This window comes from Stappia albiluteola, assembly GCF_014050225.1.
Taxonomy (GTDB): domain Bacteria; phylum Pseudomonadota; class Alphaproteobacteria; order Rhizobiales; family Stappiaceae; genus Hongsoonwoonella; species Hongsoonwoonella albiluteola.
This window is the reverse complement of record NZ_JACFXV010000029.1, coordinates 1-55,870: the sequence shown is the minus strand read 5'-3', so window position 1 is coordinate 55,870 and position 55,870 is coordinate 1. Positions and strand designations below refer to the sequence as shown.

56 protein-coding genes and 1 tRNA gene (1 of these 57 cut by a window edge) are annotated in these 55,870 nt (G+C 62.8%); 18 read left to right on the top strand and 39 right to left on the bottom strand.

The genetic code is table 11. The annotated features are described in order from the left end of the window. A protein-coding gene (locus tag H2509_RS01130) for a hypothetical protein (RefSeq protein WP_182161453.1) crosses the window boundary here: on the top strand, nt 1-1,933 show its 3' portion. 146 nt of this gene lie to the left of the window's left edge; 1,933 of the gene's 2,079 nt are visible here — the last part of the coding sequence; its start codon lies off the left edge, out of view; the stop codon is at nt 1,931-1,933. A 49-nt stretch (nt 1,934-1,982) separates the two neighbouring features. Here H2509_RS01130 and H2509_RS01125 read toward each other — a convergent pair whose 3' ends face one another. Next, nucleotides 1,983-2,474 (bottom strand): GNAT family N-acetyltransferase, encoded by a 492-nt coding sequence (locus tag H2509_RS01125; RefSeq protein ID WP_182161451.1) that lies wholly within the window; start codon nt 2,472-2,474, stop codon nt 1,983-1,985. Nucleotides 2,475-2,827: 353 nt separating this feature from the next. Further along, nucleotides 2,828-3,328 carry an NUDIX domain-containing protein gene (locus tag H2509_RS01120; RefSeq protein ID WP_182161449.1) on the bottom strand — a complete coding sequence of 167 codons (501 nt, stop codon included), beginning with the start codon at nt 3,326-3,328 and terminating at the stop codon, nt 2,828-2,830. Nucleotides 3,329-3,824: 496 nt separating this feature from the next. Between H2509_RS01120 and H2509_RS01115 the strand changes: the two genes are divergently transcribed. Then, nucleotides 3,825-4,739 carry a metallophosphoesterase family protein gene (locus H2509_RS01115; protein ID WP_182161447.1) on the top strand — a complete coding sequence of 305 codons (915 nt, stop codon included), beginning with the start codon at nt 3,825-3,827 and terminating at the stop codon, nt 4,737-4,739. On the opposite strand, the gene H2509_RS01110 is transcribed toward H2509_RS01115, so the two are convergent. Continuing rightward, on the bottom strand, nt 4,732-5,352 hold the full coding sequence (locus H2509_RS01110) for a hypothetical protein (protein WP_182161445.1): 621 nt from the start codon (nt 5,350-5,352) through the stop codon (nt 4,732-4,734). The two genes, H2509_RS01115 and H2509_RS01110, sit on opposite strands and share 8 nt — an antisense overlap. A gap of 157 nt (nt 5,353-5,509) precedes the next feature. On the opposite strand from H2509_RS01110, the gene H2509_RS01105 reads away from it, so the two are divergent. Next, the gene (locus tag H2509_RS01105; protein WP_182161443.1) at nt 5,510-5,992 is read left to right on the top strand and encodes a YbaK/EbsC family protein; all 483 of its coding nucleotides are present in this window, start codon (nt 5,510-5,512) and stop codon (nt 5,990-5,992) included. Here H2509_RS01105 and H2509_RS01100 read toward each other — a convergent pair. Further along, nucleotides 5,983-6,627, bottom strand: a complete 645-nt coding sequence (locus H2509_RS01100; protein ID WP_182161441.1) for a GNAT family N-acetyltransferase — start codon at nt 6,625-6,627, stop codon at nt 5,983-5,985. The genes H2509_RS01105 and H2509_RS01100 overlap by 10 nt on opposite strands. Before the next feature lie 215 nt (nt 6,628-6,842). Between H2509_RS01100 and H2509_RS01095 the strand changes: the two genes are divergently transcribed. After that, entirely contained in the window at nt 6,843-7,133 is a 291-nt protein-coding gene (locus H2509_RS01095; protein ID WP_182161439.1) for a hypothetical protein, read from the top strand. Nucleotides 7,134-7,151: 18 nt separating this feature from the next. Here the strand turns inward: H2509_RS01095 and flhA are convergent, their stop codons facing one another. The 9 genes from flhA to H2509_RS01050 form a co-directional block, all read right to left on the bottom strand. Beyond that, on the bottom strand, nt 7,152-9,320 hold the full coding sequence (flhA, locus tag H2509_RS01090; RefSeq protein WP_182161437.1) for a flagellar biosynthesis protein FlhA: 2,169 nt from the start codon (nt 9,318-9,320) through the stop codon (nt 7,152-7,154). Between the two features lie 44 nt (nt 9,321-9,364). Further along, a complete protein-coding gene (gene flbD, locus H2509_RS01085; protein ID WP_182161435.1) occupies nt 9,365-10,726 on the bottom strand; it encodes a sigma-54-dependent transcriptional regulator FlbD in 1,362 nt (453 codons plus the stop codon). Nucleotides 10,727-10,749: 23 nt separating this feature from the next. Next, nucleotides 10,750-11,097, bottom strand: coding sequence for a flagellar motor switch protein FliN (gene fliN, locus H2509_RS01080; protein WP_182161433.1), 348 nt, complete (start codon nt 11,095-11,097; stop codon nt 10,750-10,752). Nucleotides 11,098-11,105: 8 nt separating this feature from the next. Continuing rightward, nucleotides 11,106-11,774 carry a FliH/SctL family protein gene (locus H2509_RS01075; RefSeq protein WP_209001724.1) on the bottom strand — a complete coding sequence of 223 codons (669 nt, stop codon included), beginning with the start codon at nt 11,772-11,774 and terminating at the stop codon, nt 11,106-11,108. 44 nt (nt 11,775-11,818) lie between these two features. Further along, the gene (fliG, locus tag H2509_RS01070) at nt 11,819-12,871 is read right to left on the bottom strand and encodes a flagellar motor switch protein FliG (RefSeq protein WP_182161431.1); all 1,053 of its coding nucleotides are present in this window, start codon (nt 12,869-12,871) and stop codon (nt 11,819-11,821) included. A 1-nt stretch (nt 12,872) separates the two neighbouring features. Continuing rightward, on the bottom strand, nt 12,873-14,504 hold the full coding sequence (fliF, locus tag H2509_RS01065; protein WP_182161429.1) for a flagellar basal-body MS-ring/collar protein FliF: 1,632 nt from the start codon (nt 14,502-14,504) through the stop codon (nt 12,873-12,875). 530 nt (nt 14,505-15,034) lie between these two features. Next, nucleotides 15,035-15,310 (bottom strand): CtrA inhibitor SciP, encoded by a 276-nt coding sequence (sciP, locus tag H2509_RS01060; RefSeq protein ID WP_182161427.1) that lies wholly within the window; start codon nt 15,308-15,310, stop codon nt 15,035-15,037. 141 nt (nt 15,311-15,451) lie between these two features. Continuing rightward, a complete protein-coding gene (locus H2509_RS01055; protein WP_182161425.1) occupies nt 15,452-16,114 on the bottom strand; it encodes a flagellar hook assembly protein FlgD in 663 nt (220 codons plus the stop codon). A 45-nt stretch (nt 16,115-16,159) separates the two neighbouring features. Then, nucleotides 16,160-18,118, bottom strand: a complete 1,959-nt coding sequence (locus H2509_RS01050) for a flagellar hook-length control protein FliK (RefSeq protein WP_182161423.1) — start codon at nt 18,116-18,118, stop codon at nt 16,160-16,162. Between the two features lie 456 nt (nt 18,119-18,574). On the opposite strand from H2509_RS01050, the gene mnmA reads away from it, so the two are divergent. The 3 genes from mnmA (at nt 18,575) to H2509_RS01035 (ending at nt 20,722) form a co-directional block, all read left to right on the top strand. Next, nucleotides 18,575-19,768 (top strand): tRNA 2-thiouridine(34) synthase MnmA, encoded by a 1,194-nt coding sequence (gene mnmA, locus H2509_RS01045; RefSeq protein ID WP_182161421.1) that lies wholly within the window; start codon nt 18,575-18,577, stop codon nt 19,766-19,768. Next, nucleotides 19,765-20,472, top strand: a complete 708-nt coding sequence (locus H2509_RS01040; protein WP_182161419.1) for a class I SAM-dependent methyltransferase — start codon at nt 19,765-19,767, stop codon at nt 20,470-20,472. Before mnmA ends, H2509_RS01040 begins: the two co-directional genes overlap by 4 nt. 173 nt (nt 20,473-20,645) lie before the next feature. Continuing rightward, nucleotides 20,646-20,722: transfer RNA gene (locus H2509_RS01035), tRNA-Met, on the top strand. Between the two features lie 130 nt (nt 20,723-20,852). Here the strand turns inward: H2509_RS01035 and H2509_RS01030 are convergent. From H2509_RS01030 to nirK, 6 genes are all read right to left on the bottom strand, one after another. Beyond that, nucleotides 20,853-21,305, bottom strand: coding sequence for a hypothetical protein (locus tag H2509_RS01030; RefSeq protein ID WP_182161417.1), 453 nt, complete (start codon nt 21,303-21,305; stop codon nt 20,853-20,855). Next, on the bottom strand, nt 21,302-22,462 hold the full coding sequence (locus H2509_RS01025) for an NnrS family protein (protein WP_182161415.1): 1,161 nt from the start codon (nt 22,460-22,462) through the stop codon (nt 21,302-21,304). Before H2509_RS01025 ends, H2509_RS01030 begins: the two co-directional genes overlap by 4 nt. Nucleotides 22,463-22,535: 73 nt before the next feature. Continuing rightward, nucleotides 22,536-22,967, bottom strand: a complete 432-nt coding sequence (locus H2509_RS01020) for a pseudoazurin (protein ID WP_182161413.1) — start codon at nt 22,965-22,967, stop codon at nt 22,536-22,538. A gap of 109 nt (nt 22,968-23,076) precedes the next feature. Then, the gene (locus H2509_RS01015; protein ID WP_182161411.1) at nt 23,077-23,418 is read right to left on the bottom strand and encodes a hypothetical protein; all 342 of its coding nucleotides are present in this window, start codon (nt 23,416-23,418) and stop codon (nt 23,077-23,079) included. 5 nt (nt 23,419-23,423) lie between these two features. Beyond that, the gene (locus tag H2509_RS01010; protein WP_182161409.1) at nt 23,424-24,236 is read right to left on the bottom strand and encodes an SUMF1/EgtB/PvdO family nonheme iron enzyme; all 813 of its coding nucleotides are present in this window, start codon (nt 24,234-24,236) and stop codon (nt 23,424-23,426) included. 63 nt (nt 24,237-24,299) lie between these two features. Then, nucleotides 24,300-25,427, bottom strand: coding sequence for a copper-containing nitrite reductase (nirK, locus tag H2509_RS01005; RefSeq protein ID WP_182161399.1), 1,128 nt, complete (start codon nt 25,425-25,427; stop codon nt 24,300-24,302). Nucleotides 25,428-25,622: 195 nt separating this feature from the next. Here nirK and H2509_RS01000 point away from each other — a divergent pair, with 195 nt between their 5' ends. Both H2509_RS01000 and H2509_RS00995 read left to right on the top strand, forming a co-directional pair. After that, nucleotides 25,623-26,324, top strand: coding sequence for a Crp/Fnr family transcriptional regulator (locus H2509_RS01000; protein ID WP_182161397.1), 702 nt, complete (start codon nt 25,623-25,625; stop codon nt 26,322-26,324). A gap of 74 nt (nt 26,325-26,398) precedes the next feature. Beyond that, the gene (locus H2509_RS00995) at nt 26,399-26,713 is read left to right on the top strand and encodes a DUF2249 domain-containing protein (protein ID WP_182161395.1); all 315 of its coding nucleotides are present in this window, start codon (nt 26,399-26,401) and stop codon (nt 26,711-26,713) included. Nucleotides 26,714-26,881: 168 nt separating this feature from the next. Here the strand turns inward: H2509_RS00995 and mog are convergent, their stop codons facing one another. The 4 genes from mog to ubiT all read right to left on the bottom strand — a co-directional run bounded on the left by mog (nt 26,882) and on the right by ubiT (nt 29,941). Continuing rightward, nucleotides 26,882-27,412 carry a molybdopterin adenylyltransferase gene (gene mog / locus H2509_RS00990; protein WP_182161393.1) on the bottom strand — a complete coding sequence of 177 codons (531 nt, stop codon included), beginning with the start codon at nt 27,410-27,412 and terminating at the stop codon, nt 26,882-26,884. An 80-nt stretch (nt 27,413-27,492) separates the two neighbouring features. Further along, nucleotides 27,493-28,395 carry a ubiquinone anaerobic biosynthesis protein UbiV gene (gene ubiV, locus H2509_RS00985; RefSeq protein ID WP_182161391.1) on the bottom strand — a complete coding sequence of 301 codons (903 nt, stop codon included), beginning with the start codon at nt 28,393-28,395 and terminating at the stop codon, nt 27,493-27,495. 5 nt (nt 28,396-28,400) lie between these two features. Then, entirely contained in the window at nt 28,401-29,390 is a 990-nt protein-coding gene (ubiU, locus tag H2509_RS00980; RefSeq protein ID WP_182161389.1) for a ubiquinone anaerobic biosynthesis protein UbiU, read from the bottom strand. Further along, a complete protein-coding gene (gene ubiT / locus H2509_RS00975; protein WP_182161387.1) occupies nt 29,387-29,941 on the bottom strand; it encodes a ubiquinone anaerobic biosynthesis accessory factor UbiT in 555 nt (184 codons plus the stop codon). Before ubiT ends, ubiU begins: the two co-directional genes overlap by 4 nt. A gap of 110 nt (nt 29,942-30,051) precedes the next feature. Between ubiT and H2509_RS00970 the strand changes: the two genes are divergently transcribed. Beyond that, the gene (locus tag H2509_RS00970) at nt 30,052-31,560 is read left to right on the top strand and encodes a UbiD family decarboxylase (RefSeq protein ID WP_182161385.1); all 1,509 of its coding nucleotides are present in this window, start codon (nt 30,052-30,054) and stop codon (nt 31,558-31,560) included. Next, nucleotides 31,557-32,138: a UbiX family flavin prenyltransferase gene (locus tag H2509_RS00965; protein WP_182161383.1), complete on the top strand. Its 582-nt coding sequence runs from the start codon at nt 31,557-31,559 to the stop codon at nt 32,136-32,138. Before H2509_RS00970 ends, H2509_RS00965 begins: the two co-directional genes overlap by 4 nt. Here H2509_RS00965 and H2509_RS00960 read toward each other — a convergent pair. Continuing rightward, a complete protein-coding gene (locus tag H2509_RS00960; RefSeq protein ID WP_182161381.1) occupies nt 32,127-32,372 on the bottom strand; it encodes a DUF1858 domain-containing protein in 246 nt (81 codons plus the stop codon). The two genes, H2509_RS00965 and H2509_RS00960, sit on opposite strands and share 12 nt — an antisense overlap. Before the next feature lie 134 nt (nt 32,373-32,506). Here H2509_RS00960 and hemN point away from each other — a divergent pair, with 134 nt between their 5' ends. Both hemN and H2509_RS00950 read left to right on the top strand, forming a co-directional pair. Then, the gene (hemN, locus tag H2509_RS00955) at nt 32,507-33,871 is read left to right on the top strand and encodes an oxygen-independent coproporphyrinogen III oxidase (protein WP_182161379.1); all 1,365 of its coding nucleotides are present in this window, start codon (nt 32,507-32,509) and stop codon (nt 33,869-33,871) included. 37 nt (nt 33,872-33,908) lie between these two features. After that, nucleotides 33,909-35,081 carry an NnrS family protein gene (locus H2509_RS00950; RefSeq protein WP_182161377.1) on the top strand — a complete coding sequence of 391 codons (1,173 nt, stop codon included), beginning with the start codon at nt 33,909-33,911 and terminating at the stop codon, nt 35,079-35,081. Nucleotides 35,082-35,167: 86 nt separating this feature from the next. On the opposite strand, the gene H2509_RS00945 is transcribed toward H2509_RS00950, so the two are convergent. The 4 genes from H2509_RS00945 to H2509_RS00930 form a co-directional block, all read right to left on the bottom strand. Then, nucleotides 35,168-37,078 (bottom strand): nitric oxide reductase activation protein NorD, encoded by a 1,911-nt coding sequence (locus H2509_RS00945; protein ID WP_182161375.1) that lies wholly within the window; start codon nt 37,076-37,078, stop codon nt 35,168-35,170. 11 nt (nt 37,079-37,089) lie between these two features. Further along, entirely contained in the window at nt 37,090-37,896 is an 807-nt protein-coding gene (locus tag H2509_RS00940; RefSeq protein WP_182161373.1) for a CbbQ/NirQ/NorQ/GpvN family protein, read from the bottom strand. A gap of 76 nt (nt 37,897-37,972) precedes the next feature. Beyond that, entirely contained in the window at nt 37,973-39,322 is a 1,350-nt protein-coding gene (locus tag H2509_RS00935) for a cbb3-type cytochrome c oxidase subunit I (RefSeq protein WP_182161371.1), read from the bottom strand. 13 nt (nt 39,323-39,335) lie between these two features. Next, nucleotides 39,336-39,788 carry a c-type cytochrome gene (locus H2509_RS00930; protein ID WP_182161369.1) on the bottom strand — a complete coding sequence of 151 codons (453 nt, stop codon included), beginning with the start codon at nt 39,786-39,788 and terminating at the stop codon, nt 39,336-39,338. 211 nt (nt 39,789-39,999) lie between these two features. On the opposite strand from H2509_RS00930, the gene H2509_RS00925 reads away from it, so the two are divergent. Together H2509_RS00925 and H2509_RS00920 are read left to right on the top strand one after the other, a co-directional pair. After that, nucleotides 40,000-40,566 carry a cytochrome c oxidase subunit 3 gene (locus H2509_RS00925; RefSeq protein ID WP_328804938.1) on the top strand — a complete coding sequence of 189 codons (567 nt, stop codon included), beginning with the start codon at nt 40,000-40,002 and terminating at the stop codon, nt 40,564-40,566. A 5-nt stretch (nt 40,567-40,571) separates the two neighbouring features. Next, the gene (locus tag H2509_RS00920; RefSeq protein WP_182161365.1) at nt 40,572-40,829 is read left to right on the top strand and encodes a cytochrome C oxidase subunit IV family protein; all 258 of its coding nucleotides are present in this window, start codon (nt 40,572-40,574) and stop codon (nt 40,827-40,829) included. Between the two features lie 39 nt (nt 40,830-40,868). On the opposite strand, the gene H2509_RS00915 is transcribed toward H2509_RS00920, so the two are convergent. The 9 genes from H2509_RS00915 to H2509_RS00875 form a co-directional block, all read right to left on the bottom strand. Further along, complete coding sequence (locus H2509_RS00915; protein WP_182161363.1) at nt 40,869-41,429, bottom strand: alpha-ketoglutarate-dependent dioxygenase AlkB; 561 nt, start codon at nt 41,427-41,429, stop codon at nt 40,869-40,871. Nucleotides 41,430-41,483: 54 nt separating this feature from the next. Next, nucleotides 41,484-42,200, bottom strand: a complete 717-nt coding sequence (locus tag H2509_RS00910) for a class I SAM-dependent methyltransferase (RefSeq protein WP_182161361.1) — start codon at nt 42,198-42,200, stop codon at nt 41,484-41,486. Between the two features lie 271 nt (nt 42,201-42,471). Beyond that, the gene (locus H2509_RS00905; RefSeq protein WP_182161359.1) at nt 42,472-43,191 is read right to left on the bottom strand and encodes a GntR family transcriptional regulator; all 720 of its coding nucleotides are present in this window, start codon (nt 43,189-43,191) and stop codon (nt 42,472-42,474) included. 35 nt (nt 43,192-43,226) lie between these two features. Further along, entirely contained in the window at nt 43,227-44,510 is a 1,284-nt protein-coding gene (locus H2509_RS00900; protein WP_182161357.1) for a TRAP transporter large permease, read from the bottom strand. Beyond that, nucleotides 44,510-44,962: a TRAP transporter small permease gene (locus H2509_RS00895; RefSeq protein WP_182161355.1), complete on the bottom strand. Its 453-nt coding sequence runs from the start codon at nt 44,960-44,962 to the stop codon at nt 44,510-44,512. The genes H2509_RS00900 and H2509_RS00895 overlap by 1 nt, the downstream gene beginning before the upstream one ends. A 49-nt stretch (nt 44,963-45,011) precedes the next feature. Next, the gene (locus H2509_RS00890; RefSeq protein WP_209001723.1) at nt 45,012-45,929 is read right to left on the bottom strand and encodes a C4-dicarboxylate TRAP transporter substrate-binding protein; all 918 of its coding nucleotides are present in this window, start codon (nt 45,927-45,929) and stop codon (nt 45,012-45,014) included. A 344-nt stretch (nt 45,930-46,273) separates the two neighbouring features. After that, nucleotides 46,274-46,654 (bottom strand): SpoIIAA family protein, encoded by a 381-nt coding sequence (locus H2509_RS00885; protein WP_182161351.1) that lies wholly within the window; start codon nt 46,652-46,654, stop codon nt 46,274-46,276. 71 nt (nt 46,655-46,725) lie between these two features. Next, nucleotides 46,726-47,751 (bottom strand): class 1 fructose-bisphosphatase, encoded by a 1,026-nt coding sequence (locus H2509_RS00880; RefSeq protein WP_182161349.1) that lies wholly within the window; start codon nt 47,749-47,751, stop codon nt 46,726-46,728. A gap of 77 nt (nt 47,752-47,828) precedes the next feature. Continuing rightward, nucleotides 47,829-48,377 (bottom strand): thioredoxin family protein, encoded by a 549-nt coding sequence (locus tag H2509_RS00875; RefSeq protein WP_182161347.1) that lies wholly within the window; start codon nt 48,375-48,377, stop codon nt 47,829-47,831. Between the two features lie 253 nt (nt 48,378-48,630). On the opposite strand from H2509_RS00875, the gene H2509_RS00870 reads away from it, so the two are divergent. The 3 genes from H2509_RS00870 (at nt 48,631) to H2509_RS00860 (ending at nt 54,037) form a co-directional block, all read left to right on the top strand. After that, entirely contained in the window at nt 48,631-50,028 is a 1,398-nt protein-coding gene (locus H2509_RS00870) for a sigma-54-dependent transcriptional regulator (protein WP_182161345.1), read from the top strand. Further along, on the top strand, nt 50,025-52,076 hold the full coding sequence (locus H2509_RS00865) for a sensor histidine kinase (protein ID WP_182161343.1): 2,052 nt from the start codon (nt 50,025-50,027) through the stop codon (nt 52,074-52,076). Before H2509_RS00870 ends, H2509_RS00865 begins: the two co-directional genes overlap by 4 nt. A 242-nt stretch (nt 52,077-52,318) precedes the next feature. After that, nucleotides 52,319-54,037, top strand: coding sequence for an OFA family MFS transporter (locus H2509_RS00860; protein WP_182161341.1), 1,719 nt, complete (start codon nt 52,319-52,321; stop codon nt 54,035-54,037). 142 nt (nt 54,038-54,179) lie between these two features. Here the strand turns inward: H2509_RS00860 and H2509_RS00855 are convergent, their stop codons facing one another. Next, nucleotides 54,180-54,746 (bottom strand): NUDIX domain-containing protein, encoded by a 567-nt coding sequence (locus H2509_RS00855; RefSeq protein ID WP_182161339.1) that lies wholly within the window; start codon nt 54,744-54,746, stop codon nt 54,180-54,182. 33 nt (nt 54,747-54,779) lie between these two features. Then, entirely contained in the window at nt 54,780-55,046 is a 267-nt protein-coding gene (locus tag H2509_RS00850) for a hypothetical protein (protein WP_182161337.1), read from the bottom strand. Between the last annotated feature and the right edge of the window lie 824 nt (nt 55,047-55,870).

Genomic DNA, 55,870 nt, shown 5'->3' with positions numbered 1-55,870 from the left:
GTTCGCTCTCGCCGGGCCCGCGATCGAGCGCGAGGATCGGGAACCGCTGTCGAGTATCGTCGCCGTCGTTGTCGATGACAGCCAGAGCCAGACCCTCGCGGATCGCGCGGCAACCGCTGAAGCGGCCAGGGCCGCTTTGGAAACTCGCCTGAAAGCGCTTTCGGGCTTCGAAATTCGCACTATTCATGCCGGGCGCGGCGACGGCGCTCACGCCGACGGAACCGCGTTGTTCGGCGCTCTCGCGCGCGGTCTTTCGGACATCCCGCCCGAACGGGTCGGCGGTGCGGTCCTGATCACAGACGGGCAGGTGCACGACATTCCCGAGAAAGCCGCCGAACTCGGATTCGATGCGCCGCTCCACGCACTGGTTACCGGCACGGCCGATGAAATGGACCGCCGCCTTGCCATAGGCAAAGCTCCGCGCTTTGGCCTCGTCGGCTCGCAACAGCTTGTCACACTTCAGCTTCAGGATCGCGGCCTCGCCACCGGCGGCGACCGGGCGCGCATCGTCATCCGGCGCAATGGCGAGGTAATCGGCGAAGAACGCGTCGCGCCTGGAGCGACGGTGGACATACCGGTGGAGATCGCCAATGGCGGCGACAATATCTTCGAATTCGCCGCGGATGCGCTGCCGGGAGAGTTGACCGACATCAACAACCGCGTCGTGGTGACGATCGATGGCATACGGGAAAACCTGCGGGTTCTCCTGGTTTCGGGCAGCCCGCACGCGGGTGAGCGAACCTGGCGCAACCTGCTGAAATCCGACGCTTCGGTCGACCTCGTGCATTTCACGATCCTGCGGCCACCCGACAAGCAGGACGGAACGCCGATCAACCAGCTGTCGCTGATCGCCTTCCCGACGCGCGAGCTCTTCTCGGTCAAGATCGACGAGTTCGACCTGATCATATTCGATCGCTACGTCCGGCGCGGCGTGCTGCCCCTGCTCTATTTCGACAATATCGCGCGCTACGTGAAGGAGGGCGGCGCGCTGCTAATTGCCGGCGGCCCGGACTATTCGGAAGGAGGCAGCATCTATCGAACGCCGCTCTCAACGGTCCTTCCCGCCGAGCCGACGGGCAGCCTTTTCGAAGAACCCTACCGCGCGGAAATATCGGACACCGGGAATCGCCATCCGGTGACGCGCGGCTTGCCGGGCTCAAGCTCCGAGCCGCCGGCCTGGAGCCGCTGGTTCCGCCTGGTCGACAGCAATGTGCTGGAAGGCGAAACGCTGATGACAGGTCCTGAGGAGCGGCCATTGCTCGTGCTCAACCGCAAGGAGCAAGGCAGGGTCGCGGTATTCCTTTCCGATCACGTCTGGCTATGGGCGCGTGGCTACGAGGGCGGCGGTCCGCATGTACCGCTGCTGCGCCGGCTTGCGCATTGGCTGATGAAGGAACCGGATCTGGAAGAGGAGGCGCTGCGGCTCACCGCGCGCGGCTCCGAGGTTATCGTCGAAAGGCAGACGATCGGTGATTCCGTTGGCGATATCGTGCTGACCCTGCCATCCGGCGAAACGCGATTGCTGACGCCGACCGAAACGGAGCCGGGCTTGTGGCGAGCGTCCGCTCCCGCACCCGATCTCGGTCTCTATGCCGCCGATGACGGGACGCGGAAAGCTCTGGTAAATGTGGGTCCGCCAAATCCGCGCGAATTCACCGACGTGCTTTCGACTACCGGGACGCTCGCGGACCTCACGGCGGCGACCGGCGGCAGCGCCACGCGCCTCAAGGATATCGGCGGTGACCTCGAAGTGCCGCGCGTCGTTTCGCTGAGACGCGCCGCGGACTATTCAGGCAGCGGCTGGATCGGCTTCAAGTCGACCGACGCGAGCGTCCTCAAGGGCATCGACCGTTACCCGCTTTTTGCCGGCTTCCTCGGTCTTGCGATCCTGCTTGGGGCCGTTTCAATGGTCTGGTACCGCGAAGGACGGTAGACGGTGGCCTGGATCGCTTTCAGGACAAGAGATCGCCCCAGCATATGCTCTAGGCTCCGCGCACGAGGCCCTGGGGGATGTCGCCGCCGACCAGCCGCGCAACGAGCAGCCGATTGAGATCAACCGGGCCGGGCAGACTGATGCGGCCGAACGGGACACGCTCGAAACCGAGCGGCCCGTAATAAGGTTCGTCTCCGACAAGCAGGACGTGGGTTTCGCCCAGCTTGCCCGCAGCTTCCAGCGCCGTGCGGACAAGGGCGCGGCCCAGCCCGCGATTCTTGTAGGTCGGCGATACGGCAAGAGGTCCAAGCAGAAGCGCGCTGCTCTTCCCGATACGAATTGGCGTCAGGCGGCAGGAGCCGGCGATCTCATCGCCGATCAAACCGACGAAGCTGAGGCCGGCATGATGCGGGACCCCCTCGCGAATCCGGAAGGCGGTACGCGCGAAACGGCCCGGTCCGAATGCTTCGGCCTGCAGGGCCTCGATGGCTTCATTGTCGGAAGGCGCTTCAAGCCGGATCAGCCAGGAAATCGGCATCATTTCAGTCTATCCATTCGGTCGGCATCTGCTTGGTCTAGCAAGGTGCACGGGGAAGATTTCATCCCTTCCGGACCGTCGGACAGCTGTAAGCCAGAAATGGATCTGCCGCGGTCGGATCAGGACGCAAGGAAGCGGGCGCTCGAGACATCGTCTCGTCGCGGGCTTCGTCGTCGCTGATCGCAATACCTGATCACGGCGTTCAAGATCCGGTTCATCGACTGAAGAGGGCGGTGCGCGACACGCAATCGCCGAATATCCTGCCGATAGCACGGAGGACTTGCGCCGTAAAGCGACGTGTGACGCATCGAACCGGAACTTGCTGCCGAAATCGCAGGCAACGCCGAACACACGGCCTACCACAGACGGGCCGGCGCCTCCTCGCCCGCCAGTTCGCGCAGCCTTCGACGCGTGGAGGGCGTAACGTCGTCTGGAAGAGCGGCCGCCTCGAAAAATCGCGCTTCGGCGATCTCGCGATTGGCGGTAAGCGCTGCCGACGTCGGTTCCCAGGCAATAACGCGATAGAGGGCGACATGGTCGCGCCGGCTGCCACGGGGATTGTGGTACAGCGCGAACAACTCAAGCGGCGCCGTGGCGCGAAGCCCCGCTTCCTCCAACAACTCCCGCTCCGCTGCTTCCGGAATGGCCTCGCCCGCATCGACACCGCCTCCGGGGAGATACCAACCTTGCAGATAGGTGTGGCGAACGAGAAGGATGCGTCCGGCTTCGTCCCTTACGGCAAGACGCACTCCGATCGTCATGGCTCTCCTGAAGAGGCCCGCAACCGGGATGAGGCGGCGAAGCAGCCGTGTCTTCCACAAAACCTTTGGGTCGCCTGCCTGATTCGACAAGGTCATGAATATTTTCCTCTTAGCGGCGAACCGGCAGCCATAGAACCATCGGCCGTTGGGTTTGCCAGGCGGGATATATCTAAACCATTGATCCGCCTCTATCTTTAATTACCATGCGTAAGGTGCATGGGTGCAATGCAGAAGCGAAGGTTGTGCGTCGCAACATCGGAGCATAGATCATTGCTCGTGAAATGAGCATGTCCTGCTCATGATGAATGCAACTCCAATCTCTGGCTTATTGGTTCACGAAACCTGATCCAGGAAGCTTTAGGAGGCTTCCATGTTCGCTTTTCTATTTTCTTCCCGTCGCAAGCGCCGTTTCCAGTGGAAGCCGGCGGTGGACCTTTCCAATCCGCGCGTTGCGGCTGCGCTGAGCACCTTCACCAATAACTGATTGACGCCCGCCTTCGCATGCGGGACAGGCGCCATGCTCGCCGGCAAACGGTGATACGTGCGACTTTCCCCTTGACCTTGCGAGGCTGACGCCAAAGATGGGCCGGCAATGTTTACCCTGGCCCATCTTTCCGACCCCCATCTCGGACCGTTGCCCGACCCACGCTTTCGCGAACTTCTTTCAAAGCGCGTGATCGGGTACGTCAACTGGCGGCGTAACCGCGCCAGGTCGATGGGCGGCGACTATCTGGCAACGCTGATCGCAGATATCCACGATCAAAGACCCGACCACATCGCCGTCACGGGCGACTTGGTGAACATCGCGCTGGATCGGGAAATAGCCGCTGCGCAAACATGGCTCTCCACGCTCGGAGGAGCCGATACCGTATCCGTTGTTCCCGGCAATCACGATGCCTATGTTCCCGGCGCCATTCGCCGTGCGACCGACGCCTGGACCGCCTATATGCGGGGAGACGCAGAAGAGGGAACCGCCTTTCCGTATGTGCGGCGGCGCGGCCCCGTCGCCTTTATCGGCGTATCGACGGCGCGTGCCAGCGGCCCATGGTTCGCGACCGGACGGGTCGGCTCCAGACAGACCAAACGCCTCATAGATGCTCTGGCCGGCCTCCGCGACGAGGGGCTGTTCCGGATCCTGCTCATCCACCACCCGCCGGGACGCAAGGCCACGAGTTGGGTCAAGCGGCTGACTGACGCGTCGAGGCTGAGAGCGGCCGTCAAGCTTTCCGGCTGCGAACTCGTCCTGCACGGGCATACGCATCTTGCGACGCAGGCTTCGATAGAAGGGCCGTCAGGCGATGTACCCGTAATCTGCGTGCCGTCGGCATCCAATGCGCCGGGAGGCAAGCGACCGTCGTCCCGTTACAATCTTTTCCGGATTTCAGAGACAGGGAACGGCTGGCGGTGCCAGATGGAGGAACGCGGCTTCAGGGACAGGTCCGGCGGCGTGATCCGTCTTGCGGAAAGAGATATACCGATCCCGAACGGTCGCGCCGGTATTAATTGATGGGGTTTGCGAACCAGGCAAATCCGACGAGGCCGACAATGCCTACGAGCAGACCGATGGCAAACGCGGCAAACGGTCCCCACATACCACGAACGTTCGGCACCGGAAGCTGGCCGTCTGCGGCCTGCGGCGCCGCCTTGGCGTGTGTTGCGGGCGCTTCTTCCGGCTTGGATTTCAGTCGCTTGCTGAGCCAGTCGCCTTCCACGACCCTCTCGCGCTCGAGCACACGCTCGGCGATATACTCCGTGATACAATCGGCCATGTCGTCGATCTCAGGCGTCTCGAGGATCACCGTCCGGCCGAGCCGCGTATCCTTGACGAACCGATAGATGCGCTTGTCGCGCCCCATCACCACATGGCTCGTGATATCGATCCACAGGCGCGGCGTGGTGCCGGGAACGATCTGGAAGGAAAACTGATCATCGTCTTCCGGCACTTCCTGGAAGACGTCCTGCAGTTCCTCGGCCAGGAGCTCAAGCCGCGCCCTTTCGGATTCCTGCAGTTCGACGACCACATCCGTCCTTTCCACCTCGGCCATGCGTACCTTGCGGATGGCTTCCCGCAGGCTGCGAACCTTTGCGTGAGGGACAACATTGTCGCGCGATTTGGTCATTCCGGTCCTCGGGCTGTCTCGGGCCGATTCAGGTAAACAGTTTCTTAAATTTAATGCTTACCACAGGGATCGCGTTGCGAAACCTTGCCTCACCATTCACAAGAGTCCATCCACGAACAAAGATGGTTTCATGGTTAACACGAATTGAGGCATTGCAATGGCTTCTCTCACAAGTATCGAGCGAGTCGTCCTGGCAGCGCAACGTTCGGGCATCACGATCACACCTGTCACGATGCCGTCGTCCACAAGAACTGCCGGGGAAGCGGCGGCCGCCTGCGGATGCGAGCTCGGTCAAATCGTCAAATCCCTGATTTTCCGCGGCAGGGAAACGGCAAGACCCTACCTATTGCTGGTGTCGGGCGCCAACAGGGTCGACGAAGCCCGCACTGCCCTTGCGATCGGCGAAGCCCTGGAGCGTCCGGATGGTCGCTGGGTACGTGAAACGACCGGATTTGCGATAGGGGGAATACCGCCATTCGGCCACGACTGCGACATGCGTGTCTTTCTGGATGCAGACCTGCAGGCCTACGATACAGTCTGGGCCGCCGCCGGTACTCCGAATGCCGTCTTCCAGATCGGTGTCGACGACCTCATCAACGCGGCGGCACCCAAAATCATCCCTCTGAAGCTTCAAGAATGAGCTTCCGGTTCATCCGGTCTTTCACCCGTGGGAATGAAAGGAAGGTGCGGCGCGGCACTTTCGGGCATCAGGCCTGCCTCGCGCGGATCGTCGGCGATTTCGATCGCGCGCTTGTAGGGAGCAAAGCCGACACTCCGGTAAAAGCCCAGCGCCTGAGGACTGTCCGCCGTACAGGTGTGCACCCAGAAGCGTTCCGTGGCCGGGCGCGACCAGACAAGTTCCAGTGCTCGTGCCATCAGCCAGCGACCTGCCCCGCCTCCGATCGCATCGGGAACCAGCCCGAAATAGGCCAGCTCGACATTTCGCGGATCCTGAAAATCGAGCTCCAGCATGCCGACGGCCTTGCCATTCTTCCTGGGCAAATAAAGCTCCCGGGTCGGTTCCGCAAGGAGGCGGGATAGTTCCTCGTCATCCAGAACGAGGCGACCGAACCAGAGCCAGTCCTCGCCGATCTCCCGGAACAGCCGGCGATAATCTGAAAGATCGGCCTGCGTCACGCGCTCCAGACTCAGGTCAGGGCGCTCGGCGGCTGCGAGAAGCGGCCTTGCCCGCATTTCGAGATAGGTCACGATGGTCGCAACCTTGCCGGAAGGGAGGTCGGTATAGCCGTTCAGGTCAAAAAGCTTGTTCTGCATTGCGTCGGCGCATCTCCCGATCAACTGGCCAGCCTTTCAAAAAGCCTGGACCGTGTTCCGGTCTCGCGACTCCTTGAGGCTTGCTTCATGCCAAGCGACCGGCTCCTCCGCAACCCGGGATTTGGGAATTTTCGTCACGTCAACGGACCAACGACATTAACTAACCATCAACGGCCGCCTCGCTATACTTCACCCAACGTCAAATCAGGTGGCACATGGCTGCAATCGGTTCGAGTTCCGGCTTTGGCTATCGGAAGCTCTACGCAACTTCCTCACGCCAGAAGACCACGGTCTATCAGGATCTCCAGCAACGGCGGCTGAAGCGCCAGCAGGCGGAAAAGCGCCTGCAACGCCTTCAGGTGCTCTCCAGCGGTATCACCAATGTCAATGCCGCTCTCAATGATGGGCAGAACTCGATCCTCTACAATCGTATAATCGCCCGTATTAAGGCGGAGGCCGAGGCTCGTTTCAAGAAGGCTCGGACATCCCTCGACATATCCATTTGATTGGGCAAAATGCCTACTTCAAACGCTGCCCACTGTTTTCAACCGCACCTTCGAGTGAATTTCCGCCTGGCTCATGACGGTGGTGTGCGCTCGGAATCGCTCCACGATCGATCGAACGAACGGCCGTGTCTGGGCGGACGTCAGAAGCACCGGCACCTCGCCCGCCTGCGCTGCCGCCTCGAAGGCATCCTTCACGCCCTTGACGAATTCCTGCAGTCGCGAAGGCGCCATCGCCAGGTGACGGTCCTCACCGTCGCCGACAATGGACTCAAGGAACGCCTGCTCCCATTGCGGCGACAGGGAAACGAGGGGTAGATAGCCGCCGGGCGCCAGGTTCGCCGCACAGATCTGGCGAGCGAGGCGGGTACGCACATGTTCGGCTATGGTTGCGGGGTTGCGCGAGAAGCCGCTGGCCTCCGCAATGCCTTCCAGGATCGTGCCGAGATCGCGGATCGAGATGCGCTCGTTGAGGATCGCCTGCAGCACGCGCTGGATACCGGAAATGGTGATCTGCGAGGGTACGATATCCTCCACGAGCTTGCCCTGCTCGGCCGGCAGTTCCTTCAGCAGTTTCTGCACATCGGCGTAACTCAACAGTTCCGCGATATTGGTGCGGATCGTCTCCGTCAGGTGAGTGGCGAGCACGGTCGCCGGATCGACCACCGTATAGCCGCGCAGCGCCGCGTCTTCCCGATACTGGCCTTCCACCCAGGTCGCCGGCAGGCCGAATGTTGGCTCCGTGGTGTGGGTTCCCGGCAGCTTTACCTGTCCGCCCTGCGGGTCCATGACCATGTAGTGGCGCGGGAAGATCTGGCCGCGGCCGGCCTCGACCTCCTTCACCTTGATCATGTAGTCGTTCGCCCCGAGCTGGATGTTGTCGAGAATGCGGACCGGCGGCATGACGACGCCCATGTCGCCTGCGATCTGGCGGCGCAGCGCCTTGATCTGCTCGGTCAACTGATCGCTTTCGGGGCCATTGCCGTTGATCATCGGCAGCAGGGCATAGCCAAGCTCGATGCGCAACTCGTCCATCCTGAGTGCGTCGGAGATCGGCGGCTCGGCGGGCGCGGCCGGCTGCTCGGCAATCTGCTTGGCAACCTCCTTCTCGACTTCCTGTTCTTTTAGTTGCCTGCCCGAACGAAGGGCGAGCCAACCGGCAAGGCCGGCGATGCCGAGGAACGGCACGACGGGGATGCCCGGCAGCATTGCCAGCACCACCATCACGAAGGACGACATGCCAAGCGCCTTGGGATAGCCCGTGAACTGGCTCGCAAGGGCCTTGTCGGCGGCGCCGCGCACACCCGCCTTGGAAACGAGGATGCCGGCGGCAGTCGAAACGATCAGCGCCGGGATCTGCGAGACAAGACCGTCGCCGATTGTCAGAAGCGTATAGGTCTGCGCGGCGTCTCCGAAGGAAAGTTCCTTCTGCGCGACGCCGATGATGATGCCGGCAATGATGTTGATAAAGGTGATGAGCAGACCGGCAATGGCGTCGCCGCGCACGAACTTGGAGGCACCGTCCATGGCGCCGAAGAATGCGCTTTCGTCTTCAAGGTTCTTGCGGCGTTGACGGGCGTCCTGTTCATCGATGAGGCCCGCGGAAAGGTCCGCGTCGATCGCCATCTGCTTGCCGGGCATGGCGTCCAGGGTGAAACGCGCGGCGACTTCCGCGATACGGCCCGAGCCCTTGGTGATGACCACGAAGTTCACGATCACCAGGATCGCGAAAACGATGATGCCGATGACGAAATTGCCGCCCATGACGAAGCTTCCGAAGGCTTCGATGACATGGCCGGCTGCCGAGGTTCCTTCGTGGCCGTTGGCCAGGATCAGCCGCGTCGAGGCAAGGTTAAGGGCCAGCCGCAACATCGTGGCGATGAGAAGCACCGTGGGAAACGAGGAGAATTCCAGCGGTTGCTGGATGAAAAGACCCGTCATCAGGATGAGGACGGAGAAAACGATCGAGATGGCCAGGAACATGTCCAGCATCACCGCCGGCATGGGCAGGATCAGCAGGACCAGGATCACCATCACACCGAAGGCGAGGCCGAGATCGCCGTTGCGGATGGTGCCCCAGAGCTCCGAAATGCTGGGCAGGGCGAATGCCGGAGAGCCGGTGCGCACGGCACCGGCTTCCACCTTCTTCACGTTCGATGGAGTGTCACTTGCAACCGGTACATCAGTCATCGAAATCGCCCGCTACCCTGAAATCCGTATGATGCCGAAGCTGTTCAGAAACCGACTGCGCGGGCCTCGCCCGGCGCCGGCACGGGCACGCCTTCGTCGACATACTGGTTGAGCTTGTTGCGCAGGGTCCGGATCGAGATGCCTAGGATCTTCGCCGCGTGGGTGCGATTGCCCAGACAATGGTCCAGCGTATCGAGGATCAGCTCGCGCTCGACATCGGCAACCGTGCGCCCGACCAGCGCCCGGCTGACCGCTTCCGCGGTCGCCGCCGCCCGCGCGGCCGGCTCCTGGCGGCCCGACATCGGGCTGCCATCCGGCATCAGGATCGCCTCGACGGCGATTTCGTCGCCTGTCGCCAGCAGAACGGCGCGATGCATCGTGTTTTCCAGTTCGCGCACGTTGCCGGGCCAGGGATTGGCGAGCAGGGCGTGGCGCGCATCCTGGCCGATCGGGCGAGCCGGCAGGCCGTTCACCTGCGCGTAGCGTTCCGCGAAATGGTTGGCGAGCTCCAGGATATCCGCCGGCCGCTGGCGCAGCGGCGGGAGCTTCAGGTTCACCACATTGAGGCGGTAGAGCAGATCTTCGCGGAAGGTATGGTTTCGCACCGCTTCGGCTAGATCCCGGTTGGACGTCGCGATGATGCGGATATTGACCGGAACCGGACGCGTGCCGCCGACGCGGTCGATCACCCGCTCCTGGATGGCGCGCAGCAGCTTTGCCTGCAGGCGGATATCCATTTCCGAGATTTCGTCGAGCAGCAGCGTGCCGCCGTCGGCTTCCTCGAACTTGCCGATCCGCCGCGCGATCGCGCCGGTGAACGCCCCCTTCTCATGCCCGAAGAGTTCGGACTCCAGAAGCTGCTCGGGGATCGCCGCGCAATTGATCGAGATGAAGGGCTTCGAAGCTCGCGACGAGCGAGCATGGACATGGCGCGCAATAACCTCCTTGCCCGATCCGGATTCGCCGGTGATCAGGATCGAGGCGTCGGAAGGAGCGACCTGCTCCGCCAGACGAACCACGGCGGCCATCGCGTCATCCCGGTAGATGATCGCGCTGCGTTCCTGGGCAACGGCAGCCAGGACCGCGGCAATCAGTTCCGGGTCCGGCGGCAGCGGGATATATTCCTTCGCGCCGGCCCTGATCGCGTTCACGGCGGCCGTCGCGTCAGTCTTGGTGCCGCAGGCGACGATCGGCAGATGGATGCGTTCGACCTGCAGCCGCTCCACCAGGTCTGCAATGGCCAGACTGACATCGATCATCAGGAGATCGGCGCCCCGCCCGGCCCGCAACACCTTCAGCGCCTCTTCTATGGTCGTCGCGTGGGTGACGGTCGCGCCGCGATCCATGGCGATTTTCGAGGCTGCGATGAGCTGTCCGCCAAGCGTTCCGACGATAAGCAGTCGCATGAGCAATCTCCAATGCGGCCCGATCAGCGATCGGACTTGATGATTTCCGTCATGGTCACGCCAAGCTTGTCCTCCACGAGGACGACTTCGCCGCGCGCCACGAGCCTGTCATTGACGTAGATATCGATCGCTTCGCCGACCTTGCGGTCGAGCTCCAGCACTGTCCCGGTGGACAGGCGAAGCAACTCGCTTACATGCATCCGCGAATGGCCGAGGACGGCCGAGATCTGGACCGGCACGTCGAAGACGGCCTCCAGGTCGGCAGCGGCGCGGGCAACGGAATGATCGTCTTCCTCGCGAGCGCCCTGCGCGGTCATCGCGTCCAGCTCATCGAGAGGAATGTTGTTTTCCAGGTTCTTCTGGTCAGCCATGGTCGGTCTCACTCCTCATTCGGCGTTTCCGCCTCGGCCTGGCGGCGGGAGCCAAGATAGCGTCGGGCGGCCTGGTCGATCTGGCGCTCGATTTCCTTGCGGTCGCGGACGATGCCGCCGTCCGCCCATTCGATCCGGCAATCGCCGCGCTCGATATCCGGCTCCCCCAGGATCACGAGGCGGCCCTCGAATCCCTTCTCATGGGTAATTGGTTCCAGGCGTTCCCTGAGCGCTTCGACGTCCCCTTCCCTGACCCGGATGACGAGGTGCGGTGCCTTGCGCAGCGGCCCCATGCACTCGGCAATGAGGGCGACCATCTCGCCAAGCGGTTCCCTTGCGATCAGATGGGCGGAAAGCCGGCGGGCGACGAGAAACGCCAGAGCGATCGCATCCTTCTCCCGGCGCTGGCCATGCGTATCGAGTTCGCCCAGCAGGCCCGCAACCTCCGAAGCCAGCCTCCCCACTTCCGAACTCAGCTTTGTCTCGGCGGATTGCGATCCTTCAGTGCGGCCAGCGGCGCGCCCCTTCTCGAAAGCCTGCTTTTCCGCCGCCGCCAGACGAGCCTCGTGCTCCGCCACCGGCATCATCGGGATTTCCGGCACAGGCGGCGGCGCATCTTCGCGCTCCGCGGCACCGGGCGTGAAATCGGTGTCGAACAGGAAGCGGGAAGGCCTCATCTTGAAATCCGTCACATCGTTCATCATTGCGCTGCCCGCCGGCCTCAGTAGATAAGCTCGTCGTCGCCCTTGCTCTTGGAGAGCATGATCTCGCCCTTGGCCGCGAGGTCCTTGGCCGTGGCGACCATTCCGGCCTGGGCTTCGTCGACGTCACGCAGCCGGATCGGCCCCAGTGCTTCCATGTCGTCCCGCATCAGTTTCGCGGCACGCGCAGACATGTTCGAGAAGAAGAAATCGCGCACCGCGTCGGTCGCGCCCTTCAGCGCGATCGCCAGGCGGTCCTTCTCGACGTTGCGCAGCAGCGTCTGGCAGCTCGCGGCATCGAGCTTCATCAGGTCGTCGAAGGTGAACATGAGAGTCTTGATGCGCTCGGCGGAATCCCGGTTCTCCTCTTCCAGGGCCGCGATGAACCGGGCTTCCGTCTGGCGGTCGAAGTTATTGAAGATATCGGCCATCATTTCGTGGCTGTCGCGCCGGCTGGTATTCGTCAGGTTCGACATGAACTCGACGCGCAGCGTCTGTTCGACCTTCTCCAACACTTCCTTCTGGATCGCCTCCATCTTCAGCATGCGGTTGACGACTTCGAGCGCGAGGTCTTCCGGCAGGATGGAGAGGACGCGGGCGGCATGGTCCGCCTTGATCTTCGACAGGACGACGGCGACGGTCTGCGGATATTCGTTCTTCAGGTAGTTCGCGAGGACGTTCTCCTGAACGTTGGAGAGCTTCTCCCACATGTTGCGGCCGGCAGGACCGCGGATTTCCTCCATGATGATCGCGACGCGGTCCATGGGCAGGAACGTGTTCAGGAGCCGTTCGGTCACATCCACGTTGCCGGTAAGCGAACCATGGGTCGACAGCTTCTTGACGAAATCGACGAAGAGCCTTTCCAGCATGCCGGGTGTTACAGGGCCGATCTGGGACATTGCAGCCGAGATCTCACGCACCTCGATTTCGTCGAGCTGCTCCCAGATCCTGCGGCCGTGCTTTTCACCAAGAGCAAGCAGCAGCACGGCGGCACGCTCGGCGCCGGCGAGCGTACGGTCCATGCCGGCGTCGCTGACCATCAGTTGGGTCGAAACCTGATTTGCCTCGGCCATCCTATGCCGCCTCGTTCAACCAGCTACGGATGATGGAAACCGCCTCCTTGGGGTAGTCCTCGATCATCTCGCCAACCTTGGTGATGGTCGCAACCTGAACCGCGCCCTCGGCCTGGGCTTCCTCAAGCCACTGGATGCGATGCTCGCGCTCGACTTCCGGTTCCGGCAGCATCTGTTGCTGCGTATCGGCCATTGCCATGGCATCTATCGGCCTGCCATCGGCGCCGACCAGCATGGGTTGGGCGGGTTCTTCGGGAGTGAGCATCTTCTTCATCAAGGGGCGCAGGACGAAAAGCGACAGCAGGAGCGCGACCAGCAGAAGGACGCCAAGTTCGATGAACCGCATGACGTCGGCGCGGGTAAAGTCGAAGAGGCTTGCCTCCACTTCCGGCGGCAGGCTGTCCGGCGCTTCCGCGAAACGCAGATTCACCACCTCGACCGTATCGCCGCGCGCCTTGCTGAAACCGACCGCGGAACGGACCAGAGTGGCGATCCGCTCAAGTTCTTCCGCGGAACGAGGCTCGTAGACAAGCTCGCCATTTCCGTTCGGCGAATAGACGCCATCGACCAGAACCGCGACAGACAGGCGCTTGACGCCTCCTGCCTCGATAACCTCCGTCTTGGTGGATTTGGAGATCTCGTAATTCACGATCTCCTCGTTCAGGTTGGTGACGTCGCGATTGCCGGCACCGCCCTGCCCGCCGTCCGCGCCGGGCAACTGGTTGCCCGCCGTGACGCCGCCCTGCCGCCCGAGGGTGGATGAATTTTCTTCCTTGGTCTGCGTGGAGCGCACCACCTGGCTTTCAGGATCATAGCTTTCCTGGGTCTCGGTGATGCGGTTGTAGTCGACCTCGGCCGCGACACGAACCCGCGAGCGGCCGATCCCGACGACGCTGTCGACAATCTCCTCCACCTGCTGGCGAAGGCGCGCTTCCATCATCTGCGTCTTTTCCTGCAAGGAGGTCGCAAGCGCCGATTCGCCATCGTCGCCGGCGCCGCTCGCCAGCAGCCGGCCGCTCTCGTCGACGATGGAGATGTATTGCGGCGACAGTCCTTCGACCGCCGTGGCCACAAGATGCTGGATCGCCCTTACCTGCCCCGGGTCGAGAGCTCCCCTGACCTTCAGCACGATGGAGGCGGATGGCTGCTGACGATCGCGCTGAAAGAGCTGGCGCTCGGGCATGACCAGGTGAACGCGGGCCGTAACGATGCGCCCGATGGACCGGATCGTGCGGGCAAGTTCGCCTTCGAGCGCGCGCAAATGATTGATATTCTGGACAAAGCTCGTCGAGCCGAGCGTATCCGTCTTGTCGAAGATTTCGTAACCCATCGAACCGCCGGTGGGCAGCCCCTGTTCGGCGAGGCGGATGCGGAGACGGAAGACATCGTCGCCCGGCACGAGGATCGTTGCACCTTCGTCGCGGATCTCGTGGGGAATCGCCTGGCTTTCGAGTTGGGAAATGACTGCGGAAGAATCTTCCAGCGTCAGATCGGTATAGAGCGGAACCAATTGCGGTGCCGTGATCCTGAAAATGATCGTTGCGAAAATACCAATCAGAACGGCTGCGACCGCGCCCATCGCCGCCAGCCGCGTCGGTCCCAAAGTCTTCAAGAGTTCAGCAATCGCTTTCACCGCCCAACCCGCTCGCTACCGGTTACCCAGAAGACCCGGCCGTTCGGAAGGACAGGGGGTAGAAGGATGGTGACGTCCCCCCGAACAGCCGGTAGGCAAAATTTGCCTGCGAGATGGTAAACAAGGTGTTAACGCGCGTTTACGAATTCCTAAGATTGAAGCAAATTGGCAGAAATCCGCCTTTAAATCCCGGAAAGCGCTCGGCAAATTCGTTCCACAGCGTTAACCATCCGCGCCGATCAGACTGACTGCGGGCGAGTGAGTCGCAAACTGCCGTCACGAAAGCCTCATCGCGCTTGGCGGAGGGCGTTTTCTCATGCCGCAGCGCCGGCGCGCAGGCCGATTTCAGGGACGAAATTTCAGGGGTGAAGGCGTCGGGTAGCCGGTTCGGTCCGTGGCCACGGCCGAAATGACGGAACCGGCACGCCGGAAAAATTATATGCGGCAGGGCTTTGCCATGCGCTCCAAAGCAAACAGCGCCGAGCGGGCGCGAGCCCGTTCGACGCTGCAGAATCTTCGACCCGCAGAGGTTAGTTGCGGTATTGCTGGACGCGTGTCGCGCGAAGTCCGGCAAGGCCATGGCGCTCGATCGAGCTTTGCCAGGACAGGAATTCCTCGACCGTAAGCGTATACCGCTGGCAGGCTTCATCCAGTGAAAGGAGCCCGCCTCGTACCGCAGCAACGACTTCGGCCTTCCGACGGATCACCCAACGACGGGTATTGGCCGGAGGAAGATCGGAAATGGTCAGCGGACTTCCGTCCGGACCGATAACATATTTGACGCGTGAACTCGTAGGTTCGGTCATTGTACTCTCACACTCACCATGACCAGGTTGATAGTGAGAGTAGCCAAACGGTTTTAAGAATTACCTAAACTGCAAATAACAATTCGGTAATAATTTGAATGACTCAGCGGGTACCAATCCTCCCGCGCGGATATCTTGGGTTCACGCCCTTCTGCCGATGGCGACGACCTGTCCGGGGAACACCCGAGTACCACCGACGTCAAGGATTGGCGACCCGGTGGAAAAGTCGACGCTGTCGACCGTCCGCTTCAATTGCACCGGTATGTTGGTACCCGGCGTCCCGTCGCCACTCAACGTATAGACCGAAAGCAGATAGTCGCCGTTTTCCTGTTGCCTGCCATCAGGTGACAGGCCATCCCAGCGGAAGCTGTTCTCGCCTGCTTCGACCGTGTCCGTGCCCTTGTATACCTCCTCTCCTGCCGCATTGTAGATGTATACCAAGACGTCCTCGGCCTTTTCCGCTTCGAATTTCCACTGGGCGCTCGACCCGTTCAGGCTCGAAATGCTGACGTCGACCGTCACTTCGCTACCGATGTAATTCACGAAGCTGGAGGCATTCAGCGAGTTGATCGAGTTCAGGATGGTTTCCAACTGATCATTCGCCTTGATCTGCTGCTCGACCGACGAAAACTGGACCAACTGCTCCGTGTATTGCGAAGCATCCGCAGGGCTGAGCGGATCCTGGTTCCTGATCTGCGTGGTCAATATCGACAGGAACAGCTCATAGTTGTTGCTGAGCGCGGACTGGCTGGCATTGGAAGAGGCATTGGTGGCGGCGTTGGTATTCGAAACGGCTGAAACCATGTCGGCTCCTTCTGGCGGCCGCTGCTGCGCGACCGTCCGTGAATCTTAGACCTGAATATCGAGAGCTCCGGCGGCGCCACGCACATAGACGCGCCTCAGGTCGCGGTCGGCTTCGTCGGGGCCCACCTCCGACCTCGCGATCCCTCCACCATTATTCCCTTTGCCGCCTTCATCTCTTTCGTGATGGTCGGCAAAGGACGGAGAATTGCCTTGATCCTTCAGTGAAAATTGCAGGGCATCCTGCTCGACCTTCAGCCCGGCCGCATCGAGCGCCCGTTCAAGGCCACGCTGGTCGCGCAAGAACAGATCGAGGGTCTCACTGCGCTCCACCGTCAGGTGGGCCTTGACCACGCCGTCGGAGGTTATCTTCAGCTCCACATCGACGCGGCCAAGCTCGGGCGGATCGAGACGGATCTGAAAGCGGTTCGAGCCTTGAGACACATGCCTGGCGATGTGGAGGGCAATTTGCGGCGCGACCTGCGCGGCCTGCGGCAATTGCTGCGCCGACTGGGAGGGCTGGCGCGCCGCAATTCCGTCGGACGTCTGCGGTTGAATGCGGAACAGGTCGGACGGCGTCAGAGGGTCGCCATTTTCATCCCTGACGTCGCCTCGCCCCACACCACGAACCGTCTCAGCGAAGGCCAGGGCGGCCTGCGAAACGCCCAGGCGCCGATCATGGGTTGAGGGCGCGTTGTCGTTGCGGGCATCCGATCCCTTGCCGCGCTCCTTGTCGCCGCCCGACTCCGGCGCCCCGTCTACCTGATCGCCCTCTGCCTCAAGGCTTGCGTAATCCGCTCCTTCGTCCTGCAGGGCCGGATCGACAAGCGAGGATACTGGCCGCAGAACAGGCTGTGGCTGGCTCGATGTCGTCTGGTTGGGGGCGGCTGCACGAGTTGATGGCTCGCCATCCTCGGCCTTCGCATCCTCCGCCGAACCGGACTGCGCTATAGTAGCGGGCCCCTCGGTAGTCTGCCGTTCTTGCGCCTCGACAGGGTCGCCGATCACCTCATCCTTCTGCGACACAGGGACTTGCGCCGGCTGTGAGGCCGTGGCTGCCGATTTCACATCCTCTGTTGTCGCGGCCTCGACACCCGATCCGGCCGTCTGCTGAACGAGCGGGGCGGCAGATGGAAGCTGGGTGACTTCGTCCCCTGCGTCGTCTGCGTCAACCTTCAGCGCCTTACCGGCCGCGTCAGGCGCGATTGGAATACCGGCGGCCTCTGCGGCCAGCGCCCCCGTCTCTCCAAGCAGCGGCTTTTCCGCGGCCCCGGACGGGATCGCAAAATCGGCGACGCCCCCCGTAATGTCACCCGCTGCATCCGGAGCCGAGAGCGACGGCGCACTCGCTGGGCCTGCCGGGATTTGAGCCTGTTCCGGCCGCCCTGCCGCACCGGCGGGCAGCAAGGGCGCCTCACCGGATGCGCTGCCGCCCGGCAGCGAATTCGCGATGACCGGACCTTCGATCCTCCTCACTTCCAGCGGCTGGCCGTCCAGTCCGAGGATGATCTCGACGATCGGGGACTGCTCCTGCTGTTTTCGGCGCTCGAGCGCTTCCAGCAGTTGCGCAATTTCATCGTTTACCTCTTCCCGCTCCTCGGGATAGAGGATCGCGATGCCGCGCCCGTCCTCGATTGCCTGGGCAACGGCGAGGGTCTCCAGACTGGGCAGTTCCGGCTCGTTGCTTTCCGTGTATGGCGTCCCTGAAACCTGGCTCAGTCCGCCGATCGCCCCATTGGCAATCGCGACGTCCTGGAACGGCAGCTGATAGCTCACCGGCTCCAGGGACCCATCGGGCTGCAGCGCAAGGACCCTCACCTGGGTCAGCGCGGCACTAACCGGCGCCCCCGCATCGGCACCGGGCGCTCCAATGACCTGCCTAAGACCCGCCGCCTGCAGAAGCGCGGGAAAGCCTCCGCCGGCGACCGACTTCGCTCCACCTCCAGACAGCTGGGGGAACAAACCGGCGGCCTTCTGCGGGCCAGCAATCAGTCCGGGTATACTCAAGGGCCTCTCCACCCATTCGGCTCACCGCATCCGCAACGACGGTCGGGACGCAAGATCTCGCAGTCATGTCAGCAAGAGGCGGGCCAATTCACGGAAGCGGAGAAACCGGCGGAAATGCTGCGTTTCCGGGGCGATGGGAGATGAGACGATCCAGCCTTTGGGCAAGGCTTGCCGGGTCTGCGGCAAATGCTGCCGGGTGGGACGGGCACAGCATCACCCGCCCGATCCGCTTGGGCTTGGCCTTGGACACCGCCTTCCTTTATAGTGCCCCCAACAAACGGGCTTGCGGTCGGCGTTCCCTCCACCTGCACACTCTATTGTGTACCGTTGAGGAACCTGCCTGCGGAACATGCCCTGCAACGGACAGCCGCCGGTGAACAGCGGCGGTCGTCCCCAATCGATCGAAAAGCCGGATGCGACGCGGACAATCCGCCCCGGCCTGCCGAGGAAGATGAAATGCTCAACAGTCTGGATCTCCCCAGGCGCCCCGAGGACACGCGCGTCGTCGTAGCCATGTCGGGAGGTGTCGATTCCTCCGTCGTGGCCGGGTTGATGAAGCGGGAAGGCTATGATGTCATCGGCGTCACGCTGCAGCTTTACGATCACGGCGAAGCGGTGCACCGCGCCGGCGCGTGCTGTGCGGGCCAGGACATTCACGACGCGCGGCGGGTTGCCGAGCGGCTGGGCATCCCCCACTACGTGCTGGACTACGAAAAGCGCTTCAAGGAAGCGGTGATCGATCAGTTCGCCGAGAGCTATATTGCCGGCGAAACGCCGATTCCCTGCGTCGCCTGCAATCAGACGGTGAAGTTCTCCGATCTTCTGGAGACGGCCAAAGCGCTCGGCGCCGACGTGCTTGCGACCGGCCATTACGTGCGTTCGCAGCTTGTCAACGGGCAGCGGGCGCTGATGCGGCCGGTGGATCTCGACCGTGACCAGAGCTATTTCCTCTTTGCCACGACGCGGGACCAGCTCGATTTCCTGCGCTTTCCCCTCGGCGGCATGACGAAGCCCGAAGTGCGGGAACTGGCGCGCGAATTCGGTCTGTCCGTTGCGGAGAAGCAGGACAGCCAGGACATCTGCTTCGTGCCGCAGGGCAAATATTCCGACGTGATCGAGCGGCTGAAGCCGGGTGCCGCCGAACCGGGCGACATCGTGCATCTCGACGGCCGCGTCCTCGGCCGCCACGACGGCATCATTCACTACACGATCGGCCAGCGGCGCGGCATCGGCGTGGCGACAGGCGAACCGCTCTATGTCGTGCATCTCGACGCGGAGGGAAGCCGCGTCATCGTCGGGCCCCGCGAGGCTCTTGCCACACGCTCGATCGACCTGCGCAACGTCAACTGGATCGGCGACGGTACCCTGGAAGACCTGCCGGAGAGCGGTCTTGAAGTCTATGCGAAGGTCCGCTCCACGCGCCCGCCCAAGCCGGCGATCCTGAAAGCCGTCAATGGACAGGTATCGGTGGAGCTGGTCGATGGCGAGACCGGCGTTGCGCCAGGTCAGGCCTGCGTCTTCTTCGACAGCGACCAGGCGGAGGCCCGCGTTCTGGGCGGCGGCTGGATTGGCCGCACGCGCCGGTCCGTTGACGGAGACATGAAGAGCGGAAACCGCGCCGAAGCCGACCTCCAGGTGGCGAACGGATGAGCGAAAGCCTGTCCGTCAGCCAGACGCTTCGACGCCTGCGCCAGCGCTGGGAAAGTCTGGTGCGACGCTCGCCGCGGCGACCCGGCTCGCATGCAAGTCTTTCATCGGTCACCTCGGCTTATGCCCGCTGGGCGCCCGTCTATGACGTCGTGTTCAACCTGCCGCTCTCCTTTGGGCGAAAAGCAGCCGTAGCCGAAGCCAACCGCACTCGCGGCAAGGCGCTGGAGGTGGGCGTCGGCACTGGCCTTTCCCTGCCCGACTATGACGGGCGCCTCACGGTTTCCGGTATCGACATTTCGGAAGACATGCTCGTCCGCGCCCGTCGGCGCGTCGCGGACAGGAAGCTCGCCAATATCGCCGAATTGCGCGCAATGGATGCCGGCGATCTTGCCTACGAGGATGCCAGCTTCGACGTCGCCGTCGTGATGTATGTGATGACGGTGGTTCCGGATCCCGCTTCCGTCCTGCGCGAGCTTGAGCGCGTCGTCCGGCCGGGCGGCACGGTGATCATCGTCAACCACTTCGCGTCGGAACGCGGCCTGCGGGCCGTCGTCGAGCGCGGACTTGCCGCCTTCGGCTCGCGCCTCGGCTGGGATCCGCTTTTCCCGAAGGAACGTATTCTGAAGAACACGCGGATGACCCTCCTCTCCGAAAAGCCCGTGGCTCCCATGGGTCTGTTTTCGGTGCTGGTTTTCCAGCGATAGGGCCAATCCCCCGGGCCGCCTCGCCTCCGCGCTACCGGCAAGAAGAGCTCCGGCGAGATGGCAGCTAGGCGCCGAGGCCAGGCGTCGTGGAAAGCGTCGATACCAGCTTGACAGGCAACCGGCGCCCACCCTATATGCTCCCAGCCCGCGCGGGAAACTTCCCGCAGCATTGGGGCGGAGTAGCTCAGCCGGTTAGAGCAGCGGAATCATAATCCGCGTGTCGGGGGTTCGAGTCCCTCCTCCGCTACCACCTTCAAAAGTCAATAAAAATCAGATAATTGCAGCGAATGGACACCTTCCCGCTGTGATGCGTCGCACGCCAGCATAGGCGGAGAGACGATGGCGCACGCATTCTGCATCCAATGTCGCGACGGGCGATATTACTCGAAATTCGTCGCTGCGGGCCGCTGGCCCTTCTGCCCGGCGTTCTTTCCCTCATCGACCAGCCACAGTGCAGGTGCCGCGACATGAAACGCAAGAGCACCTGCCTGTATCAGACCCGGCTGGGTGCCGAACCGGGCGAAGTGCCCGGTCAGCGGCACGCCGCAAAAGACCGTTGCAATGGCGGCGTCTGAAATCGCGAAGAGCAGCAGTGCGCCCGATCCGACGGTGACGGCATGCACGACCGTCCAGTCAGGCGAGAGACGCGGAAGAACCAGCGCCACGCTCGCCATCGAAACGGCGACGAAAAGCGCCGCTTCCCCCATCGCGCCGGGCAGTGGCCCGGCCACCGGATCGAGATAGTGGGTCCGCAGCGGTCCGCTTGCCAGATAGGCGGCGAGGAGAAGCGCATGATGCATCGCAATGCCTGTGGCAAGAGCGACCGTCTTCATGACAGTTTCGGCCGCGCCAGCAACATGCGCCCGTAGCCGAGGGTGAACAGCAGGTAGGCGCCGGCCCATGTCAGTCCCGCGCACTCGATCGCGTGGACCATCCATCCCCCCGCATACGGTGCCGCCACCCGTGCCGCCGCGCCGAGAAGTACGAGGGCGAATATCGCGATTTCAAGCGCACCGGCCGCAAGTGCCTGTCCGGAATGCCCACGGCTTGCACGCGTCATAACCGCAAGGGTCATGGTGCCGAAGGTTCCCACCGTCCAGACGTGGACCGCGGCAACCGGATCGACAGCGCCCGGAAGCAATATCGACGCGGCTATGGCGAGAAAGCCGGCTGGAATCGTGGCAAAGGCGATATGCAGAATCAGAAGCAGGGGGTCGGCCCGCGTGCCGAGGCCACGCCATCTGGCAAGCCTCACGGCCGACAGAAGGCCGGCGAGCGCAAGTGCGGCGGCCGTCGCCGGGGCCTCGGGAAAGGCCGCCCAGGTCGCCAGGGCAAGGCCACCGACAAGCACGGATACCGCATCGAAGCGGGAAAACGGGACCGGCAGCCGTGCCTCCTTTCGCGCGGCCAGCCAGTTGCGCGTGAAGGCGGGGACGATGCGGCCGCCGATCAGCATGACGAGGAGCACCACCAGCCCGACCGACGCCCGCAGAGAATTGTCGGCGGCACCCGTCACTCCGGCCTCAAGATGGAAGGCCAGATTGGCGAGCCCCAGTGCCGCCACGACCGCCACGATGCGAAGATTGCGGTAGTTGCCTGCGGCAATGACCTCACGCGCAAACACCGCAACCAGGGCCGCGGGGAACAGAAGGTCGGCAACCATCGCCACATTCGGGCCGATGATGGCGGAGGAGGATACGGCCGCCCGGCCGAAGGCCCAAAACATCACCAGGGCGAAAAGTTCCATGCCGGCGACCGGCGGACGGCCCGTCCAGTTCGAGACCGCCGTGAGGGCAAAGCCGGCGATGATCGCCATGACGCCGCCGAATATCAATGCGTGCACATGCCAGTCCCTTGGCGAAAGGGTGGTCGGCAGTTCGAGCCCCCAAAAATAGACCGGTATCCAGACAAGCACGGATACCGCCATGGCGAGGGCGCCAAGCAGGAAGAAGGGGCGGAACCCGCCAGAGAGCCAATAAGGGCCGGTCATTTCAGTCATCCGGAATGGGTGAAAGCGGCGGCGCGCTGGCTGAGGAGGCGCGCGCCGCCGGGAAAGCTCCAGGTCAGATGTCGCCCAGGATATCGGTGAACTTCTTGCCGGCCTTGCCGGGGTTCTTTACCGCCTTCACGGCATCGAGGTTCACAGGCTCGCCGACGACGACTGCCGCGATCATGCCCATGCCGAGATGCGGCTTGCATTTGATGCCGTAGACGCCGGGTTGGGTGAAGGTGACGGTCACATCCTGCCCCATCTTGCCCACGAACGGCTCGGCACCGTCCGGCAGCATGCCCTTGATCGTCTCGGCATTATGCCCCGCGTCGGTGGCCTTGAACGTGACAGTGTCACCCGGAGCCACCTTGATCAGATCCGGTTCGAATACCATCACGCCCTTTTCGCCCTTGTTGAGCATCCTGACTTCGTGGTCTGCCGCAAGGGCCGAGGTTCCGGCGGTCAGCACGGCGGCAATGGCAAGGGCGATCGTCTTCGTCTTCATCGTCTCTTCTCCTGAGCGGGCCACCGCGGCCCGTTGGAAGGTGTTTTATCGACGGCCCGTCCGGCCAACGTTGTGCCAGGACAAATTCGAGGGCGTTTCGCCTTGGAGGCTACCGATTCCCGCCCGCCATAGCGGCCAGCATCTCAAGGATCGCGGCTCCTTCTGCCGCCGTCGCCGAGATGACGCGGAAACTGTCGGCCATTTCGGCGACCTCATCCGGGCCGAGCGAGTCGTCCTCCAGATCGCCCAGGAATTCGAGATATTGCCGCAGTCTTCGCCGCCGTTCTCGCGCCCCTTCGATGAGCCGTCGCCGCGTGCGCCGGCTTTCGAACTCGGCGAACACGGCGACGGTGCGCTCGACCTCTTCCTGGCAGGCGCAGGGAAGCCCCATCTCGTGCAGCACCCGCGACAGGCGCTCAAGAAGTGCTGCGTCATGTGCCGGGGTCGTCATGGCGATCAGAGTCCGAGCCAGCCCCGCCAGCCGCCTTCGTCGCGCACAAGCCGGATGCCGAGATTGGCTGGCGGAATACCGACCGAGCAGGCGCCGGCCTTGGGGTCGCGGAAAAACGCCGTCATATAGGCCCGGTGCTGCCCTTCCGCGATACGGACGCCGCAGTTTTCCGTAGTGTCGCCCGTGTCGAGCCGGTGACGGATGTAGCAGGTGCTGGTCCATTCCCAGACATTGCCGGAAAGATCCTGCAGGCCATGCTCGTTCTCACCGTAGGCGCCGAGGGGCTGCGGATCCGGCTCAACCGCCTCCTGCCCGGAAGATTCTGCATCGTAGGTCGCGATCCACCGCTTCGATGGATTGGCGGGATCGCTCACCTCGGTCCATGCGTCGTCGCGGTATCTCGTTCCGGCGGCGAGCGCCCACTCCCGGTCGGTCGGAAGGCGCCAGCGCTCTCCCGTCTCGCCGGAGAGCCATCTGGCATAGGCGACGGCATCGTTGTAACTGAGGCCAACCGCAGGGCGATCTGCGGGGGTCGCCTTGTCGAGAGGATCGCACGCGGCAGCGGCAACGCAGCGTTCATAGTCGCCGCGGGTGACCTGGCGCCTCATGATCGAGATTTCCCCCTCGGAGCGGATCTCGCCGATCGGCCCGTTCACCGGCACCGTAGCGGACAGGAATTCGCCGGGCTCGCGATAGCGCACCTCGACATTCTCGATCCGGACAACTCCGTCGTCCTGAGGTTTTGGCGTGAAGCCCTGCAGCGCTGCCATTGCCGTGAGGCCTGCGGCAGCCAGAATACCAAGGCGTTGCCTGCGCATGGGATTCTCCAAATTTAACGAAAAAGGCCCGCCCAGGCGGGCGGGCCTCAAGGTGGCCGGCGCTTACTGACCGACGATCGGGCCAGGGGCGGTGACCTGTTTCATCAGGTCGTCGTTCCACTCGCCCTCGACCTTGACATGGGCGGTAGCGCCAAGCTCAGCGGCCTCGATCAGATTGTGGTTCACATAGGCGTAGATGCCGGGCTGCAGGAATGTGTAGGTTGCAACGCCTGCGCTGCCGCCCGCAACGAACCAGGTTTCGAGGTCCTTCTCCGGCGCATTGGTGAACTTGCCACGCTCCCAGACGTAATCGCCGTGGCCGCCGATCAGGTGCGGGCGGGTGTCGCGGTTGGCGGTCGAGTGGATGAAGAGCACCGTCTCGCCGACGTTGGCCGTCATCGCCTTCTCTCCCGTCAGCGCACCCTTTGCCCCGTTGAAGACCACATGCGTCGGGACGAGACCCTTCATCACCTCCACTGTGTCGGCGTAGGAATCGCCGGGGGTTTCATAGTCGATATAGTCCCCTTCCGCGTCCCTCGGGATGTAGAGGTCGAACTCGCCGATCGTATAGGCCTTGTCATACTTGACCGGGTTTCCGGCTTCGTCCTTCAGGCCTTCGCGCGGCAACACCATGATGGTGCCGCTCATGCCGCTCACCACATGCCACGGCACCATTCCCGGAGGGGCACAGTGATAGACGAAGGTGCCCTGCCGTGTCGCCTTGAAGCGAAGGGTGGCTTGCTCCCCGGGGTTGATCAAAGTCAACTGAGCACCGCCGAGCGCGCCGGTCGCCGCGTGGAAATCGATGTTGTGCGGCATCGAATTCGTCTCGGGATTGATCAATGTCAGTTCGACATAGTCACCCTCGTGCACCACCATGGTCGGTCCGGGCATGCTGCCATCGAAGGTCATTGCCTGGAAGGTCGTGCCCTCGTCGTCGACCACGATCTCCTTCTCCTCGATGGTCATGGTGAACTCGACGACCTTGGGGCCGCCGACAGCGACCTGATCGTGCTCCATCACGGCCGGCGGAGCGAGGAGTTTGGCCTTGACGCGCGGCAGGTTTACGGTCTGGTCCGCCTGTGCGACCGCCTTCAAGGTCGGGTTGGGGCCTTCCTCCGCTATGGCCGGCGCCCCTGCCATCAGGGCAGCCAGGGCAACGCCGATCAGGGCTGTATGGCGGGTCAGCATGGCTTGGTTCCTTTCCTCGTTGACGGCTCGATTGCCGTTGAGAGGGAGAAAACACCCATTCGCGCGGACGGTTTTTGCGAAAAGGCAAACTCAGGTCAGGTTATCGGCCAAATCGGCAGTACCTTTCCCTCCAACGCCAGCATGCTATTCAAGCGGGAAGCAGCCGTTGTATGATCCGCGCAGCCGGAGGAAGGAATGCCGCAAAGAAAGCTCGACCGTTCCCTGATCAGGGATCTCAGCATCTTCAGGTCGATGACCGACGAAGATCTGGACGCCGTCCTTTCGACTGCCTCAGCGCGCCAGGTTGCCGACGGAAAGACCGTGTTCGAGCAGGGTCAGACAGCGACGGAGTTCTTTGCCCTGCTCCATGGCAGGCTGAAAGTCGTCCAGACCACTGTCGACGGCCAGCAGGTCGTCGTCCGCCACGTAAGCCCGGGCGATATCTTCGGAATCGCAAGAGCGATGCGCCGGACGGACTTCCCCGCAACAGCAATTGCAGTCGTCGACAGCCTCATGCTCGCCTGGCCTTCCAGCCAGTGGGAATCGTTCATAGCACGCAGCCCGGTCCTGGCCATGAATGCCCTCCAGACGGTCGGGCAACGGCTTCAGGATGCCCACACCCGAATCCGCGAGCTCTCCACGGAGGAAGTCGAGCGCCGCGTCGCCCATGCGCTGCTCAGGCTCGTGCAGCAGGCGGGCAGAAAGACCGATGAAGGCATCCTGATCGATTTCCCGATCACCAGGCAGGACATCGCAGAGATGACGGGCACGACCCTGCACACCGTCAGCCGGGTGATGACCGGCTGGGAAGCAAAGGGCCTCGTCGCGAGCGCCCGCAAGAAGGTGCTGGTCAAGGACGCTCACAAGCTTCATGTGCTTGCCGAAAAACCGGAATAGTTTGCTGCGCGACAACGTTGGGCGGCACACCCGCAGCTACTGAGACTCCCGCATACAATCTCGGGAGTCCCGTCATGTCCGCATCCATCGCAGAAACGCCAAGCATAGATCTTCGCCCGCTTCCCCGGCCCCAGCGTCATGTGCTCGTTTTCCGGCACTTCGAAGCCTTGGCCCCCGGCGAGGCGTTCGAACTGGTCAACGACCACGACCCGCTCGGCCTCCTGCATCAGTTCCACGAGTTGCTTTCGGGTCAATTTACCTGGGACTACCGAAAGCAGGGACCGGAGGAGTGGCGCGTCGTCCTCGGTCGGACGGAAACCGCCGTCGCGGCACCGCACGTCCATGACGCCGGCTGCGGGTGCGGGTCTTCGGGTGGAGGGGGCAACTAGAGCGATGATCCTGGAGCGATCGCGAACTTGCAAATCGCTCTGACCGAAGGGAATTCGGCGGTGCCTCTCTGACGGAGGCACCGCCGCTTTCGTTTCTTGAGGTCCGGCTTTTCCGCCTGCCCTCGTCCTCGCGCTCAGGCCAGGCGCGGCAACGGAAAGCGTGAGCACCTATTTCGGTCGAAAAGCGGCGACGATTTCCGGGCGCGTCTCGATCCGCGCCGCCCCGATCAGATCGAGACAATAGGGGATCGCCGGAAAAACCGCAGCCAGGCAAACCGCAATCGAAGCTGGCTTCCCGGGCAGATTGACGATCAACGACCGCCCCCGGGTTCCGGCTGTTTGCCTGGAGAGGATGGCCGTGGGCACATGTTCGAGGCTGACGCGGCGCATCAGTTCTCCGAAACCGGGAAGTTCCCTCTCCACCACGGCCAGCGTTGCCTCCGGCGTGAGATCGCGGGGAGACGGTCCGGTGCCCCCTGTCGTCAGCACGAGATCGGCTCCCTCGCGATCGCAGAGTTCGAGCAGGCTTCCGCTGACGCTCCCGATCCCGTCCGGCACGACCAGCCTGATCGCCCGCCATGGGCTCGATATCGCCGCGTCCAGCCATGCATGAACGGAGGGGCCCCCGAGATCCTCGTACTCTCCTGAACTCGCCCGGTCCGAAACAGTGACAATGGCAATGCAGGCTGGCCTCGACATGGCGGCTCCTCAAATCGCTTTGCGCGACAATCGCGCGATAAAGGGCAGGCTGAAGCTCCCCAATGGGTATCCTGTCATCATCAGGCCGGGGCTGCGATCGTGCATCCCGGCACGCCCCTGGGATAGCCGTCCACGAGTTCGCCGGGAAGCTCCATGGCGGAGAGTTGCCGGAGCGCTTCGGTGCGCGTCATCGCTCCGTCGAGGACCGCCCGATAGACCTTGCCGACGGATGCCATGTCGATCGCAGCCTGAGGCGAGAGCCTGAGGCGCCGCACGCCTGTATTCAGCGCTTCCGGTTCCGTCGGCAGCCAGGCCTGGACGCCATGCGACAGGGTCTGGATCCCGTTCGCCGCGAGGAACGGCCGGCCTTCCAGCGTATCCACTGCCACTCCGTCCGGATCCTTCTCGCAAACGAACTGACAGGAGTCCTTGTGAAGGCCATGCAGCCGGGCATGATAACAGCGGCTGGACAGCGCAAGTGGCAACCGCCCGAAGGCGAAGATCTCCGTTTCGACGTCGGGGCATGCCGCTGCAATTGCGGAGGCCGATGCCAGCGTCAGCTCGACCGGCAGGCAGAGCGTGGTCGCGCCGCGCGCGGCGAAAAATGCCGCCGTTCCTTCATTGTAGATGTTGACGAAGGGGCCTGCCACGAAAGGCCGCCCCGCCCTGCCGGGAAGGGCCGTCAGGTCGTTGATTTCGACCATGCGCGCATCCCCGCAGATCTCGGCGATGGATTTCCGCTCGCGCACGGTGCCAGGCAATGCCAGCGTGGAGAGCACGACCTCGATGCCGGCCTCTTCGAGCAACTCGATCGCGTCCGGCCAGACCGGATCCGAGAACGGCATCCGCTTGCCGCAGACGACTTCGCCGATATGGACGCGGTCGAACACGCCGGACGCTGCGATGCCGCGGTAAAACGCGATCAGCCGTTCGGCGCTCCAGTTAAAAAGGACGGGCCCGAGCGTAAGGCGAACCTGGGGCATACGCGTTACCTCCATTGCTTCCGGTAAGCGCCGGAAGTCTGGCGTCCGCCCTCGACGAGCCTTGCGAGAATGCGCTCCGCCTCCACCGGATCGCGCCCGGCCTCCACGGCGTCCACCACGGCGCGGAACGTGCGCACCACTTCCGCGACATAGCCCTTGCCGCGCTGCCGCCCCTCGATCTTCAGCGCGGTGACCCCGGCGGTGGCGAGTCGCTCGACAAGGCCTGCCGCGTTGAGGCTGACCGGATCCTCGAAAAGATAGGAAGCCTTGCCCTGGACCACGAACCTGCCCTTGCAGAGCGTCGGGTAGCCGGCGGCCTCGTCAGGCGCGAAGCGGTCGATCGCGAAGCCGGCAAGGCGCGCCGTCTTCCCTTGCGCGTCGTCTTCGTAGGCCACATGCTCCGGCGGCGAGCAGACACCCGACAGGTTCGGAGAACGGCCGGTCGCATAGGATGACAGCGAACACCGTCCCTCGGTCATCGGACACAGGCCGCCGAAGACGAACACTTCCGTCTCCACATCGATCGCCTTGTTGAGGACCGCGATCTCCTCCACGGAAAGCACGCGCGGCAGCACGACGCGCTTCACGCCGAAGGTTTTCGCATAGAAGCCTATGGCCTCCGGCGTGGCGGCCGCCGCCTGAACGGAGAGATGCAGCCGCAAGCCGGGATGTTTCGACGCTGCATGGTCCAGGACGGCAATGTCGGCAAGGATCACGGCGTCGGCGCCGCTATCCTCGGCCACGGCGACGGCGCGTTTCCAGGGATCGGCGGCTCCCGCCTTCGCGAAGGTATTGATCGCGACCAGGACCTTTGCCCCGCGCGCATGGGCAAAGGCGACGGCGTCATTGAGTTCGTCGGGCGAGAAATTGAGGCCCGGGAAGTTGCGCGCGTTCGTCTCGTCGCGGAAGCCGCAATAGACGGAATGGGCACCTGCCTCGACTGCGGCGCGCAGGGCGGCCGGCGTTCCGGCCGGACATACGAGTTCGAGGCTCATGGGGTCACCTCGTCGAGCGGCATTCCGGCCATGCGCCTCAGCTTTGAAAGAACCTTGGGTACGCGGAAATCGGCGACCCGGCCAAGACCTCCGCTCAGGCCAAGCAGATCGGAAGGCTTGAGTTCGGCGTCCTCGATCGCGTTGCGCAATGCAAGCAGGGCGTCGGTGCGCCCGCTCACCGCGATCGTCCGGTCGAAGAACAGGGCGTCGCCGTCCAGAGTGCCGTCGAGCAGGCCCAGAAGAGCGAGGATCGGCCCGCGCACATGGACATCCCCTTCGAATTGCCCCCGCGCACTCACCGCCACGGTGGCGCGAACGCCGTTCGGCACCATCCGGAACGAAAGGCCGAGGTCGGTCGGGGCGATCACGAAGGATCTCGTGCGGTGTTCATTCAGGCGCGAGAATATCTCGGGCCGGCGTCGCGCCAGATCGCGGACGGCCCGTGTCAGCACCGCGCCAAGAGGCATGGCGCCAAGCTCCCGGACGAGTGGGGGCGGGTTTGCCAGGCGTCTCAACAGGCCGGGCAGTTCGCCGGTTACGGGTTCAACCATGCGTCGCTCCTTCGAGACCCTGCTTAGTCGAGGCTGGAGCGGCGGTATTTGTCCTGGCGCAAAGAAAGCGGGATATCCGGATGGCAGGGTGCACGCCCCCGGAGACGCGCATGCATACAAGAAAGCTGCCCCCCTTCCCTGACCTCAAGACCTTCGTCGATTACCAGACCGGCCTCGGAAATTGCGAGCGTATCGGGCTTCCGGTGGACGTTCGCCTGGAGGCGGCGGAAATCCATCGCAGGATCATCGCGCAAGGCGGACCGGTTCTTCGGTTCGACGAACCTGTATGCGAGGGGAGCCCAATCCCGGTGCCGCTCGTCGTCAACCTGTTCGGCACGCGCGAGAGGGTGGCCGCCGGGCTTGGGACCGACATGGCCGGGCTGGGCGCGCTCGGCCGGATGATGGCCTGGATGCGCTCACCCCGTCCACCAACGACGCTTGCGGAGGCCCGAAGCGCCTTCCCCGCAGCTCGCTCTGCCTTGCGTTCGCGCCACCGTATCGTTCGCGACACCGTGCCGCTTGTCGCCGTCCCACCCGACCTCGGCCGGCTTCCCGTCCAGACCTGCTGGCCCGGCGACGCAGGACCGCTGATCACCTGGCCCGTGGTGGTCACGCGGCCGCCTGGGCCCGACAACCCATCCGCCTACAATCTCGGCGTCTACCGGATGCAGGTTCTGGATCGCGACCGGGCCATCATACGGTGGCTCCCCATGCGCGGCGGCGCGGCGCATCACCGGGAATGGATGCGCAAGGAGGCGGAGATGCCTGTAGCCGTCGTGATCGGCGCGGATCCGGCAACGATGCTCGCCGCCGTCATGCCCGCGCCGGAAGGTGTCAGCGAACTCGCGCTGGCGGGGGTGGTAGGCGGGCGGCGCCCCGACCTCGTGGCCTGCCGCTCCATCCCGCTGCACGTTCCAGCCAGCGCGGAAATCGTCCTGGAGGGTACCGTTTCGGCCTCGGAAACTGCCATGGAGGGTCCATTTGGTGACCATACAGGATACTACAATCGACCAGAGTCCTTCCCCGTATTCCGGCTCAGGCACATCCGCATGCGACAGGATGCGGTCTATCTCAGCACCTTTACCGGGCGCGCGCCCGACGAACCGTCGGTGATCGGCGACGCAATGCTGGAAGTGTTCAAGCCCCTCCTGCGGCAACAACTGCCGGAGGTGCTCGACATCTGGCTGCCGCCCGAGGCATGCTCGTACCGGATTGCGGTCATCGCCATCGACAAGCGTTATCCCGGCCAGGCCCGGCGCGTCATGATGGGCCTGTGGTCCCTTCTGCCGCAATTCACCATGACAAAATTGCTGATCGTGATCGATGGCGACGTCGACATCCGCTCCTGGAGCGACGTGATGTGGGCGGTGGCGACCCGCATGGACCCCTCGCGCGACCTCGTCACCATAAACCGCACTCCCATCGACCACCTCGACTTCGCCTCCCCCCTACCGGGCCTTGGTGGCAAGCTCGGCATCGACGCCACGCGCAAGATCGGCAGCGAGACCACACGCGACTGGGGCGAGACCCTCGTCATGGACGCAGCCACCGCACGCCGCGTCGAGGACCGATGGAATGAACTCTTTGGCGCGACCAGCATGGTCGGGAGGGCATCATGAGGATCGTGGTCGGCGCAACCGGAGCGTCCGGCTCCATGCTTGCCCTTGAAACGCTGCGCCAACTGCGGGACGCGGGCGCCGAGACGCATCTCGTCGTCTCCGCCTCGGCCCCCGTCACCATCGCGCACGAACTCGGGTCCCATGGGCTTGAACAACTGCACGATATGGCGACAGCCGTTCACGAGGCGACCGACATCGCCGCTCCGATCGCCAGCGGCTCCTTCGATACGGACGGAATGATCGTCGCGCCCTGCTCCATGCGGACGCTCTCGGCGATCGCGCATGGCTTCGGTGACGGCCTGCTCACCCGCGCCGCCGATGTGACGCTCAAGGAGCGCCGCAGGCTGGTACTTTTGCCGCGCGAAGCGCCCCTGCACGAAATCCACCTGAATTCGATGCTGACGCTGTCGCGCATGGGGGTGGTGATCGCGCCACCCGTCCCGCATTTCTATGCGAAACCGCAAACGATTGAGGATGCGGTCCGGGAAATCGCGGCGCGGGCGCTGATCTGGCTTGGCATCGACCCCGGGGAGCGGATGACGCGGTGGGACGGTGTTCAGTCCGTCTCAGGAGACTGAGCCTCCGCTGGCCGCGGAACCTTCGGCAATCACGCCGTTGACCTCGGCGAGGAACTCGTCCAGCGGCACGCCATGTTCGTGACAGGCTTCACGAACGTCATGCAGCCGTACCACCGGGCAGCCTATGCACATCATCTTCCGGCGGATGAAGATCGGAATAGTCACCTTGTAGGTGGTCATGAGGTCGTCGAGAATCGTCTCGGCGGTGATGGGAACTGCAAGGGCCGTCGACATGCTCGGGTCTCCTTCTCTTGGGTTTGAAGGATAGACCTGCGACATCCTGTCTTCTTTGCGCGGGAGCAACGAGCGGACGCAATTCGCGGGCTATCGCTTGGTCAAGAACGGACAGCCCGACGGATACCCTCGCCATGAATGCGCCTTTTCTTCCCGCTCCCACACTGCTCGACACCGCGCGCCGCATGGTGCCCCGATATACGTCCTATCCAACTGCCCCGCATTTTTCGGCAAAGGTGGATGCCGGCACATATGGCGGCTGGCTGGAAAAGGTGCGCGAGACCGGCGAGGCAATCTCGCTCTACCTGCATGTCCCCTTCTGCCGAACCATCTGCAACTATTGCGGCTGCACTACCAAGGCGGCGCTGCGGGACGACCCGGTCCGCGCCTATGCCGCGGTCATTCACGATGAGATCGCCCTGCTTGCCGACCGGCTTGGCCCTGTCGCGGTGTCTCATATCCACTGGGGCGGCGGTACGCCGAATATCCTGCCGCCCGACTGTTTCGCGGCGATCGTGCAAGACCTTCAGGATCGCTTCCGTTTCCGGCCCGACATGGAGCATGCGATCGAACTCGACCCGCGCCATGTAACGGCGGAAGGTGCAAGGCGCCTTGCCGCTCTCGGCATCAACCGGGCGAGCCTCGGGGTTCAGACCCTCGACCCGGCAGTGCAGAAGGCGATCGCCCGCATCCAGCCGTTGCCTGTCGTCGAAGCCTCCTTCGCTGCCTTGCGCGAGGCAGGGATCACGGCGATCAATGCCGACCTGATGTACGGTCTTCCGCTCCAGAACCTCGACGTCATTCGCGACACGACCGAGCGCGTCGTCGAGTTGCGGCCAAGCCGCTTCGCCATATTCGGCTATGCCCACGTGCCCTGGATGAAATCTCATCAAAGGCTCATCGACGAAGCGACGCTGCCGGACGCCGAGGCCCGTATCCGGCAGGCCGCACTTGCCCGGGAAATTCTGGAGGACAGCGGCTATGTCGAAATCGGCATCGACCACTTCGCCCTTCCGGACGACCCGCTGACTGCTGCCCAGAACGAGGGCCGGCTGCACCGGAACTTCCAGGGTTATACCGACGACGCGGCAACGACGCTGATCGGCATCGGAGCCTCGTCTATCAGCAAAACACCCTGGGGCTTTGTCCAGAACGCGCCGGATAATCATGGCTGGCGGCGGGCTATCGAGTCCGGCCGGCTACCGACGGCCCGCGGCAAGGCCTATGAGGGTGACGACCGCCTACGCGCCGACGTTATCGAGGAACTGCTGTGTCGGTTCGAGGTGAGCCTCACGGAAGTCGCCGCCCGGCACGGCGAGACCCTCGAGGCCTTCAGCGAGGACATCCGCAGGCTGGCCCCGCTGGAAAGGGCCGGATGGGTGGCGACAGAAGGCGGCCGGGTGCGGATCCTCAGACACCGCCACGAGATCGCCCGTGTGGTCGCGTCCGAATTCGACGCCTATCTCGGGCGCGGTGGACGGCATTCGGCAGCGGTGTAAAACCGCGCCGAACCCTGCCGGCCAGGAAAAACCGATCATGTCTGCCTCCTCGTCGCTCGCTGCCCGCCGCGCCCGCTCCGATGCTGGATGGCTCTTTTCCGCCTCGTTCCGGCCTTTCTTCTTCGGGGCCTCGACGCTGGCGGTCGTCTCCATACCCTTATGGGTATGGATGTATCTGACGGGTGTCGCGGAAGTGGCAGGCATGCCCGCAATGGCATGGCACGCCCATGAAATGGTTTTCGGCTTCCTGCCCGCCGTGATGGCCGGCTACCTCTTGTCAGCCACGCCGAACTGGTCGGGAAAGCTGCCCGCTTCCGGGAAACCGCTTGCCCTGCTGTTCGCGTTGTGGGCGGCCGGAAGGATAGTGCCGCTCCTCGCGCCTTTGCCGCTGGCTGTCGCTGCCGACGCGGCATTCCCTGTCGTGGTGACGCTGGCGCTTGTTCGGGAAGCGCGGGTGAAGGCCCCGAGACAGTCGCGCCATGGCCTCATGCTCTTCCCGGTACTTGCGGTTGCGTCGGTCGCTCACCGACTCCTGGCCGCCGACTACGACACGGCCTCGATGCTCGCAAGGGTCGGCGTCGCCGTCGCGGTGCTGCTGATCTCCGCCGTCGGCGGGCGGCTCGTCCCGAGCCTGACGCGCAACGCGCTCGCAAACCGCGGCGCGGACAGGGTGCCGGAGCCCTATGGCCGCTACGACGTGGCCTTGCTTGCCGTCATTTTCCCGGCTCTGGCTGCTTGGGCAATAACTCCCGCGTACTGGCTTTCCACGGCCCTACTCGGTCTTGCCGCGATCCTTCAAGGCATCCGCCTGTTCAGGTGGCGCGGCTGGCTTGTCCGCCAGTTCGACGTCCTGGCGCTGCATGCCGGCTACCTTTGGGTGGTCGTCGGGACCGCCTTGGCTGCAATGACCGGAGAACCGTTCGGATTCGTACCGCCGGACACCGCGCTCCATGCATTTACCGCCGGCGCGATCGGCTGCATGACGATGGCGGTGATGACCCGGCTCAGCACCTCCCGGGGTATCGGTACGAAGGCCGGCGAACTGCCATGCGCCATCGCTCTCGCCGCAGTGAACCTGTCGGCGGTGGCCCGCGTCTCGGCACCGATGCTCGGCGAAAGCTATGCCGGCCTGTTGGTCGCGGGATCCGCGCTCTGGGCCTTGGCGTGGCTGCTTTTCTGTGCAGCCCAGTTGGGCGCCCGCTTCAAGTGACGGGCCAGACGCCGGACACCGCCCCGACGCCCATTGCGGTCAGAGCGGCCCGGCGATGGAAATCAGGCACAATTTCCTGTCGCCCCTCAGCGCACCAACTGGCGATAGATGGCAGGTAGCGCTGCCGGCAGCCGCTCCGCATCCGGCACGATCGCATAGCCGCCCCGCCCGAACAGATACGGGAAGTAGTCCCTTGCCTCGCCGTCCACGGTCACGCCGAACACCTTGAGCCCTTCCTGCCGCGCCTCGCGGATGGCGGCCCTGGTATCCTCGATGCCATAGCGTCCCTCGTAATAATCCATGTCGTTGGGCTTGCCGTCGGTCAGCAGCAGCAGCAGGCGCTGGCGATGCGGTCGCTTCGCCAGCACTTTCGCGGCATGGCGGACCGCCGCGCCCATGCGCGTGTATTGGCCGGGCTTCAGGGCCGAGATCCTGCGGATCACACCGGAGCCGAGCGGCTCCTCGAACGCCTTGACGGTTGAAACCGTCACTGCTGCTCGCTTACGGGAGGTGAATGTGAATATGGCGTGCTCGTCGCCGCAGGCGGTAAGGCCGTAGCTGAGGGCGAGAAGCGCGCCCTTCTCCACGTCGAGTACGCGGTGCTCGCCGATCCAGGCATCGGTCGACAGCGAGACGTCCATCAGCACCGCCAGTGAAAGATCCCGTTCGACGGCGCGCGCGGCGGTAAAGACGCGCTCCGACCCGGGTCCGCCGGCGTGACGGTCGGTCACCGAACGCACCAGCGCCGAAAGGTCAAGGTCGTCGCCGTCGGGCTGGCCGTGCAGGAGCAACCGCCTGGGGCGCATGGCCTCGAATTGCCGCCGCACCGCCGCGATCCTGCGCTGCATGGCGGCGTCTGGCTCCCAGTCCTCGCCTTCCTCGGCGGCGACGCGCGCCAGGACGCGGCAATGATCCGGTCTGTAGGCGCCCTTCTTCCAGTCCCATTCGGGATAAGTGATCCCATGCGTGAGCGGGTCGCCGTCCGCCTCGGCCGGAGCAAGATCGAGGTCCATCTTCAGGCGGACCGACGACCGCTTTCTATTGGAGCCGATTGTGAGTTCAGGGAGGTCGTCGGCGGCCTGCCTTGCACCTTCCTGGTCATCGTCGTCCACCTTGCGGTTGACGTTGACCATCTCGGAGATCGAGAAGATGGTTTCGAAACGGTGGAAGACAAGCGGGTCTCCCCGGTCGCTCTGGTCGCTCGCGCGGCGCTCGGCGCGGCGGCGCTTGCCGTCCACCGACAGGGACTCGCCGTCAGGCTCGTCGCCGTCGTCGGGGCGCGCGCCACCGGACTTCCGCTCGACATCGCCGAAGAGCGGAATCGGAAGGAACGTGCGATACCCCCTGGGTGCCCGGAATTCAGCGAGATCGACGGCGGAGTCCTCTATCGCCCGCAGGAAAACGTCCGACGCATCGCGACGGCCGCCCAGCAGAGCGAGGATCGACGCCTCAAGCCGCGCCTCGGTCGCCGGAAGCGCCCTTGCCGGTCGAACCGCGAGGGTCGCCTCCCTGAGGCGCGCATAGTGCCGGCGCAGACCCGGCCACGCGTTCAGGGTCGCGCGGGTCGTCGCGGCTGCCGCGCGCAGGCGCTCAAGATCGTCCTGCAGGGAATCCCCGGATGCAGGCAAAGGTGCGGCCGCATGGGCGAACCAGGCGGCAAGCCATTCGTAAAGCGCTTCGTTGTCGGTTCGGCTTGGAAAGATATCGATGACGCCGGGCAGGCGCAGGGTCGCCTCGTCGAGGATGGGCAACTCCATTTTCTCGGTGCCAAGCCCGACCTTCTGGACCAGTCTCAGGCGGTGGCGCGAGGCGACCGGCGCACTTTCGGCGATCCGGATCGCGCCGTCGCCACCGAGTGCGCGATAAAGCACGCCGAGGCGGTGTCGCATGGAGGCGAGCGACACGGACGCTTCGGGGTGACGGCGATAGGTGGTCACTCCGCCGATGAGCCTGTGCCAATGCTCGCCGACAAACTCCTCCGGCTCAAAGATCGACATGCGACCTCTCCTCAGCCCAGCGCGATATCGGCGACGCGGGCGAGCGCCTTCATGACTTCGGGATCATCGGTGAGCGGCTGGAGCACCGCCGCCTCCAGTGCGACGTCCGGCTTCACGCCATCGCGGATCAGGGTCGCCGCATAGACGAGGAGCCGCGTCGAGGCACCTTCCTCCAGATCCTGCCCCTTCAGGTCGCGCAGAGCGTTGGCAACCCTCACCAGCGGCATGCAGCGCTCCTTTGGCAGACCGCTCTCGCGCGCGACGATCGCCGCTTCCGCGTCCGGGTCCGGGAAGCCGAATTCGATGGCGACGAAACGCTGGCGGGTGGAGGGTTTCAGGGTCTTCAAAATGTTCTGGTATCCCGGATTGTAGGAGACAACCAGCATGAAGCCGGGCGCGGCTTCGAGGAGCTCCCCGGTGCGCTCCAGCGGCAGGATCCGCCGATCGTCTGTGACGGGATGGAGCACGACCGTGACATCCTTGCGGGCCTCCACGACCTCGTCGAGATAGACGATCGCGCCCTCGCGAATGGCACGCGTCAGCGGCCCGTCCACCCAAACGGTCTCGCCGCCCTTGAGCAAATAGCGTCCGGTAAGATCGGCGGCCGTGAGGTCGTCATGGCAGGAGACGGTGTAGAGCGGGCGGCCAAGCCTGGCGGCCATATGGGCAACGAAACGCGTCTTGCCGCAGCCGGTCGGTCCCTTCAGGAGAACCGGGAGCCGGTTGCGGTAGGCATGGTCGAAAAGGACGCATTCGGCGCCCGAGGGCGAATAGAAAGGCAGGGCTTCAACGGATGCGGACGTGGTGAGGACGGACATGGGCAGGTCTCCTGGACGACAGGCCTAAACGGTCGTGAAGACTGCCGGGCGGCGGGGAACCGCCCGGCGTCGATGATCACTCGGCGGGCTGAACCGCGACCTTCGCGCCGGTCGCCTTGCGCTCGCCCACCGGCCCGAAGACGGACCAGAGGTACATGAGCGCCGCTATCGCCACGAGCACGCCCGAGCCGAGCCGCACCCAGTAGAAGGGGGCGATCTGGTCCTGCACTTCCATGTAGGAGATGCCCATCACCCGCTGCAGGTGGACCTGGACCGCGCCAGCGAAGGTGAGCGCGAAAGTCATCACCGTCATCGCCCCGGTCATGATCCAGAAGGAGAGGATGTTGAGCGTCTGATGGTACGGCGCCTTGCCGCGCAGATAGGGCATCGCATAGGTGATGAGGGCAAGGTTCAGCATCACATAGGCGCCGAAGAAGGCGAGATGCCCGTGGGCGGCCGTCACCTGCGTTCCGTGGGTGTAGTAGTTCACGAAGCTCAGCGTGTGCAGGAAGCCCCAGATGCCCGCGCCGAAGAAAGCGCCGACCGTGCAGCCGAGCGACCAGAGCACGGCGGCGCGGTTCGGATGGTCCTTGCGCCCCTTGAACACCATCTTGAAGGCGAAGATCACCATGGCGAAGAAGGGCGCGATTTCAAGCGCGGAGAAGATCGAGCCGATCCACTGCCAGTAGCCGGGCGCGCCGATCCAGTAATAGTGGTGGCCGGTGCCGAGCAGGCCCGAGAAAAGCGCCAGGCCGACGATCGCGTAAAGCCACTTCTCGATGACCTCGCGGTCGACGCCCGTGGTCTTGATCATCAGGAAGGCGAGCACCGAAGCCATGACGAGTTCCCACACGCCCTCGACCCAAAGGTGCACGATGTACCACCAGTAGACCTTGTCCAGGCTCAGGTTGTCGGGAGCATAGAAGGCGAACAGCCAGAAGACCGCGATACCCCACAGGCCGAGCAGCAGGACGTTGGTGACCGCAGTCCTGCGCCCTTTCAGCACCGTCATCGATACGTTGTAGAGGAAGATCAGCGCCACCACGACGATGGCGATCTTGATCCAGAGCGGTTGCTCCAGGAATTCGCGGCCCCCGTGGACGCCTTGCGTGTAGCCCACCACGGCGGCGAGCGCGCCGAACATCAACAGGCCGAGCTGCACATAGGCGAGGAACGGGCTTTCGATATCGCGTTCGGCTTCTTCCGGCACAAGATAATAAGCACAGCCGAAGAAGCCCATCAGCAGCCAGACGATCAAGGCATTGGTATGGATCATCCGGATGATGTTGAAGGGCAGCAGTTCCGACAGGACATTCGGCAGCACATAGACCGTCCCCGCGAGCGCGCCGGCAAGGATCTGCACCCCGAACAGGACCATGGCGCAGGTGAAGTACCAGTACGCCACGCATTGACTTGCGTATTTCATGGATTGATCCCCCTCAGCCCGCGTCGTTCGGCGGCCAGTTCTGGGTATTGATGCGGCTTGTCCACTCAAGGAAATCGACCAGGTCGTTGAGCTCCTGATCGGTTAGGTGGAACTGCGGCATCTGCCGCCGCCCCTCGATTCCCGTGGGCTGCGACTGCATCCAGGCGATGAGCCCCTCGCGAGCGGCTTCCGCATCGTCCTTGCCGCCGTAGCGGACCCAGACATTTCCGAGTTCGGGGGCGAAATAGGCGCCCTCGCCGAGCAGCGAATGACAGTTGATGCAGGAGTTCTTCTCCCACACCTCCTTGCCGCGGACGACGCTTTCGGTGAGGGTCGAAACGTCGGTCGACGTCGTCAGGATATGCCAGTGGCTCTGAGCGGTCAGGCCGACGAAGATCGCGAAGAAGAACACGGAGCCGCCGTAAAACACATTGCGGGCGGCGGATTTGGTGAAACGCTCGCTCATGGGGCAGCGCTCCCTTTGTCACTCGGCATGGATGGGTCTCCCGTTGGTTCCGGCAAATTCCGGCGGTGCCCCTTCCTAGTGGGCCGGAGGACAGCGAACGTTGTCGCCGCGCAAACTTCGGCGCGGCTCCTTGCCGAAAGCTTGCTCCAGCACAATGAGCGCCGCTCCGCGCCCTGCTATCCGTCCCGCAAACGCAGTTGGAGACGAAAGCGTGAGCGAGACGGCGGCCGGCGCGGAAGAAAGCTGGGGTCCCCTGGACGGGCTTCCCGGCAATCCGATGATGTGGATCCTGATCCTGGGGGAGCTTGCCGTCTTCGGCGCGTTACTGACCGGCTTCAGCGTGGCGCGGGCCCTGGACCCATCGGCATTCGCCGCGTCGCAAGGACATCTCCACGTGATGCTCGGCTCCGTCAACACGCTCGTGTTGCTTTCGAGCGGCTGGCTTGCGGCGGTTGCGCTGGAACAGGTGCACCGGGGCGGAAGTGGTCGCCTCGCCCTTGTTGGCGCAATGGCATCGGGAGCGGTTTTCGTAGCGGTGAAGGCGATAGAATACGCGGATCTCGCGTCTGCCGGTTACGGCCTCGAAGGCGACCGCTTCTTCACGCTCTATTTCCTGATCACCGGATTCCATGCCCTGCACGTCATCATGGGGATCGCGGTTCTCGGGGTGGTGGCTATCTGGAACGAGGCGTGCAACGTCGAGACCGGAACGGCCTTCTGGCACATGGTCGACCTGATCTGGCTGCTTGTCTTTCCGATCGTCTATCTGGTGCGGTGACCCCGATGACAGAGCTTCATGTGGCGGCACTCGCCCTCGCCGCGCTCGCCCTCCTGTCGGCTTTCACCGCCGGTGCGCCGGGTCCGCTCGCGGCCGCGATCATCCTGGCCGCGGCGGCCGCCAAGGGCGTGACCGTGCTTCGCTATTTCCTCCGCCTCGACCGGGCGACACTCGGCTGGCGGATCGCGTTGGCCGGCTTCGTCACGCTCGTCTGCGCCGTTTCCGGAGGCCTCTACCTCGCCGGGCTCATGCTTGCCGCCTGAAGCGGTCAGACCGCACGTACGCCCTGGCCCGTTTGGTCGTTAACGAGCCAACTCAATGGTACGAAATGTCAGCGACACTCGGCGCCCGCGGACATATCGCTCTCCACCGACAAGGTCTGACTTTCGGGCGGGGATACCGTGTTTCCAATCGAAGCGCGCTTCGTCTCGTAAAATGAGCAGGCTTCTCGGTTGAAGGTAGCAGGACGTAGCTTCCCCGGAATGAACGCTCGAAAATTCCATCATGCTGGCCGAGCCGAGACTGAGAGAAGCGATGGTGTTGCCAAAGCAAGGCTCACAATCCACATGTGCGGCGATGCCTTGGCCCGGGAGATACTCGTTGACAATCACCTGATCGGGAACAGCGCTGAATACACCTTCGACCCTAAGCCGATCGGTGAGAAAATTCAGCCAGTTGGGCAACGGGCCGAGATAGGAGTCGTGGGTAACACGCCGCGCCTTGTAGTCATAGCGATAGCCGTAGTGCTGGACGCGCCGTTTCAGGTCACCACGCCAGGGCAAACTGTCGATCCGGGCAAGCAGGGCAGATTCATCAGAATGGCTAATATAGTCGAGCAGGTAAAAAGCAGCGGGCGGCAGCATCGGTAATGTCTCATTCGGCAATTTTGCCAATGATAGCAGTCGATTTTCGTCGGGTCACGACAACCTGAATACCCAGGTGCTGAACTCGCGGTACCTGGCCAATGCGCTTTGACCGCCCAGTGTATTGGCGTGCATATACCCCGGAAATCGGGACGGCTTGAATTCGTGAATTTTGGGCTCGTCAAAGCCCGCGAATCGCGCTGCCGCAGGCAGGTTGAACGCTCCCGCGTAGAATGAGCTATCGACGACTGTCATCACGACAAGCCCACCACGCCCCAGTTGCTTTGCAGCACTACGCAGAAATCTACGGGCCAGAATATGGTTTGGGTTGCGGCCATAGATGGGCGAACGGCTTGCGACGTTTGGGAAATTGAAAATGATTGTATGGAATTTCGCTACGCCGAAATGCTGTTCAAGCTGCGTTGCATCAATGCCGTAGAGAACTTTCGCACCCGCCCTAGCAAGGTAACCCGCGTTTTGAAGTGCCGCCGGAGAGAGCTTTCGAAATGACTCAAAAGTCGTTGCGACAAAATCCCGTGTTGCAGCGGGCTTCAATTTCGCCAGCGATAAAGAGAAGCTCAGATTGCCTTCTCCAACGAACAGGACCCTCCCACTGGATACTGTCTTCAAAAAATCGAAGTCACCGAGCTTTCCCTTGTGGACGATAAGGTAATCGATAATTACTTTTTCGAGAAAATCCCGAGTGACCTTCGCCTCAAGCGGAACTATCTCCCGCGGCATAGATCTGCCATGTGCATAGCTTTGATTCATTGAGGTTCTCTCTGCTCGCTCATACACGGATAGATCCTAGTGAAGCGACAGCGAGGGGGGATAAGTTTGAAAAAGCGATCAGGATAGGGCGGCTAGTGGGCTGAGAATCGCATCCCCGAGATGGAGCCACAGAGCGGGCGAACAGCTCAGTATTCGGCTCGAGCGCTTATCGACCGGACGGGATCATCCGGTCGATAAGAAATCGCCTCAGAATCAATGCTTTGAGCATATCCTTGTCGCCAAATCCGATCCGGATTTAACGGGATAGGCTCTAGGCGAAATATTCCGGATGCGATTTCATGATCGCGCCGACGGAGGCGAGGGTGCCGGAAAGATGCGCCCGGACCTGTTCCTCAACATCCGCGAGGTTTCCCTCCGAAATCGCCGCCAGGATGCGCTCATGCGCGCTCAGCACGTCGGCCATCTTGCCGGGGTCCGGCAGGTTGAGATGCCGCAGCCGGTCGATATGGCCCGAGCGGCCGGCGATCAGATGCCACAGCGAGGGCACGCCTGCCGCCTGAAACAGCGAGAGGTGGAACAGGCGATCGAGCGCGTTGAATTCCGGGATATCGCGATCCTCGCCCGCCAGTTTCTGCATCCTGAGGATCCGCTGGGACGGCAGCAGGGCGTCCGGATTGCCTTTCCTTGCGATGGACTTCGCGACCTCCAGTTCGACGCCCAGGCGCAGGAACTGCGTCTCGCGCGCGTGCTCGACGTCGATCTTGGTGACCAGGGTCTTCGACTGGGGATAGGAGACGATGAGGCCTTCCTTCTCCAGTTCCTGGATGGCCTCGCGAACCGGCGACTGGCTGACGTCATGCTCCTTGGCGATCTTCGCGCGGGACAGCACCGTGTCCGGCGGCAGATCCAGCGACGTGATGAGTTCCCTGAGCTTTGCATAGACCCGTCCGGCCGCCGAGCCCGGCTGAACAGGCCCCGTTAGATCGTAGGACGCCTTCACCAAAGCTTCGGACAGGGAACTTACATTCATCGACAAGCATCCTCGCGGTGCGGAATCCTGAACGCCTACATCAGATGGCCGGGAACGAAAAGGGAAAGCGCCGGAAAGGCGACCAGCATGACCAGGAACACGAGCAGCGCGGCAAAATAAGGCATCGAAGCCTTCGAGAATTCGCCGGTCTTGACGTCGAGGATTCCGCAAACGGTGAACATGATGACGCCGACGGGCGGCGTGAGGCCTCCTATGTTGATCAGCGTTACGATCAGAATGCCCATGTGGATCGGATCGTAGCCGGCCTGGATCAACACGGGCAGTACGATCGGCGTCACGAGAAGGATATTGGCGGCGCCTTCCAGGAACATCCCGCTCAGTAGCAGGAGCAGGAGAACGAGGGTCAGGATCACGACCGGTTCGCTGGTGAGCGCGGTCACCGTTGCCGCGATCCGCTGCGGCCCCTGCTCGATGGTGACGGCATAGCCGAGCACGGCCGCCATCATGATCAAGAGCATCACCATGCCCAGATCCGAGATCGACCCTTTCATTGCTTCGTAGAGGTTCGCAAAGTTCAGCTCCCGATAGACGAAGAAGCCGACGAACAGTGTGTAGAACACCAGGAAGGCGCCGGCTTCTGTAGCCGTGAAGAAGCCGAACCGGAAGCCGACGATCAGGATGACGGGAAAGGCGAGAGCCCAGATGCTTTCCCTGAAGCTTTCCCAAAGCTGGCGAAACGTTGGAGGCGTGGCGAGGTCCGGCGCGTAGCCGTTTCTTTTCGCGACGATCCATGCCGTCACCATCAGGGTCAGCGTCAGCAGGATGCCGGGCACGATCCCCGCCAGGAACAGCCGCCCTATCGACACTTCGTTGATGAAGCCGAACAGGATCAGGCCAATGCTCGGCGGGATCGTTGCGGTGATGATCGAGCCGAAGGCAAGCACCGCCGCGGTCGCAGCCTTCGAGTATCCGCCTTTGGCGATCATGCTGGGGCCGAGCAGGCGCGCCTCCATCGAGGCGTCGGCGACGGCCGACCCGGATATGCCGCCCATCATCAGGCTGAGCGCGATGGAAACCTGCCCCAGGCCGCCGGCCAGCCAGCCCGTCAGGAGACGGGCGAACCTGATCAGGCGCTCGGTGATGCCGGTCGAGTTCATCAGGTTGCCGGCGAAAATGAAGAACGGGACGGCGAGCAACGGGAAGCTTTGCGTGGCGGTCACCATCTTCTGGATGGCGACCGTCGGCGGCATCGTGCCGGTGAGCACGAAGACCGGGAACGATGCAAGCGCCAGCGCGAAGGCGACCGGCATGCCGCTCAGCAGGAAGAGAACGAACAGGCCCGCGATGAGAAGCAGCATCAGATGTCAGCCCTTTCGCGAATGCGGGCAATGAACTTCACCAGCAGCGTGCGGATCAGCAGGGCGAAACCGACAACCATGCTGGCATGGAAATAGGAGCCCGGCGTCTGAAGCGCGCCGTCGAGACGGGGATGCATGAGGATCATGTTTTTCCAGGCATACTGCATCAGATAGGCAAGCAGCCCGATGATCACGGCGAGATTGATGATCTCCATGACCTTCCGGCCAGCCGGAGACAGATTGTCGAGGATCAGGCTGATGCCGAAATGCCGGTCTTCCTGAAACGCCAGGTCGATGGCCAGGATGCACAGCCAGAGAAACAGCAACTGGGCGATCTCGATCGACCAGATGATGGGCGATCCGAATGCCCGTGCGACGGAAGCGACTCCGACCAGGATCACCACCGCCGCAAGCAAGAGCGCGGCGCAGGCAAGTTCAACACGTCTCAACATGGGGTTCGCCCTGCCCAATCTGCCTGCGCCACGGGACTGCGAGCCGGACCTAGCGCCCGAGCACTTCGTTGACGACGGCAGCCTCGGCTTCGAGCTCCAGCAACCCGTACACCCCGGACACCGCCTCCTTGAACGGCGCAAGGTCGACTTCCGAGATAGTGACACCGTTTGCGGCCACATCCGCAAGCGCCTGTTCGCCGAGGTCGATCGTCAGTTGCGATGCGTAACGGCCGTTTTCCACCGCCAGGTCGCGCACGATCTTCTGGTTTTCCGGCGAGATCTGGTCCCAGGCATCGGCGGAAACGACAAGCGCGGTGACAAGCTGGATATGGCCGGTCTTGGTCACATGCTTGATCACTTCGTAGAGCTTCGCGCCCTTGATGGCGGTGGGCTGGGCTTCGGCCGCGTCGATCGAACCGAGCTGCAGGGCCGAGTACACTTCGCCCCAGGCGATCGGGGTCGGTTCGGCACCCATGGCGCGGATGGTCTCGATCCAGATCGGAGCGCCGATCGTCCGCATGCGGACGCCCTTCAGGTCGGCCGGCGATGAAACCGGCTTCTGAGTCAGCGCATGACGCGGGCCCTGATACCAGTTGGAAGCGAGCATCACGAGGCCGGATTTCTCCTTCAGCTCGTCTCCCCAGGCGAGATACTGCTCGGAGAGGGCGAACTTGTCGGCCTGCTCATAGGTATCGAAGAGGAACGGTGCCGACATGATCGCCAGCGACGGCACGAAGCTCGAAAGGCGGGCGACGTCGGTAACCGTTCCGACATTCGCCCCGGCCCGGGCCTGGTCGATCATTTCCGTGGTGTCGCCAAGCTGGGAGTTATGGAAGACCTGCACCAGGACTTCGCCATTCGTCGCCTTCTCGACTTCTGCCTTGAACTTCTCAAGCCCCTGCCCCATCGGGTCGTTCGGCGCCAGTACGGTTCCGATCCGAAGGGTGGTGGCTGCAAATGCAGGCATGCTCAAGCTCAGGCCAGCCGCAAGGGCCAGGCAGATTCCGAGTGTCTTGATGGATCGATTCATCGGTTCCTCCCATGGATACGGCGCGTCTGTTCCTCCCACAGAAGCGTCGCGATCTTCTAATACTAATATTTCAATTCTATTGGTATACGACTTACGTCAAATGTCGGGCGTTGGCAAGCGCCCTGCATCAGGCCCGGCATTTGAGACACACTCCGGACCTGCGCCGTAGGGCTTCGTTTCAAGGCGCGATGGCAAACAAGGTGCTGCGCCCATCGGGTGGACAGGCTGCGGGAAGAGCCCCTGCGGTCGCGGGATAGGCGGGCCTGATCGGTCGATGCCGGTCAGCCGTTGTCCGTCGTCGCGTCCTCGGTGATCCATATCCGGGCGGCATTCGCCTCGCCCTTGGAAAACAGCTTCATCTCGAAGGGCAGGATCGGTCTCAGGAAGGCATAGGCGCGCTTGACCCAACCGGCGTCCGAAACGATGGCGATCCGCCCCCAGCTCATCAGATGGCGGGTAGCGAAAACGGCATCTTCCATGATCATGCCCAAGCTCGGGTCCGCATCTTCATCGATCTCCATGAAGACCCGCACCTTGGCGTGCTTCTCCATGGCCATTTCGGCGGCTGGTACCACCGTCTGGAGATAGTCGCTACGGGTCACTTCGCCGCTGGCCCGCACCGCCACGACATAGTCGGGGAAACTGGTCAGACGCTCGATCATGCCTTTCCTCCCACAATCTCTTGGCAGGAAAGATAGGGCAGATGCTTGTCGAGCGAATGGCAGCGGCGCTTTCAGGCGCCTTTCAAGGACGGGGCAAGGATGCTCGGAGCATCGGAATGGGTCGCCGGTCGCGCGAAATAGCCTTCGACCCGGGTCACCTCGCCGGCTGAGCCGAAGATGAAGGCGGTCCGCTGGTGCAGGCTTTCAGGCGTCAGGTCGAGCACCCGAACCTCGCCGTTGATCGCCGCGCCCCCAGCCTGTTCGATCAGGAACGCGATCGGGCTCGCCTCATAGACGAGACGCAGGCGCCCGTCCGCGTAACCTTTGCGGCTATCGGATGGATAGAGAAAGACGCCGCCGCGGATCAGGATGCGGTAGGCGTCGGCCACCAGCGAGGCAAGCCAGCGCATGTTGAAATCCTTGGCCCTTGGACCCGTGGCGCCGGCAAGGCAATCCTCCACATAAGCCTGAAGATGCGCCCCCCAATGACGAAAATTGGAGATATTGATCGCGAATTCCCGGGTTTCCGACGGAACCTTCAAATCCGCATAGGCTTCGATAAACACGCCACGCCGCCGGGAATAGACGAAGATATGCGTGCCATTGCCGAGCGTCAGCGCCAGAGCGAGCTGAGGTCCATAGATGAAGAAACCGGCGGCAAGCTGCCGGCTGCCCGCCTGGCAAAAAGTCTCCCTTTCCCCGCCAACCGACGGCAGGATCGAAAAGATCGTGCCGATCGAGGCATTGGTGTCGATATTCGACGACCCGTCCAGAGGATCGATGGCGATTGCGATCTCGGCGGCAGGATCGACCTCGATCGGATGCTCCAGTTCCTCGGAGGCGTAATAGGCGATTCCCGCTTCCTTTGCCGCCGCGAGAAAAGCCTCGTCGGCGAAGACGTCGAGCTCCTTCTGCTCGTCGCCGGCCTCGTGCGACGGCCCGAGCGTCGAGGCGAAGGCGTCGCCGAGCGCTCCTTCATTGATGGCGTCGCGCACCTTGATCGCCGCCAGCGCGAATTGCCCGATCGCCTCGGTCACATGGCGCCTTGCCGAACTGCCGTCTTCCGATGCCTTGAGGAATGCTTCCAGCGTACGCATGACTCGGCGCCTTCTCTGTCCAGAATCGTCTTACAAAATCAAACCAATCGCATTGACGGCCGGCGCGCCGACCCGTCTCAGCGCCACTTGATCGAGCAGCCCATGGAGGGGAACTGTTCTGCCGGCCCCTTCCCCGTCTCGGCAATCTGCACCATCGCATCAACGAGGTCGCTGCGGCCCTCCGCCGGACGGTCATCCTTGCGGTAGGCATCCAGGCGGCCGCGATATTGCAGTTCCCCTGCCGCGTTGAACCCGAAGAAATCGGGCGTGCAGACGGCGCCGTAAGCCCGGGCGACTGCCTGGGTTTCATCGTGCAGATAGGGAAAGGTGAATCCGTATTCCTCGGCAAACACCTTCATCCGGCCGAAGGAATCCTCCGGATAGGCCGTGGCATCGTTAGAGCAGATGGCAACGAAGCCTATGCCCGATTGCCTCAGCTTCGCGGCATCTTCCACCAGCCTGTCTATCACGCCCAGGACGTAGGGACAGTGATTGCAGATGAAGGCGACAACCAGCCCCTTTTCTCCCGCACATGCCTTTATGGAATAGTCGCGGCCGTCGGTTGCCGACAATGTAGCATCCTGTGCCTTCCATCCGAAATCGCAAATCGGCGTCGTCGCAGCCACTATCCGCCTCCCTTGATCGAGCGGTCATCATAACACCGCCTGCCCATTGTGGCCTTGTTCGTTGCTATGGCGGGGTAACGCAACCCCGCAGCGGCCATTTTTCCCGGGACCACGCCTGTATTCACAGCCGCAACGCCTGACTGACCCGGGCCAGCACCCGCTTCAGAACATAACGTTTCGTCATATTCTCCGAGACTTGACATGCCTGCCGCCCTCATGGTGACCCTCTATCAAAAGCGGTAGGGAGGACGGCATGGCCGATACCGCGAGGGCCAGCGAATATCCGGGGAAGGTGGAGACTGCGGCCGAGTTCGGCCCGCTGCTCCAGCGATCCTCGATCCTGATCGTCGATGACGAGCCCGGGATGCGCAATTTCCTGAAGCGCACGCTGCAGGCCCGATGTGCCCGGGTCGACGAAGCCGCCGACGTTGCGCATGCAGCGGCGCTGATCGACGAGAACCGCTACGATATCGTCATCCTCGACAACATCATGCCGGGCAAGAACGGTCTGGAATGGCTGGAGGAACAACGCGCCATCGGCTTTTTCAGCGACGTCATCCTGATGACCGCCTATGCCGACCTCGAAACCGCGATCCAGGCCCTGCGCGCCGGCGCAATGGACTTCGTGCTGAAGCCCTTTCGCTCCAATCAGATCCTCAATGCCATATCCCGTTGCCTGGAACGGCGCAGCCTGCAACGGGAAAACTTCGTCCTCCGCCACGAGTTGCAGGCAGCGTCAGACCACCTTTTGCTGCGTGACCGGCTTATCGGTAACTCGCCCGGTATCCAGTCCGTGCGGTCCACCATCGCAAGAGTTGCGCCGCTTCCGACATCGGTGCTCATTTGCGGCCCCTCCGGCTCGGGAAAGGAGGTTGCCGCCCGCTCCCTCCATGCGCTTTCGGATCGCGCGACCAAGTCGTTCGTGCCGGTCAACTGCGCCGCCATCCCTTCCGAAATGATCGAGGCGGAACTGTTCGGGCATGTGCGTGGCGCCTTCACCGGGGCGACAGACGGCAGGGAGGGCCTGTTCCTGCATGCGCATGGCGGCACGCTTTTCCTGGACGAGATCGGAGAATTGCCGCTTCAGACGCAAAGCAAGCTGTTGCGGGCGCTGGAAGACCGCAAGGTGCGGCCGGTCGGCTCGGAGCGCGAAGCGTCGGTCGACCTGCGCTTCGTCTTCGCCACGAATGCCGATCTCGAAAGCCTCGTTGCCGAGGGGCGGTTCCGTGCAGATCTGTATTATCGCATAAACGTGATGCGCATAGACATGCCGCGCCTGAAGGATCGCGGTGACGATGTCATCGAACTTGCGGAGCTCTTCCTGCAGAAGCTTGCCCTTCAGCTCGGCACGCCGAAGCTTGCCCTGACCGAAGATGCCAGGCAGTCGTTCCGCAGCTACGGTTGGCCGGGCAATGTCCGCGAATTGCGTAACCTGATCGAGCGCTCGCTTATCCTCGGCCAGTTCCCCAAAATCCGGCCGTCTCCGGTTCTGTATGACGCAGATGCGGGCGATACGATGGACGATCTGGAGCGGCGTCATATCCTCAGGACGCTGGAGGAGTGCGACGGCAATCGCTCCGAAGCCGCCCGCCGGCTCGGAATCTCGCGAAAGACGGTAGAGCGCAAGCTTGCGCAGTGGGAACGGGGATGACATCGCGCGCCGAGGCCGCCGCGCCCGCAGTTTCCACTCCTGGCGGAAAGCGGCGTCTCTCCGTCCGCTACAGGCTTCTTGCCATTGCCCTGCTACCAACGCTCGTCATCATTCCCCTGCTGCTTGGCGTGACGATGCTGCGCTGGAACGCCAAGTTCGACGGCGTGCTGAACTCGAAGGTGCGTAGCGATCTGACTGTCGCCCATCAATATTTCAGCCGAATTCTCGAAAATACCAGCGAGCACATCAGCGCTCTGGGAGAGTCGGCGGCGTTTCAGGCCTCGGTATCCGGAAAACCGCTCGAAGGCCTCCCCGGCCTCCTGGAAGAAAAGCGCCGCGGACTGAAGCTCGACTTCCTCTATGTCATCGAGGAAAACGGAGCCGTCCTGGCGGCGGCGGATGGCATGGCGCCGGACAGGGTGGATTTGTCGAAGCCAGTCCTTTCAAGGGCCGCAGGCGGCTTGCCCAATGCGGCGGTCGACATATTCACAAATGTAGAACTGGCTGCCATCTCACCGCAGCTTGCCGAACGCGCCTCCCTCGAGCTGATCGCAACGGCGAACGCAGCCCCGACCAGTGCCGAACAGAACAGCGACGGCATGGTCGTTCACGCGGCCAGTCCAGTCATTCTCGGCGAAGGCAGGAAGCTCATCCTTGCAGGCGGCATCCTGCTCAACCGGAACCTCGAATTCATCGATACCATCAACGACCTCGTCTACCAGTCGGGCAGCCTGCCGGAGGGTAGCCAGGGCACGGCGACCCTGTTTCTCGATGACATCCGCATCTCGACGAATGTGCGCCTGTTCGAAGGGCGGCGGGCGCTGGGGACCCGCGTATCTGCGGAGGTACGCGACGCGGTCCTTGGCGAGGGACATGTCTGGCTCGCCCGGGCTTTCGTCGTCAACGACTGGTACATCTCGGCCTACGAGCCGATCGTCGACAGTCACGGCGAACGTGTGGGCATGCTCTATGTGGGTTTTCTGGAAACACCCTTCGTCCAGACGAAATACATTACCATTGCCGCTGTCATCGGCACCTTCATCGCCGTGGCGGCGCTCAGCATTCCGCTGTTCCTGAAATGGGCCGGCGGCATCTTCCGCCCGCTCGAACGCATGGCCGACACGATCAACACGGTTGAAGCCGGCAACCTGGAAGCCAGGACCGGCATACCGGACCGGGGAGACGAGATTTCCCAGGTCGCCAGCCATCTCGACGGTCTGCTGACCCAGGTTCAGGAACGCGACCGTCGCCTTCGCGAATGGAACGACGAGCTGAACGCACGGGTGGAAGAGCGCACCGCCGAATTGCGGGAGGCAAACCGGCAACTCGAAAACACGACGAAGCAACTGGTGATGTCGGAAAAACTCGCCGCAATCGGTGAAATCACCGCCGGTGTGGCACACGAAATCAACAATCCGATTGCCGTCATCCAGGGCAACCTGGAGGTGCTGCGCGACATCGTCGGCGACAAGGCGAAGGATGCGGCGACCGAATTCCGCCTGATCGACGAGCAGACCGAGCGTGTGAACCAGATCGTCACGAAGCTCCTGCAGTTCGCGCGCCCCGATGAGTTTTCCGGGTCGGAGGAAACGAGCGCCCCCGCCGAGGTGTTCCTCGACTGCCTGCCGCTGGTCCGCCACATGCTTCGGAAAAACGCCATCGAGGTGAAACGCGAGTTCGCCTCCAAGCACCGCGTTCGCATCAGCCGGACGGAGTTCCAGCAGGTCCTCGTCAACCTGATGGTGAACGCCATACATGCCATGCCGGGAGGCGGCACGCTCGCCTTTTCCTGCCGCGACGAAGCTCATAACGGCGTAGAGGGAGTCGCGATCGTCGTTCAGGACACCGGCACCGGCATGCCGCCGGAAGTGTCGGCCCGCATCTTTGATCCGTTCTACACAACGAAACGAGGCGCCGGCACCGGATTGGGCCTGTCGATCACACATATGCTGGTCAACAGTGCGGGTGGTGCGATCAACGTGGAAACCGCTCCCGCCATCGGAACGACATTTCGTCTCTGGCTTCCGGCGGCTCCGACATACAACTGAGACAAAATGTACCACACGGTACAATTTGTACCATTTGCCCTCCCCCTCATCCGATCGGGCGCAACCCGAAACTCCCGCGTTTCCCATATGAGTGCGGCGCACAACCAGCGTGGCATGCCCATTGCCTAACAGATCCTTGCCAGCGACAGGGAGGATGTCGCGACGGCCGGGCCGGAAAGCGTGAACCGACGCGTTCCATCGGCCGTCTTCAGCGCCCAGGAGGCGCTCTCGGGAGGATATGAATGTTCGACAGTCTGAAAAAGGAACACATCGTCGCCAGCGACGATTTCAACCGGTGGAAGGTGCCGCCAGCATCCATCGCCATCCATCTTTGCATCGGCTCGGTCTATGCGTGGAGCATCTTCAATCCACCGCTGATCAAGCAATTCGGCGTGGTTGCCGCCGCACCGGAGGACTGGAGCCTCTCATCCGTCGTCTGGATCTTTTCCGTGGCAATCGTATTCCTCGGGCTCTCCGCCGCCTTCGCCGGCAAATGGCTTGAGGAAGTCGGCCCGCGCATGGTCGGCGTGGTCGCCGCGCTCTGCTGGGGCGGCGGCTTCATCATTGGCGGCCTCGGCATCGCGACGCACCAACTCTGGCTGGTCTATCTCGGCTACGGGGTGATCGGCGGCTGCGGCCTCGGCCTCGGCTACGTATCGCCTGTCTCGACGCTTATCCGCTGGTTCCCAGACCGGCGCGGCATGGCGACCGGCATGGCCATCATGGGTTTCGGCGGCGGCGCGATGATCGCAACCCCGATCAAGGAATGGCTGCTCGGCCTGTACTACAAGGCGCCGCAGTTCCTGGGAGCCGAGGGCGCGGTCAATCTGGTCACCGAAGGCGGCAAGCGCTTTGCCGACGTCAACGGGCAGATGATCGAGGTCGTCGTCGCCTCCGCCAAGCAGCTGGCTGCGGCTCCCGTGCCGCTGCAGGAAGGGGTCTATTTGGTCGGCACCGGCAATACCGGCGCGGCCGGCACCTTCTTCACGCTCGGCATCGCCTATTTCATCGTCATGATTATCGCCGCCTTCTCCTACCGCGTTCCGCGGGAAGGCTGGAAGCCGGCCAACTGGGCGCCGCCGGCGCCGGAAGCCGCCTCGCGCAAGATGATCACCCAGGCGAACGTCCATATCGACCAGGCCCTGAAGACGCCGCAGTTCTGGCTCCTGTGGATCGTGCTCTGCTTCAACGTCACCGCCGGCATTGGCGTGATCGGCGTCGCCAAGACGATGATGACGGAAATCTTCGGCACAACCTTGCCGTTGGTCGTGAATTCCGCCTTCGCTGCGAGTTATGTGTTCATGATCTCGGTCTTCAACATGGTCGGCCGCTTCTTCTGGGCCTCGACCTCCGACTATATCGGCCGCAAGAACACCTATCACTGCTTCTTCGTCCTCGGCATCCTGCTGTATCTGTCCATCCCCTTCGCGGCCCAGCAGGTTTCCGTGAACCCAGCCGTCACCTGGCTCGTCATGTTCTACGGCGCCACCATGATCATCTTCACGATGTATGGCGGCGGCTTCGCGACGATCCCGGCCTATCTCGCGGATATCTTCGGCACCAAGTATGTCGGTGGCATCCACGGACGCCTGCTGACGGCCTGGAGCACGGCCGGCGTGCTCGGACCGCTCGCCATCACGAAGTTGCGTGACATCTCGATCGGCAATTCGGTCAAGGCACTCGCGGCCAAGGTCGATCCGGCGGCGTTCCAGGCCAAGTTCGGCGCTGGCCTCGACCAGCTCGATAGCCTGGTTGCCGCCAAGACGGTCACCATAGCCGGCCTGATGGAAATCGCTCCGGCCGGCACCGTCGATCCGACGCCGAGCCTCTACAACTCCACCATGTATGCGATGGCGGGCCTTTTGGTGATCGCTCTGATCTCCAATTTCCTGGTGAAACCCGTCGACGCAAAGCATCACATGATGGCCGCCAACGCCGACCCGGCGATGGGCAAGGCCTGACAGACGAAAGAAAACCAACAGTGTCCCGCCCTCACCGGCGGGACACGACGTCTCTCTTCTCTAACTTCGTTCTGATTGATGTTACTTCAGCCGCATTCACTTTAAATAGGAAAACTCCGGGGGCAAACGAGTTCGGGTAGCCCTAAACCATGTTGGCATTGCGAGCCATAAACAGAGCCGAAATGGTTGTGGCATCCGTTATTCGATATTCAATCCCCTGAATCACAATTTCATCATTGATTGCCCGAACGGCTTCTTCAAATGTCAGCCTTACGACCTCAATCCTCTCCTCATCGTCAAGGTTCCTCTCTCCTTCAACGATGTCATTCGCGGCGAACAGATGGACCGTGTCGTCCGAATATCCCAACAAGGTATGGACGGTTGCAAGTTCCAGCCAGTTGCCTGCGGCGATACCGGTTTCCTCCTTGAGCTCACGTTGAGCGGCTTCGACTGCGGATTCCGTGCCATTGAATTGGTCGAACGCACCTTTCGGTATTTCCAGAGAGTTGACCGAAGCTGGATATCGATATTGTGCGACAAGCACGATCCTGCCCGCTGAATCGCTTGCGACGACACCGACCCCGCCTTTCGTCTTCACAACGCCATACAAGCCGGTCGTGCCATCCGGTCTCTCAAAGGTCTCCTCGACGACGCGTATCCACTTGTTCTGATAAGCGACCCTTGAATCCGTCGTTCTCCACAAGCTCATCTGCGATTCCTCATAAGTCGTTCAGCGCCATGGTCAACTCCACCTCGGAGGCCATATCTCCCGAATAACTCTGGTCAAGGACGATGATTTCATGAATGCATCGACTGCGGCCAGCATCCCCAGTTCGATCGACAGGCCGATCCCCCGGATCTTGCCCTCCAGCATACCGATCCAGGTTTGCGTGACAGCTTGCGTCTTCCCGCCGCTCACGCCGATGCAATAAGACAGAGGCAGCGTCAGCAGGACGGAATTCGAAAGGACGAGGGCGACTGCGAATCCAACCAGTCCGAAAGCAAACATCAGAACGACCCTGTCGGCCCCTATCAGGCGCAAGATGACCGACACAGTGCAACCAGAGGACAGTCAACCGAAGGTGTATAATGAAAAGTGACAAGCCACCAGTGTGGTCGAAAGAGTTAAATCCTCTCTGATAAAAGGTAATGCAGCACCCATGAATGCCTGCACGAAGCTCACAAGGGAAAGCGAGATGCAGCAGCATCGAATAAGACTCGACTCCGCGCTGTTACTTGCATACCAACGAGTTTCCGACATAATATTCAGCCAATTATATGTGTGAATATTTTAGAAATAGGTGACTTGGAACTTTCAATACGCGCAAAAGAACTCTAGTTCCGACTTATAAAATACCCCTCATGCGTGCAATTCATATCTCAATCACTTTTTGGTAGGCGCCGGCGTTTCCCTTCCGCTTTCTCGGCGCCAATCGTCACTTGGTTTTGCGCCATCCGTCGAAAGGAGAGGCACGACCGCACCCAATTGCCCGGGCGTCCTGACCGATCCCCACCCCGGTCCCGCTTCCGCGCTGTTCAACCGGAATTCAAAACCGTCCCTGCTTCTGCCGGCGGGCAATTCCCTTCGGCCGCCAAAGACACGGGCCCGCTTCGCCCTTGCGGCATCAGCCCGGGCTGACACTGCCTAAAAATACCAATCGCGGAAGTAATGACCATTGGGCCAAGCGTGAGCAACTTGCTCTGAAATCGCCCGTCAACTCCCACCAAAGCTCGTTAGCGCAGCTGAGCTTCGCCGCCTGAGTTAAACGCAAAAAGCCGCCCTGGTTGAACCAGGGCGGCTAGCGTTTGCATACATGACTTGGTTGCGGGGGC

Coding starts and splice junctions, on each gene's coding strand:
- H2509_RS00855 (WP_182161339.1), bottom strand. CDS start 54,746: ATGAGCTTGTGGAGAACGACGGATTCAAGGGTCGCTTATCAGAACAAG.
- H2509_RS00860 (WP_182161341.1), top strand. CDS start 52,319: ATGTTCGACAGTCTGAAAAAGGAACACATCGTCGCCAGCGACGATTTC.
- H2509_RS01105 (WP_182161443.1), top strand. CDS start 5,510: ATGGCTTCTCTCACAAGTATCGAGCGAGTCGTCCTGGCAGCGCAACGT.
- nirK (WP_182161399.1), bottom strand. CDS start 25,427: ATGCTGACCCGCCATACAGCCCTGATCGGCGTTGCCCTGGCTGCCCTG.
- H2509_RS00930 (WP_182161369.1), bottom strand. CDS start 39,788: ATGAGCGAGCGTTTCACCAAATCCGCCGCCCGCAATGTGTTTTACGGC.
- H2509_RS00915 (WP_182161363.1), bottom strand. CDS start 41,429: ATGCTGCCGCCCGCTGCTTTTTACCTGCTCGACTATATTAGCCATTCT.
- H2509_RS01095 (WP_182161439.1), top strand. CDS start 6,843: ATGGCTGCAATCGGTTCGAGTTCCGGCTTTGGCTATCGGAAGCTCTAC.
- mog (WP_182161393.1), bottom strand. CDS start 27,412: ATGTCGAGGCCAGCCTGCATTGCCATTGTCACTGTTTCGGACCGGGCG.
- H2509_RS00945 (WP_182161375.1), bottom strand. CDS start 37,078: ATGTCGATCTTTGAGCCGGAGGAGTTTGTCGGCGAGCATTGGCACAGG.
- hemN (WP_182161379.1), top strand. CDS start 32,507: ATGAATGCGCCTTTTCTTCCCGCTCCCACACTGCTCGACACCGCGCGC.
- H2509_RS01010 (WP_182161409.1), bottom strand. CDS start 24,236: ATGCGCAGGCAACGCCTTGGTATTCTGGCTGCCGCAGGCCTCACGGCA.
- ubiT (WP_182161387.1), bottom strand. CDS start 29,941: ATGGTTGAACCCGTAACCGGCGAACTGCCCGGCCTGTTGAGACGCCTG.
- H2509_RS00890 (WP_209001723.1), bottom strand. CDS start 45,929: ATGCCTGCATTTGCAGCCACCACCCTTCGGATCGGAACCGTACTGGCG.
- H2509_RS01115 (WP_182161447.1), top strand. CDS start 3,825: ATGTTTACCCTGGCCCATCTTTCCGACCCCCATCTCGGACCGTTGCCC.
- H2509_RS00910 (WP_182161361.1), bottom strand. CDS start 42,200: ATGAATCAAAGCTATGCACATGGCAGATCTATGCCGCGGGAGATAGTT.
- H2509_RS00870 (WP_182161345.1), top strand. CDS start 48,631: ATGGCCGATACCGCGAGGGCCAGCGAATATCCGGGGAAGGTGGAGACT.
- H2509_RS00995 (WP_182161395.1), top strand. CDS start 26,399: ATGTCCGCATCCATCGCAGAAACGCCAAGCATAGATCTTCGCCCGCTT.
- flbD (WP_182161435.1), bottom strand. CDS start 10,726: ATGCGACTGCTTATCGTCGGAACGCTTGGCGGACAGCTCATCGCAGCC.
- H2509_RS01110 (WP_182161445.1), bottom strand. CDS start 5,352: ATGACCAAATCGCGCGACAATGTTGTCCCTCACGCAAAGGTTCGCAGC.
- H2509_RS00920 (WP_182161365.1), top strand. CDS start 40,572: ATGACAGAGCTTCATGTGGCGGCACTCGCCCTCGCCGCGCTCGCCCTC.
- H2509_RS01015 (WP_182161411.1), bottom strand. CDS start 23,418: ATGACGACCCCGGCACATGACGCAGCACTTCTTGAGCGCCTGTCGCGG.
- H2509_RS00865 (WP_182161343.1), top strand. CDS start 50,025: ATGACATCGCGCGCCGAGGCCGCCGCGCCCGCAGTTTCCACTCCTGGC.
- H2509_RS00965 (WP_182161383.1), top strand. CDS start 31,557: ATGAGGATCGTGGTCGGCGCAACCGGAGCGTCCGGCTCCATGCTTGCC.
- H2509_RS00970 (WP_182161385.1), top strand. CDS start 30,052: ATGCATACAAGAAAGCTGCCCCCCTTCCCTGACCTCAAGACCTTCGTC.
- H2509_RS01125 (WP_182161451.1), bottom strand. CDS start 2,474: ATGATGCCGATTTCCTGGCTGATCCGGCTTGAAGCGCCTTCCGACAAT.
- ubiV (WP_182161391.1), bottom strand. CDS start 28,395: ATGCCCCAGGTTCGCCTTACGCTCGGGCCCGTCCTTTTTAACTGGAGC.
- H2509_RS00960 (WP_182161381.1), bottom strand. CDS start 32,372: ATGTCGACGGCCCTTGCAGTTCCCATCACCGCCGAGACGATTCTCGAC.
- ubiU (WP_182161389.1), bottom strand. CDS start 29,390: ATGAGCCTCGAACTCGTATGTCCGGCCGGAACGCCGGCCGCCCTGCGC.
- H2509_RS00940 (WP_182161373.1), bottom strand. CDS start 37,896: ATGTCCGTCCTCACCACGTCCGCATCCGTTGAAGCCCTGCCTTTCTAT.
- H2509_RS01120 (WP_182161449.1), bottom strand. CDS start 3,328: ATGACCTTGTCGAATCAGGCAGGCGACCCAAAGGTTTTGTGGAAGACA.
- mnmA (WP_182161421.1), top strand. CDS start 18,575: ATGCTCAACAGTCTGGATCTCCCCAGGCGCCCCGAGGACACGCGCGTC.
- H2509_RS00850 (WP_182161337.1), bottom strand. CDS start 55,046: ATGTTTGCTTTCGGACTGGTTGGATTCGCAGTCGCCCTCGTCCTTTCG.
- fliG (WP_182161431.1), bottom strand. CDS start 12,871: ATGGCCGAGGCAAATCAGGTTTCGACCCAACTGATGGTCAGCGACGCC.
- H2509_RS00905 (WP_182161359.1), bottom strand. CDS start 43,191: ATGAATGTAAGTTCCCTGTCCGAAGCTTTGGTGAAGGCGTCCTACGAT.
- H2509_RS01055 (WP_182161425.1), bottom strand. CDS start 16,114: ATGGTTTCAGCCGTTTCGAATACCAACGCCGCCACCAATGCCTCTTCC.
- H2509_RS01075 (WP_209001724.1), bottom strand. CDS start 11,774: ATGAGGCCTTCCCGCTTCCTGTTCGACACCGATTTCACGCCCGGTGCC.
- H2509_RS00895 (WP_182161355.1), bottom strand. CDS start 44,962: ATGTTGAGACGTGTTGAACTTGCCTGCGCCGCGCTCTTGCTTGCGGCG.
- H2509_RS00880 (WP_182161349.1), bottom strand. CDS start 47,751: ATGCGTACGCTGGAAGCATTCCTCAAGGCATCGGAAGACGGCAGTTCG.
- H2509_RS01025 (WP_182161415.1), bottom strand. CDS start 22,462: ATGACCGGCCCTTATTGGCTCTCTGGCGGGTTCCGCCCCTTCTTCCTG.
- H2509_RS01100 (WP_182161441.1), bottom strand. CDS start 6,627: ATGCAGAACAAGCTTTTTGACCTGAACGGCTATACCGACCTCCCTTCC.
- fliN (WP_182161433.1), bottom strand. CDS start 11,097: ATGGCTGACCAGAAGAACCTGGAAAACAACATTCCTCTCGATGAGCTG.
- H2509_RS00950 (WP_182161377.1), top strand. CDS start 33,909: ATGTCTGCCTCCTCGTCGCTCGCTGCCCGCCGCGCCCGCTCCGATGCT.
- H2509_RS00885 (WP_182161351.1), bottom strand. CDS start 46,654: ATGATCGAGCGTCTGACCAGTTTCCCCGACTATGTCGTGGCGGTGCGG.
- H2509_RS01040 (WP_182161419.1), top strand. CDS start 19,765: ATGAGCGAAAGCCTGTCCGTCAGCCAGACGCTTCGACGCCTGCGCCAG.
- H2509_RS01000 (WP_182161397.1), top strand. CDS start 25,623: ATGCCGCAAAGAAAGCTCGACCGTTCCCTGATCAGGGATCTCAGCATC.
- H2509_RS01030 (WP_182161417.1), bottom strand. CDS start 21,305: ATGAAGACGGTCGCTCTTGCCACAGGCATTGCGATGCATCATGCGCTT.
- H2509_RS00935 (WP_182161371.1), bottom strand. CDS start 39,322: ATGAAATACGCAAGTCAATGCGTGGCGTACTGGTACTTCACCTGCGCC.
- H2509_RS00900 (WP_182161357.1), bottom strand. CDS start 44,510: ATGCTGCTTCTCATCGCGGGCCTGTTCGTTCTCTTCCTGCTGAGCGGC.
- flhA (WP_182161437.1), bottom strand. CDS start 9,320: ATGACTGATGTACCGGTTGCAAGTGACACTCCATCGAACGTGAAGAAG.
- sciP (WP_182161427.1), bottom strand. CDS start 15,310: ATGACCGAACCTACGAGTTCACGCGTCAAATATGTTATCGGTCCGGAC.
- H2509_RS01020 (WP_182161413.1), bottom strand. CDS start 22,967: ATGAAGACGAAGACGATCGCCCTTGCCATTGCCGCCGTGCTGACCGCC.